This is a genomic window from Mesorhizobium sp. BR1-1-3 (assembly GCF_020165455.1).
In the GTDB taxonomy this organism is placed as follows: domain Bacteria; phylum Pseudomonadota; class Alphaproteobacteria; order Rhizobiales; family Rhizobiaceae; genus Mesorhizobium; species Mesorhizobium ciceri.
Window position 1 is genome coordinate 1 of the sequence record NZ_JAIUIC010000020.1, and the last position, 56219, is coordinate 56219.

55 protein-coding genes and 1 pseudogene (1 of these 56 running past the window's edge) are annotated in these 56219 nt (G+C 61.1%); 31 read left to right on the forward strand and 25 right to left on the reverse strand.

Annotated elements, in window-relative coordinates:
- Window positions 1-70: 70 nt before the first annotated feature.
- The 3 genes from LB559_RS30440 to LB559_RS30450 all read right to left on the reverse strand — a co-directional run bounded on the left by LB559_RS30440 (window position 71) and on the right by LB559_RS30450 (window position 2354).
- Entirely contained in the window at window positions 71-679 is a 609-nt protein-coding gene (locus LB559_RS30440; RefSeq protein WP_063172304.1) for a transglutaminase-like cysteine peptidase, read from the reverse strand.
- Window positions 680-920: 241 nt separating this feature from the next.
- The gene (locus LB559_RS30445; protein ID WP_013531341.1) at window positions 921-1538 is read right to left on the reverse strand and encodes a PilZ domain-containing protein; all 618 of its coding nucleotides are present in this window, start codon (window positions 1536-1538) and stop codon (window positions 921-923) included.
- A 183-nt stretch (window positions 1539-1721) separates the two neighbouring features.
- A complete protein-coding gene (locus LB559_RS30450; protein ID WP_024503876.1) occupies window positions 1722-2354 on the reverse strand; it encodes a PAS domain-containing protein in 633 nt (210 codons plus the stop codon).
- Window positions 2355-2741: 387 nt separating this feature from the next.
- Here LB559_RS30450 and LB559_RS30455 point away from each other — a divergent pair, with 387 nt between their 5' ends.
- Window positions 2742-3500 (forward strand): rhomboid family intramembrane serine protease, encoded by a 759-nt coding sequence (locus LB559_RS30455; RefSeq protein ID WP_013531343.1) that lies wholly within the window; start codon window positions 2742-2744, stop codon window positions 3498-3500.
- Between the two features lie 87 nt (window positions 3501-3587).
- Window positions 3588-4019, forward strand: a complete 432-nt coding sequence (locus LB559_RS30460) for a CBS domain-containing protein (RefSeq protein ID WP_013531344.1) — start codon at window positions 3588-3590, stop codon at window positions 4017-4019.
- Window positions 4020-4066: 47 nt separating this feature from the next.
- On the opposite strand, the gene LB559_RS30465 is transcribed toward LB559_RS30460, so the two are convergent.
- A complete protein-coding gene (locus LB559_RS30465; RefSeq protein ID WP_013531345.1) occupies window positions 4067-4369 on the reverse strand; it encodes a YjhX family toxin in 303 nt (100 codons plus the stop codon).
- A 354-nt stretch (window positions 4370-4723) separates the two neighbouring features.
- Here LB559_RS30465 and gatB point away from each other — a divergent pair, with 354 nt between their 5' ends.
- From gatB to LB559_RS30485, 4 genes are all read left to right on the forward strand, one after another.
- Window positions 4724-6223, forward strand: coding sequence for an Asp-tRNA(Asn)/Glu-tRNA(Gln) amidotransferase subunit GatB (gene gatB, locus LB559_RS30470; protein WP_063168097.1), 1500 nt, complete (start codon window positions 4724-4726; stop codon window positions 6221-6223).
- A gap of 4 nt (window positions 6224-6227) precedes the next feature.
- On the forward strand, window positions 6228-6722 hold the full coding sequence (locus tag LB559_RS30475) for a GNAT family N-acetyltransferase (protein WP_063168096.1): 495 nt from the start codon (window positions 6228-6230) through the stop codon (window positions 6720-6722).
- 161 nt (window positions 6723-6883) lie between these two features.
- Window positions 6884-7582: an AIM24 family protein gene (locus LB559_RS30480; RefSeq protein WP_224675716.1), complete on the forward strand. Its 699-nt coding sequence runs from the start codon at window positions 6884-6886 to the stop codon at window positions 7580-7582.
- Window positions 7583-7609: 27 nt separating this feature from the next.
- Window positions 7610-8026, forward strand: a complete 417-nt coding sequence (locus tag LB559_RS30485; RefSeq protein ID WP_224621586.1) for a hypothetical protein — start codon at window positions 7610-7612, stop codon at window positions 8024-8026.
- 37 nt (window positions 8027-8063) lie between these two features.
- Here LB559_RS30485 and panC read toward each other — a convergent pair whose 3' ends face one another.
- Window positions 8064-8915 carry a pantoate--beta-alanine ligase gene (panC, locus tag LB559_RS30490; RefSeq protein ID WP_224675717.1) on the reverse strand — a complete coding sequence of 284 codons (852 nt, stop codon included), beginning with the start codon at window positions 8913-8915 and terminating at the stop codon, window positions 8064-8066.
- A complete protein-coding gene (gene panB / locus LB559_RS30495; RefSeq protein ID WP_198327644.1) occupies window positions 8912-9727 on the reverse strand; it encodes a 3-methyl-2-oxobutanoate hydroxymethyltransferase in 816 nt (271 codons plus the stop codon). Before panB ends, panC begins: the two co-directional genes overlap by 4 nt.
- Window positions 9728-9982: 255 nt before the next feature.
- Between panB and LB559_RS30500 the strand changes: the two genes are divergently transcribed.
- The 3 genes from LB559_RS30500 to LB559_RS30510 all read left to right on the forward strand — a co-directional run bounded on the left by LB559_RS30500 (window position 9983) and on the right by LB559_RS30510 (window position 11557).
- Entirely contained in the window at window positions 9983-10381 is a 399-nt protein-coding gene (locus LB559_RS30500) for an NADH:ubiquinone oxidoreductase subunit NDUFA12 (RefSeq protein WP_013531353.1), read from the forward strand.
- 123 nt (window positions 10382-10504) lie between these two features.
- Window positions 10505-11095: a DUF2155 domain-containing protein gene (locus tag LB559_RS30505; protein ID WP_224675718.1), complete on the forward strand. Its 591-nt coding sequence runs from the start codon at window positions 10505-10507 to the stop codon at window positions 11093-11095.
- 75 nt (window positions 11096-11170) lie between these two features.
- Entirely contained in the window at window positions 11171-11557 is a 387-nt protein-coding gene (locus LB559_RS30510; RefSeq protein WP_024503882.1) for a hypothetical protein, read from the forward strand.
- Between the two features lie 9 nt (window positions 11558-11566).
- Here LB559_RS30510 and aat read toward each other — a convergent pair whose 3' ends face one another.
- The 6 genes from aat to LB559_RS30540 form a co-directional block, all read right to left on the reverse strand.
- Window positions 11567-12184, reverse strand: coding sequence for a leucyl/phenylalanyl-tRNA--protein transferase (gene aat, locus LB559_RS30515; protein WP_024503883.1), 618 nt, complete (start codon window positions 12182-12184; stop codon window positions 11567-11569).
- A gap of 12 nt (window positions 12185-12196) precedes the next feature.
- Window positions 12197-13540 (reverse strand): acetyl-CoA carboxylase biotin carboxylase subunit, encoded by a 1344-nt coding sequence (accC, locus tag LB559_RS30520; RefSeq protein ID WP_013531357.1) that lies wholly within the window; start codon window positions 13538-13540, stop codon window positions 12197-12199.
- A gap of 10 nt (window positions 13541-13550) precedes the next feature.
- Window positions 13551-14009: an acetyl-CoA carboxylase biotin carboxyl carrier protein gene (accB, locus tag LB559_RS30525; RefSeq protein WP_013531358.1), complete on the reverse strand. Its 459-nt coding sequence runs from the start codon at window positions 14007-14009 to the stop codon at window positions 13551-13553.
- Between the two features lie 26 nt (window positions 14010-14035).
- On the reverse strand, window positions 14036-14470 hold the full coding sequence (gene aroQ / locus LB559_RS30530) for a type II 3-dehydroquinate dehydratase (protein WP_013531359.1): 435 nt from the start codon (window positions 14468-14470) through the stop codon (window positions 14036-14038).
- Between the two features lie 149 nt (window positions 14471-14619).
- A complete protein-coding gene (locus tag LB559_RS30535; RefSeq protein ID WP_013531360.1) occupies window positions 14620-15423 on the reverse strand; it encodes a DsbA family protein in 804 nt (267 codons plus the stop codon).
- A gap of 61 nt (window positions 15424-15484) precedes the next feature.
- The gene (locus tag LB559_RS30540; RefSeq protein ID WP_224675719.1) at window positions 15485-16879 is read right to left on the reverse strand and encodes a M48 family metalloprotease; all 1395 of its coding nucleotides are present in this window, start codon (window positions 16877-16879) and stop codon (window positions 15485-15487) included.
- Window positions 16880-17024: 145 nt separating this feature from the next.
- Here LB559_RS30540 and LB559_RS30545 point away from each other — a divergent pair, with 145 nt between their 5' ends.
- Together LB559_RS30545 and LB559_RS30550 are read left to right on the forward strand one after the other, a co-directional pair.
- Window positions 17025-18173, forward strand: coding sequence for a pyridoxal phosphate-dependent aminotransferase (locus LB559_RS30545; RefSeq protein ID WP_027160394.1), 1149 nt, complete (start codon window positions 17025-17027; stop codon window positions 18171-18173).
- A gap of 4 nt (window positions 18174-18177) precedes the next feature.
- Entirely contained in the window at window positions 18178-19125 is a 948-nt protein-coding gene (locus LB559_RS30550; RefSeq protein ID WP_013531363.1) for a glutaminase, read from the forward strand.
- Window positions 19126-19295: 170 nt separating this feature from the next.
- On the opposite strand, the gene LB559_RS30555 is transcribed toward LB559_RS30550, so the two are convergent.
- On the reverse strand, window positions 19296-22232 hold the full coding sequence (locus LB559_RS30555; protein WP_024503887.1) for a ribonuclease E/G: 2937 nt from the start codon (window positions 22230-22232) through the stop codon (window positions 19296-19298).
- Between the two features lie 654 nt (window positions 22233-22886).
- Here LB559_RS30555 and LB559_RS30560 point away from each other — a divergent pair.
- The 8 genes from LB559_RS30560 to LB559_RS30595 all read left to right on the forward strand — a co-directional run bounded on the left by LB559_RS30560 (window position 22887) and on the right by LB559_RS30595 (window position 31443).
- Complete coding sequence (locus LB559_RS30560; protein WP_063168091.1) at window positions 22887-24149, forward strand: N-acetylmuramoyl-L-alanine amidase; 1263 nt, start codon at window positions 22887-22889, stop codon at window positions 24147-24149.
- Window positions 24150-24363: 214 nt separating this feature from the next.
- Window positions 24364-26820 carry a penicillin-binding protein 1A gene (locus LB559_RS30565; RefSeq protein ID WP_224675720.1) on the forward strand — a complete coding sequence of 819 codons (2457 nt, stop codon included), beginning with the start codon at window positions 24364-24366 and terminating at the stop codon, window positions 26818-26820.
- Between the two features lie 117 nt (window positions 26821-26937).
- Window positions 26938-28069 (forward strand): peptide chain release factor 2 gene (gene prfB / locus LB559_RS30570; RefSeq protein ID WP_013531367.1). Its coding sequence is split into 2 segments (ribosomal slippage): window positions 26938-27003 and window positions 27005-28069, totalling 1131 coding nucleotides; the frame shifts between segments, so codons are not numbered across the junction.
- Between the two features lie 65 nt (window positions 28070-28134).
- The gene (locus LB559_RS30575; protein ID WP_032807939.1) at window positions 28135-28566 is read left to right on the forward strand and encodes a GFA family protein; all 432 of its coding nucleotides are present in this window, start codon (window positions 28135-28137) and stop codon (window positions 28564-28566) included.
- 288 nt (window positions 28567-28854) lie between these two features.
- The gene (locus LB559_RS30580) at window positions 28855-29232 is read left to right on the forward strand and encodes a hypothetical protein (RefSeq protein ID WP_013531369.1); all 378 of its coding nucleotides are present in this window, start codon (window positions 28855-28857) and stop codon (window positions 29230-29232) included.
- A gap of 169 nt (window positions 29233-29401) precedes the next feature.
- Window positions 29402-29770 carry a GFA family protein gene (locus tag LB559_RS30585; RefSeq protein WP_024503891.1) on the forward strand — a complete coding sequence of 123 codons (369 nt, stop codon included), beginning with the start codon at window positions 29402-29404 and terminating at the stop codon, window positions 29768-29770.
- Window positions 29771-29945: 175 nt separating this feature from the next.
- A complete protein-coding gene (locus LB559_RS30590; RefSeq protein WP_013531371.1) occupies window positions 29946-30596 on the forward strand; it encodes an OmpA family protein in 651 nt (216 codons plus the stop codon).
- 241 nt (window positions 30597-30837) lie between these two features.
- Complete coding sequence (locus LB559_RS30595) at window positions 30838-31443, forward strand: hypothetical protein (RefSeq protein ID WP_024503892.1); 606 nt, start codon at window positions 30838-30840, stop codon at window positions 31441-31443.
- A gap of 71 nt (window positions 31444-31514) precedes the next feature.
- Here the strand turns inward: LB559_RS30595 and LB559_RS30600 are convergent, their stop codons facing one another.
- Both LB559_RS30600 and LB559_RS30605 read right to left on the reverse strand, forming a co-directional pair.
- Entirely contained in the window at window positions 31515-33110 is a 1596-nt protein-coding gene (locus LB559_RS30600) for a DEAD/DEAH box helicase (protein WP_224675721.1), read from the reverse strand.
- A gap of 198 nt (window positions 33111-33308) precedes the next feature.
- On the reverse strand, window positions 33309-34082 hold the full coding sequence (locus tag LB559_RS30605) for an NAD kinase (protein ID WP_013531374.1): 774 nt from the start codon (window positions 34080-34082) through the stop codon (window positions 33309-33311).
- 723 nt (window positions 34083-34805) lie between these two features.
- Between LB559_RS30605 and LB559_RS30610 the strand changes: the two genes are divergently transcribed.
- On the forward strand, window positions 34806-35777 hold the full coding sequence (locus tag LB559_RS30610; RefSeq protein WP_063168088.1) for an NAD-dependent epimerase/dehydratase family protein: 972 nt from the start codon (window positions 34806-34808) through the stop codon (window positions 35775-35777).
- A 95-nt stretch (window positions 35778-35872) separates the two neighbouring features.
- Here the strand turns inward: LB559_RS30610 and LB559_RS30615 are convergent, their stop codons facing one another.
- Window positions 35873-36151: a hypothetical protein gene (locus tag LB559_RS30615; RefSeq protein WP_127218689.1), complete on the reverse strand. Its 279-nt coding sequence runs from the start codon at window positions 36149-36151 to the stop codon at window positions 35873-35875.
- Here LB559_RS30615 and LB559_RS30620 point away from each other — a divergent pair.
- The 3 genes from LB559_RS30620 (at window position 36123) to LB559_RS30630 (ending at window position 39511) form a co-directional block, all read left to right on the forward strand.
- Window positions 36123-37157: an extracellular solute-binding protein gene (locus tag LB559_RS30620; RefSeq protein WP_224675722.1), complete on the forward strand. Its 1035-nt coding sequence runs from the start codon at window positions 36123-36125 to the stop codon at window positions 37155-37157. The two genes, LB559_RS30615 and LB559_RS30620, sit on opposite strands and share 29 nt — an antisense overlap.
- Before the next feature lie 85 nt (window positions 37158-37242).
- Entirely contained in the window at window positions 37243-38670 is a 1428-nt protein-coding gene (locus LB559_RS30625) for an amidase (protein ID WP_063172294.1), read from the forward strand.
- A 139-nt stretch (window positions 38671-38809) separates the two neighbouring features.
- Window positions 38810-39511: a TetR/AcrR family transcriptional regulator gene (locus tag LB559_RS30630; RefSeq protein WP_224675723.1), complete on the forward strand. Its 702-nt coding sequence runs from the start codon at window positions 38810-38812 to the stop codon at window positions 39509-39511.
- Window positions 39512-39618: 107 nt separating this feature from the next.
- On the opposite strand, the gene LB559_RS30635 is transcribed toward LB559_RS30630, so the two are convergent.
- Genes LB559_RS30635 through LB559_RS30655 form a run of 5 tightly spaced genes read right to left on the reverse strand, consistent with a single transcriptional unit; the run spans window position 39619 to window position 44259 of the window.
- Window positions 39619-40377 carry an MBL fold metallo-hydrolase gene (locus LB559_RS30635; protein WP_224675724.1) on the reverse strand — a complete coding sequence of 253 codons (759 nt, stop codon included), beginning with the start codon at window positions 40375-40377 and terminating at the stop codon, window positions 39619-39621.
- A 20-nt stretch (window positions 40378-40397) separates the two neighbouring features.
- The gene (locus tag LB559_RS30640; RefSeq protein ID WP_224675725.1) at window positions 40398-41462 is read right to left on the reverse strand and encodes an ABC transporter ATP-binding protein; all 1065 of its coding nucleotides are present in this window, start codon (window positions 41460-41462) and stop codon (window positions 40398-40400) included.
- Window positions 41459-42241, reverse strand: coding sequence for an ABC transporter permease (locus LB559_RS30645; protein ID WP_013531381.1), 783 nt, complete (start codon window positions 42239-42241; stop codon window positions 41459-41461). Before LB559_RS30645 ends, LB559_RS30640 begins: the two co-directional genes overlap by 4 nt.
- 1 nt (window position 42242) lies before the next feature.
- On the reverse strand, window positions 42243-43166 hold the full coding sequence (locus LB559_RS30650; RefSeq protein ID WP_224675726.1) for an ABC transporter permease: 924 nt from the start codon (window positions 43164-43166) through the stop codon (window positions 42243-42245).
- A gap of 13 nt (window positions 43167-43179) precedes the next feature.
- The gene (locus tag LB559_RS30655; protein ID WP_224675727.1) at window positions 43180-44259 is read right to left on the reverse strand and encodes a spermidine/putrescine ABC transporter substrate-binding protein; all 1080 of its coding nucleotides are present in this window, start codon (window positions 44257-44259) and stop codon (window positions 43180-43182) included.
- Window positions 44260-44350: 91 nt separating this feature from the next.
- Here LB559_RS30655 and LB559_RS30660 point away from each other — a divergent pair, with 91 nt between their 5' ends.
- Complete coding sequence (locus LB559_RS30660; RefSeq protein WP_013531384.1) at window positions 44351-44965, forward strand: TetR/AcrR family transcriptional regulator; 615 nt, start codon at window positions 44351-44353, stop codon at window positions 44963-44965.
- Between the two features lie 124 nt (window positions 44966-45089).
- Entirely contained in the window at window positions 45090-45659 is a 570-nt protein-coding gene (locus LB559_RS30665) for a DUF2569 family protein (protein WP_224675728.1), read from the forward strand.
- 366 nt (window positions 45660-46025) lie between these two features.
- Here LB559_RS30665 and LB559_RS30670 read toward each other — a convergent pair whose 3' ends face one another.
- From LB559_RS30670 to LB559_RS30685, 4 genes and pseudogenes are all read right to left on the reverse strand, one after another.
- The gene (locus tag LB559_RS30670) at window positions 46026-46325 is read right to left on the reverse strand and encodes a DUF1236 domain-containing protein (protein WP_013531386.1); all 300 of its coding nucleotides are present in this window, start codon (window positions 46323-46325) and stop codon (window positions 46026-46028) included.
- 1261 nt (window positions 46326-47586) lie between these two features.
- Window positions 47587-48296, reverse strand: a pseudogene (locus tag LB559_RS30675) (Crp/Fnr family transcriptional regulator).
- Window positions 48297-48904: 608 nt separating this feature from the next.
- Complete coding sequence (locus LB559_RS30680) at window positions 48905-49285, reverse strand: hypothetical protein (protein ID WP_013531389.1); 381 nt, start codon at window positions 49283-49285, stop codon at window positions 48905-48907.
- 269 nt (window positions 49286-49554) lie between these two features.
- Window positions 49555-50208 carry an outer membrane protein gene (locus tag LB559_RS30685; RefSeq protein ID WP_013531390.1) on the reverse strand — a complete coding sequence of 218 codons (654 nt, stop codon included), beginning with the start codon at window positions 50206-50208 and terminating at the stop codon, window positions 49555-49557.
- Window positions 50209-51555: 1347 nt separating this feature from the next.
- Between LB559_RS30685 and LB559_RS30690 the strand changes: the two genes are divergently transcribed.
- The 6 genes from LB559_RS30690 to LB559_RS30715 form a co-directional block, all read left to right on the forward strand.
- Entirely contained in the window at window positions 51556-52572 is a 1017-nt protein-coding gene (locus LB559_RS30690) for a DUF3883 domain-containing protein (protein WP_224675729.1), read from the forward strand.
- Between the two features lie 34 nt (window positions 52573-52606).
- Window positions 52607-52933, forward strand: coding sequence for a KTSC domain-containing protein (locus LB559_RS30695; RefSeq protein ID WP_224675730.1), 327 nt, complete (start codon window positions 52607-52609; stop codon window positions 52931-52933).
- Window positions 52934-53049: 116 nt separating this feature from the next.
- Window positions 53050-53385 (forward strand): hypothetical protein, encoded by a 336-nt coding sequence (locus LB559_RS30700; protein ID WP_224675731.1) that lies wholly within the window; start codon window positions 53050-53052, stop codon window positions 53383-53385.
- Window positions 53386-53592: 207 nt separating this feature from the next.
- Complete coding sequence (locus LB559_RS30705; protein WP_224675732.1) at window positions 53593-54696, forward strand: DNA cytosine methyltransferase; 1104 nt, start codon at window positions 53593-53595, stop codon at window positions 54694-54696.
- Window positions 54696-55739 (forward strand): DNA cytosine methyltransferase, encoded by a 1044-nt coding sequence (locus LB559_RS30710; RefSeq protein ID WP_224675733.1) that lies wholly within the window; start codon window positions 54696-54698, stop codon window positions 55737-55739. The genes LB559_RS30705 and LB559_RS30710 overlap by 1 nt, the downstream gene beginning before the upstream one ends.
- Window positions 55736-56219 carry the start of a restriction endonuclease gene (locus LB559_RS30715; RefSeq protein WP_224675734.1) on the forward strand. The gene runs 914 nt beyond the window's last position, so the window shows 484 of its 1398 coding nt (coding positions 1-484); it begins with the start codon at window positions 55736-55738; its stop codon lies off the right edge, out of view. Before LB559_RS30710 ends, LB559_RS30715 begins: the two co-directional genes overlap by 4 nt.

Here is a 56219-nt window from a genome sequence, read left to right on the forward strand (position 1 = left end):
CCCCGTCCCCAACGACCGGGTTTCTCCTGAAGCGCCTCGCATTCACGCGGCGCGCTTGATCTCTGTTAAATCAGCGGACGCTGGCGACCGCGTCGGAGCGGCCGTCATTGATCGTCACCCAAACGCCGGAATTCTGGTCTGACTGGCGCTTGAGATAGGTGTAGTCGGTGTCCGTCCAGGACAGGACCTTGGTCTCAAGATTGTCGAGGATGAATTCTCCGAGGCTGGTGCGCACGGTCAGCACCGCGTGGCCGTCGCCATTCGGCTGGCGCGCCACCGTCATCAGCAGATTGCCGGCGGGGACGCCCGCATCCATCAACTCGCGGCGCTTTTCCAGCGCGTAATCCTCGCAATCGCCATAGCCATTGGCCGGATAGGCCCAATATTCCTCGACACCGTAGTTTTCCATGTCGGTGCGCGGCTTGATGCGGGTGTTGACCGAATTGTTGATGTTGACGATCGTCGCCCACAGCTTGCGGGTCAGTTCGACCGGCGCACCCCTGGGGGTCCGTTCGCTGCATTCGCCGGGAATGCGCTGGCAGAACTCATAGTGACCAACAGGCTGGGTGGTGCGTCCGCCGGTGTGCATATAGGCCGGTCCCGCGGCATATGCTGATCCCCAAGCGGAAAGCTGCATCGCCATTGCCGCCAGCAACAGCTTGCCCCTCGTTTTCTTCATTGTTGTAGTCTCCCCGTTCGAAGGAGACATTGCCACATGTGGATTTATTTGACGCAAAAGCGCGAAGTAGATATTGAGTAAAACTCCAATAGAATAAACGTAAAATTTGAATCATTTGAGTATTAATTCGTTTGGATCTGAAGGCTCCCACCTCGGGCACGGAGCGCTCCCAGAAACAAGCTCCCAGAAACAAAAAACCGGCCGCAAGGGCCGGTTCCTGGAATGTTGCTGTCGGGCCTGCTCAGGCGCGTGGCGTGTTGAATTCGGAATCAAGCGTTTCGGGACGCTGGATCACAGCGAATTCGATGGCGACGCCGTCCTCGAAATGACGCACGACCTGCCCGCGCATGGTGCCAAGCATGACCTGGATGCCGATCGCCGGTTTGACGTCGATTTCGACAGCGGCGCCGGAGAGCGAAAGGTCGATGATGCGGCACTGGTACTGGCGGCCGTCGGTGAGCTGCAGCACGCTTGTCGGATTGCGCGGTGCGACGCGCTCGTGGCGGCGATCTTCCGGCAGGTCGAGTTCATGCTTGTTGGCCAGCCAGGTCAATTGCGCGGCCAGCTTGTCCTTCTTGCGATCCGACGCAATGACGGTCATTGCGAAACCGTCCTGCAAGGTGCGTGTGACGACGCCTTCGATGCGGCCGATATGATCGATGTAGGCGATGATTTTTTCGCCGGGCATGCCGATGCGGTCGGTGCGAAACGCGACATTGCCCGGTGACATGTCGACGACCTGGCAGGGATGTTCGGTGCGGTCTTCCAGCATGAAGCGTCCGTAAATTTTAACCCGGACGCGCTGAAAGTTTCGCCTTTCAGCTTGGGACGGCGCATAGTCGACCGCCGCTGACCTCATGACTGCCTACACCCCGTTTGGCATCCCGCGCGCCGATGCGAGGAACTTCATCAGAGAAGTACAACAAAGCGGGTTAACAAAGGGGAAAAGCGGGCGCTCCAGCGTTTTCCTTTTTGCAGGCCGTGGTGCCAAAACCGCCGCGCAGTTTTGGGCGACGTGCATCAGGTCTCAAAAAACAGCGGACTATTCCTCGCGCCCGCCATCGAAGACGACGAGATGACGGATGCGACGCACCCGGCCGAGCGCCGAGATCGTCTCGGGTGCCCCAAGTTCATCGGGAACAAGCGAGGGAACATCGATCGCCGGGCGATTGTTCAGAAGCTCCTTCTCCGGATCTATGACGCGGATCGAATCGATCAACGCATCGGTGATCGGATCGGCACCCAGCCAGAAGGGTTTCTCCACGGCGCTGATGACGCCCAGGCAGCGCGGATTTTCGACGCCGCCGTCCAGCGGCAGGGCAAGCAGTTCGAACTTATTGGAGCGCCCGTTGCGGCTGAAGCCCTCATAGCTGATGAGCACGACCGATTTCTGCTCGAACACGCCATGGATCAGGCGCGAGACGAGCCGCTGGTCCTTCTCGCGCCACAGCGATGGAAAGGAAAACCCCTTGAGCTCGCGGCCGTAGCAGGCGCAAAGCCTTGTGCCGGCCAGCCGGAATACGGCCTGTCCGCGCGTGTCACGTTCCAGGATAAAGGTGTCGGCCAGCAGCGACTTGATGTCGGCCGGTTCGACCTCCGAACGCTTCGGGGCGGGGCGTCCATCACGCAGGCGGTTCCAATATTGGAACAGCGTGATCGATCCATTCTGGTTCATGCTATGCTGCTCCGCGCAATCTGTCGTCTGATGTCCCATCGGTGAACAGAAGGGCGCCCTCCGAGGACCTACATGCGTTGCGGAGCAGGAAGCGTGCCAGCGTCGTTAACACTTGTTCACGGGTCGGGGCCGTTAAGGTTAACAAGTGGTTTACGTTGCGTCTGAGCGAGCCCCGTGGCACACAAAAACCACTCCAGAAGCGGTCGTTTCGCGACGATCGGCAGCACTTCAGTCAGAGTTTTAGGGAGCAGGGGGCTCGACCGGCCGTTCAAGGGAAACCTTGAACGGCTTCTTTTTTGATTCGCGCCAGATGATTCGCGGTTTGCTGTTCGGTCCGCGTTGATCTAGATGCTCGAACTTGGAATCCCGCAGTGAGTGCAATTTCAAATGAGTGAACCGGTAATTCCCTCGGAAGCCGACCCGGTCGAGGGCGCGCCCGAGCCGCGGCGCGAGCCGGTGTTCAACCTGCCGCCCGTCGTACTGGCGGTGATCGGCATCTGCGTCGTCGTCTATCTGTTGCAGCAATATGTGTTGAGCGAATCCCAGCAGATGACATTGCTGTATGACGGGGCCTTCATCCCCGTTCTCTACACCGGGCAATACGGCTTCGACTGGTTCCTGTTTTCGCGGCCCTTCACCTACGCGTTCATGCATGGCGGCTTTGCCCATATCGCCATCAACATGGTGTGGCTCGCCGCGTTTGGTTCACCATTGGCAAACCGTCTGGGAACGCTGTGGTTCGCGCTGTTCTTTGCCGCAACCGGGCTGGCTTCGGTCGCGCTTTTCTGGGCACTGCATCCTTACGGTGAGGCGCCGCTGGTCGGGGCTTCCGGTGCGATATCAGGCATGATGGGGGCTGCGGCGCGTTTTGGCTTCCGCACCGATCGTTCGGCCGGCAAGGCCGCCTTCGCCGGCCCGGTGCTGCCGATCGCATTCGTGTTGCGCTTACGCGGTGTCGTGATTTTCCTTGCCATGTGGATGGTCATCAATCTCGCCACCGGCCTGCTCGGTTTTGCCCCGGGGGTAGACGGCCAGATCGCCTGGGAGGCCCATATTGGCGGCTTTGTCGCCGGCTTCTTCGGCCTGCGCTGGTTCGACAGGCGATGGCAGGCGCCCGAATGGGAGACGGCCGACCACCACACTTGAAATGCAACCGATCACGGCGCACGATGTTCACTCTTACGTGAAGGCCGGTCAGGGCAGGAACCGGCAGGCAAAGCAGAGGAGGACGCCATGACGGTTAAGGCAATTCTCGAGAGAAAAGGCCATGACGTGTTGACGCTCGGGCCGAACGAAAAGCTTAGCGAAGCCATCCGTATCCTGGCAGAGCACAAGATCGGGGCGCTGGTCATCACCAATGGCGATCGCAAGATCGTCGGCATCCTGTCAGAGCGCGACATCGTCCGGGTTGTCGCCCGCGAAGGTGGAGCCGCGCTCGATATCCCCGTGCGTTCGGCGATGACGCCGAAAGTGAAGATCTGCAACGAAAACCACACCGTCAACGAGGTGATGGAGATCATGACCCGAGGCCGCTTCCGCCATCTGCCGGTGGAAAAGGACGGCATGCTCGATGGCATCGTGTCCATTGGCGACGTGGTCAAGCGCCGCATCGAGGATGTCGAGCGCGAGGCCGACGAGATCAGAGCCTACATCGCCACCGCCTGAGCGGTGAGGCGAACCGCCGGCCGGAGAACCGACCGGCGGAGCCGTGGTTACCTGTTGTCGAGTTCGGAGCGGACGAGTGCGAGCCCGCGCCGGGTGATGCGGTAGGGTCCACCGTCAGACGAAGAAACAGCCTTCTTCCGCTTCAGTTTTCGAAACAGCTCGAGATCGACGCCCGGATAATGCCAGCCGTCGCGGGTCAGGCATTTGACGGAGGCGATCCGTTTCTTCTCGTTCTTTTCGATTTCAATGCGTCCGCCCTGCGCGAGCAGGTGCAGGATGCGCTGTTTCCACAGCGCCGCGCGTCCTCTTGGACGCGCAAAGGACGCTGTGGCACTTATGATTTGGCGCATGATCCTTTCCGAAAATCGATACCGATTTTCGGGGTCATGCGCTGCGCGAAATATCCATGTGAGAGTTTTCCGGGAAAACAAAAAATGCCGCCGCCGCGAAGCTTCGCGGCACGGGGTTTCAGGTTTTCTGCCCTGCCTCGCCAGGAGGTCAGGGCCTTACCGGGACTGAGCGTAAGTGGACATCCACTCTCCATTGGAATGGACCTCCTATAGGCGAACGCGGCTGAAAAGGCCAGTCCGCGGCTTTGCGCTTGTGTTTTTTGGGCGCTTGTCTCTTTTGGCGGTTTGCACTAGCGAAGTTGCACACCAAAGTGTGCGAAACGCATTATCCGCAGTTCCAATACGCAGGCCACCATGTCCCTCATCGACACCCGCACGCCCGACGCCAAGCGCCTTGTTTCCGGTGCCACCGGCGACTGGGAGATCATCATCGGCCTCGAGGTCCATGCCCAGATTACATCGGAAGCAAAGCTGTTTTCCGGCGCCTCGACCGCTTTCGGCGCGGCGCCCAACGCCAATGTCAGCCTGGTCGATGCGGCGATGCCCGGCATGCTGCCGGTCATCAACGAGGAATGCGTCAAGCAGGCGATCCGCACCGGCCTTGGGCTGAAAGCGCAGATCAACCACAAGTCGGTCTTCGATCGGAAGAACTACTTCTATCCAGACCTGCCGCAGGGCTACCAGATCTCGCAGTTCAAGCAGCCGATCGTCGGCGAGGGCACGGTGATCGTTTCCGTTGGCCCCGATCGTCAGGGCGAATTCGAGGACATCGAGGTCGGCATCGAGCGGCTGCATCTGGAGCAGGATGCCGGAAAGTCGATGCACGACCAGCATGTGACCATGTCCTATGTCGACCTCAACCGCTCCGGCGTGGCGCTGATGGAGATCGTCTCCAAGCCCGACATGCGCTCGGCCGACGAAGCCAAGGCTTATGTCACCAAGCTGCGCACCATCGTGCGCTATCTCGGCACCTGCGACGGCAACATGGACGAAGGTTCGATGCGCGCCGACGTCAACGTTTCGGTGCGCAAGCCGGGCGGCGAGTTCGGCACGCGCTGCGAGATCAAGAACGTCAACTCGATCCGCTTCATCGGCCAGGCCATCGACTACGAGGCGCGCCGGCAGATCGCCATTCTCGAGGATGGCGGCAAGATCGACCAGGAGACGCGGCTGTTCGACGCCGTCAAGGGCGAGACGCGTTCGATGCGCTCCAAGGAAGAGGCACATGATTACCGCTACTTCCCCGATCCGGACCTCTTGCCGCTGGAATTCGACCAGGCCTATGTCGATGCGCTGGCCAAGGAATTGCCGGAACTGCCAGACGACAAGAAGGCGCGGCTGATCGCGTCGCTCGGCCTGTCGGTCTATGACGCCTCGATCCTGGTTTCGGAAAAGCCGATCGCCGACTATTTCGAGAAGGTGGCCGCCGGCCGCGACGGCAAGCTCGCCGCCAACTGGGTCATCAACGATCTGCTCGGGCAATTGAACAAGGCCGGAAAAGACATTGAAAACGCTCCGGTTTCCCCCGAGCAGCTTGGCGCGGTCATCGATCTGATCAAGGACGGCACCATTTCCGGCAAGATCGCCAAGGACCTGTTCGAGATCGTCTGGAATGAGGGCGGCGATCCGCGCCAGCTGGTCGAGAGCCGTGGCATGAAGCAGGTCACCGACACCGGCGCCATCGAGAAGGCCGTAGACGAGGTGATTGCAGCCAACCCCGACAAGGTCGAACAGGCGCGCGCCAAGCCGAGCATGGCCGGTTGGTTCGTTGGCCAGGTGATGAAGGTGACCGGCGGCAAGGCCAATCCACAAGCGGTCAACGACCTCGTCAAGACCAAGCTGGGCATCGAGTAGCGCGGTGTTTGTCCGCACCGCAGGTGAACGTGATCTGACGGCCATCCGGGCGCTGCTGGTCGAAACCTGGCACACGACCTATGACGCGGTCTATGGCCCTGACCGGATCGACCGGGTCATCGAGGATTGGTGTTCGCCGGCGAAATTGAGAGCTAGCCTTGAGCGGCCGAATGCCGAATTCCTGGTCGCCGACGACGGCAAGCGCATCGGCGGCGTCGCCTATGCCGAAAGCGTCGAAGGCGGCACCGTGGTCGACCTGCAACAGCTCCATGTCGCACCCGACCTGCAAGGCCGGGGCATCGGCGGGATGTTGCTCGATGAGGTGATCGAGAATTTTCCGGAAGCCCGCTCTCTACGCATCGAGGTCGTGGAGCAGAACAGGCGTGCGGTCGCCTTCTATCTGGCCAACGGCTTTGCCGAGATTGGCCGGGCCGACAATTATGGGCCGGCGCAGTCCGGTATTGCTGCGTTGATTCTTGAGCGGATGCTGACCGCCTGAGCGCTCGATGATCGCGCGATTGCATCACGTTGTTGCGACTGGACCCTCGAGCGCACCGCTTTCATTTGACGGCGCAAATATCGAGCGCAAAGCTGTGGCCGCTGACCCCAGCCATGATCGGTGTTTGACCGGTGGCATGCGAGGCAGCTTGGGGAATCGTCATGCCAAGCTTGCCGGAACTGATGCCGACACAGGTGTCGGACGAGACCTTTGGCGGCGTCACCTATCATATAGCGGGCGAGCTGGTGCCGGTGCTTTCGGTCGATGTCACGCGCATGCCGGTCTATTTCGAGCACCACATCCTTTTGTGGAAGAATTCCACCATCACCATCGGCCTGAAATCGCTGAAGGGCGCGCTGAAGCGGATGATGGCCGGCATGCAGATCTTCGTCACCGAGGCGTCGGGGGCGGGCATCATTGCCTTCAGCCGCGATGGGCCGGGCCACATCGTGCCGATCCATCTCAGGCACGGCGAAGAGATCCAGGTGCGCGAGCACCAGTTTCTCGCCGCCACCGGCAATGTCGACTACACCTTCGAACGGGTGCGCGGCCTGGCGACGATGCTGTTCGGCCAGAGCGGCTTTTTCATCGAACGCTTTCGCGGTGATTCCGGCGATGGCATCGTCTGGCTGCACGGCTATGGCAACGTCTTCGAAAAGACGCTCGCCGCCGGCGAAACCATCGACATCGAACCAGGCGGCTGGCTGTTCAAGGATGCCTCGGTCAGGATGGAAACCAAGATCGATCGCCTGTCGAGCGGCTTCTTCGGCGCCAACATGAATTTCATCGTCAACCGATTCACCGGACCGGGGCGTGTCGGCATCCAGTCAATGTATCTGCATATGCCGACCGAGGAATAGTTCGGCGAAGGCCACTGGCGGGCAGCAATGGCGGCCGCGACCCGGCCATGCGTCATCGCGGCGTTTGCCGTGCCGGCTCACCACGGATATGCAAGGGCCATGACCAAATTGTTCCGCACTGCGGCGCTGGCGCTGCTCGCCATCATCATTTTCGCGACCTTGTCGCCGATCCAGATGCGGCCGCATCTCGCTGAAGCAAATGTCGAGCGTGCCATGGCTTATGTCCTGCTGGGCTTCGCCCTCGCGGTCGGCTTCCCCAACCGACTGTATCAAGTGGTGATCTTTGTGGCTGTGATCGCCGGCATGCTGGAACTGCTTCAGCTCATTGATCCCGGTCGCCATGCACGCCTCATCGATGCATTGGTGAAAGCCTTTGCCGGGGTGGTTGGGATCGTCGCGGGACACCTGATCGTCAGGGCCGGCCGGCAAAAGAGCGAGAGCTAGGCGCGGCAGCAACCCGCCGCGGCGGATCGAGCCTTCGCTAGGCAGCGGGAACCCCCACATTGTCGATTAGCCTGGTTTTGCCGAGCCATGCTGCTGCGAGAAGACGCCCTTCGCGGTTTCGACGCCATGGCGCAAGCGTCAGGCTTTCGCGTGCCTCGACATAGTCGACCTTCTGGAAACCGGCGGCGATGAGGGCGCGGATAGCCTCTTCGGTTGCGTCGTTTTGGTGGGCGCCTGCCGCCAGGGCCACTGCCGTTTTGCGCAATATCACGTTGAGTTGGCGGGCGACCTTCAGTTCGGCCTCATCGAGATAGGCGTTGCGTGACGACATGGCGAGACCATGCGCGTCGCGTATCGTCGGGGCGCCGACGATGTCGACGGGCAGGTCGAGATCGCCGCAGAGCTGTCTCACCACGCAAAGCTGCTGGTAGTCCTTCTCGCCGAAGACCGCAAAGTCGGGCGTTGCCTGCAGGAGGAGCTTTGCCACCACGGTGGCGACGCCGTCGAAAAAGGTCGGCCGAAAGTCCGATTCGAGCCCGGCGGAGGGGCCGCCGACCGAGATTTTCGTGGCGAAGCCGGCGGGATACATCTCGCCAACCGTCGGTGTGAAAGCAAGGTCGGCCTTTGCCGCGCCGAGCCGGTCGAGATCGCGGGCGAGTTGGCGCGGGTACTTGTCGAGGTCTTCGCTCGGCGCGAACTGTGTCGGGTTGACGAAGATCGACACGACGCAGCGCTCGGCTTTTTCGAGCGCGATCCTGACCAGCGAGATGTGCCCGTCGTGCAAAGCGCCCATAGTCGGCACCATGGCGACACGAAGGCCGTCACGGCGCCAGTCATGGATTTGCGTGCGAAGTGCGGCAACGCTGTCGACGACGACGGGTTGGCTCATGCGTCATCCCTGCTGTTTGTCGCCGAAAAGACATGGCCGGGGCCCGGGAAGGTCCGGTTTCGCACTTCTGCTGCATAGCTCTTTGCGGCATGCGAGATCGCGCTGCGCAGGTCGGCGTATTCCTTGACGAATTTCGGCACGCGATCGACGGTCAGCCCGACCATGTCGTCGATGACCAGGATCTGGCCGTCGCAGTCGCCGCTGGCGCCGATGCCGATGGTTGGAATGGCGAGGCGGCGGCTGATATCGGCGGCGACCCTCTCGACCGTGCCTTCGATGACCACCGAGAAAGCCCCGGCGTTCTCGACGGCGAGCGCATCGCGAAGCAATGCCGCAACAGCCCCCTCGGTGCGGCCTTTGATCTTGTAGCCGCCGTCCTTCTCGACCGATTGCGGCTGCAGGCCGATATGCCCCATGACCGGAATGCCGGCGGCGACGATGGCCGCGATCTGGCTAACCATGTCGACGCCGCCTTCGAGCTTCACCGCCTGGCAGCCGGTTTCGTCGACGACCCGCCGCGCCGAGGCGACGGCAAGTGCTGCCGTGACCTCATAGCTGCCAGCCGGCAGGTCGATGACGACGCAGGCACTGGCCGAGCCGCGCATCACGGCTTGCCCATGCGCGATCATCATCTCCAGCGAGGCACCCAGTGTCGTCTTGTGGCCGTGGAGGACCATGGCGACACTGTCACCGACCAGAAGCAGATCGACATGGTGATCAAGCAGACGGGCGATGGGATAGGTATAGGCGGTCAGGCAAACGATCGGCGTGCCGCCCTTGCGGTGGCGAATCGCCTCGGCGCTGATGCGCATGTCGGTGGTCGGCAATTCCGTGGCCAATCGTCACCTCCTTTGGCCTCAAGCCGGGCTGGATACAAGCATGGGCGCGCAGAGCTTTAGAAACACCGCAAAGGCTTGGCAAGCGTGCATGCAGCCACCGGCAGGATCACAGGCTTGTGTCGGGTTTCAGGAAAGCCATTTGCGCACACGCCGTGGCAAAAGCCTTGCCTTCGGCAAGGCCTGACGCCATAAGCAGGAAACGGGCGCTGCCGGCGCGAGGGTTTTGAGATGAAGACTTTCCTTACGCAGTTTTTCACCTGGTGGAACAGCCAGACGATAGGAACCCGCCTGCACACGTGGCGGTATGGCAAGAAGGTCGGCCAGGACGAGACCGGCAATTTTTACTACGAAGGCGGCATCGATTCGGAAGGCCGCACGCGCCGCTGGGTCATCTACCGCAATTATTCGGAAGCTTCGGCGATACCGCCCGGCTGGCACGGCTGGATGCACCACCGTGTCGACGTCGCGCCGTCCAGCGAGGACTACAAGCCACGCGACTGGCAGAAGCCGCATCAGCCCAATCTGACCGGCAGCCCGGCGGCCTATCGCCCGAAGGGCTCGGTGCTCACCAATCAGCATCGCCCGCAGGTCACCGGCGACTACGATGCCTGGACACCCGGGTCGTAGCGACAGGGTGCAAGCCGGTCCTTTATCGCCACAATTGGTGTTTAGCTGCTTGCTGATCAGAAAACGGCGACTAGCCTTGGCGATCGACAGAATCACCCGGGCGCGAACCACCGGTATCTTTGCATGAGCTTTTCTTACTCAATATCGGCCAGTCTGGCGCTAGCCGCCGGTCTTGCCGTCAGCACCGTGGCCTTCGCCGCTTCGCCTGAGCCCGCGGCACCCGCGCCGGCGCCGCCCGCGGGAGCGGACCGGGTTACCAATGCCGTTGCCGAGTTTGCCGGTATCGACAAGATCACCGGCCGGATCATCACCTTCGATGTCTATATCGACGAGACGGTGCAGTTCGGCGCTTTGCAGGTGACGCCGCGCGTCTGCTATTCGCGGCCGCAGGCGGAGGCGCCGAAGACCGATTCCTTCGTCGAGGTCGACGAGATCACGCTCGACCGCAAGATCCGCCGCATCTTCACCGGCTGGATGTTTGCCGAAAGCCCCGGCCTCAACGCCGTCGAGCATGCCGTCTACGACGTCTGGCTGAAGGCCTGCAAGCAGAAGTCGGATGTGCCGGCGCCCGACGGAGCCAAGGGTGACGCAACCAAAGCGGAGGCTCCCAAGCCCGCCGCAGCCAAACCGGAAGCCGCGACCACTCCGGACGTCACAACGCCTGATGTGACGGAGCCGGACGCTTCGGAACCCGATACTACCGACACCAACTGATCCCCCGGAACCGTCCTGGCCACAATGCGTTGGGCCACGGACGAGCGCACATTCATGCGCAAGGAGGATCTTCCGATGTCAGACAGCAAACGGATCACGGCTAGCAAGGCCGAATTGCTGGAACTCGAAAAGGGATTCTGGACGGGCGACTCCGCCTACTACGCGGCCAACGCCGACACCGAATGCCTGGTGGCATTTCCGCAGATGGCACAGGCGATGGACAATGCGGATCTGGCCAAGACCGCGGCCAAGCCCAACCGCTGGCGCAACCTGCAGATGGATCTCAAGGGCATTATCGAGCCGGGCAGCGACATCATCATGCTGACTTACGAGGCGCGTGCGACACGGGAGAATGGCGAGGCTTATGCCGCGCTGGTCAGCACCGGCTACGTCCATCGCGCCAACGGCTGGAAGATGATGTTCCATTCGCAGACGCCATTGGAAGCCGCTACCGGGAAGTAGGCTCAATCCTCAGGGATAGAATATTGCCTCGCCCTTCAACGCATCGGCGAGCATCTTCTCATACTTGCCGCGCGGCACGTCGACCGCGCCGAACCGCTTGAGGTGCTCGGTGGTGAACTGCGTATCAAGCAGAGCAAAGCCCCGCGCCTTCAAGCGCTCGACGAGGTAGAAGAGGCAGGTCTTGGAAGCGTCCGTCTCTCTGGCGAACATGCTCTCGCCAAAAAACACCCGGCCGAGCGACACGCCATAGAGGCCGCCGACCAGCCGGTCCTCACGCCACGCTTCGACCGAATGACAATGGCCTATCCGATGCAACTCGATATAGGCTTCGCGGATCGGCGCATTGATCCAGGTCGAGCGCCGCTCCGCGCGCTTTTCGGCGCAGCCGTCGATGGTCGCCTCGAAATCGAAATCGAAACGGATGTCGAAGGGATGTTTCTTGATCGTTTTCCAGAGACTTTTCGGCGTGTGAAAGCCGTCAAGCGGGATGATGCCACGTGTCTCCGGCCGCACCCAGAACACCTCCGGGTCGCCGGCACTTTCTGCCATTGGGAAGACGCCCGAGGCGTAGGCCTTGAGCAGCAGGTCGGTGGGGATGCGATAGCCGGGCGCGTAGGGGCGGGTCATCGCGTCTCCGCGCTACTCTTCCTTGGCCAGGTATTTTTCCAGCCAGTGGATGTCATAATCGCCATTGGCGATGTCGGCATTGCCGACGAGATCGCGAAACAGCGGCAGCGTCGTCTTGATACCGTCGACGACGAACTCGTCCAGGGCGCGGCGCAGGCGCATCATGCACTCGACGCGGTTACGCCCATGTACAATCAGCTTGCCGATCAGGCTGTCGTAATAGGGCGGGATCTTGTAGCCGGAATAGACGCCGGAATCGACGCGGATGCCCAGACCACCCGGTGTGTGGAAATGGGTGATCGTACCGGGCGAGGGGGTGAAGGTGCGTGGGTCCTCGGCGTTGATGCGGCATTCGATGGCGTGGCCGTTGAACTTGATGTCCTCCTGCTTCACCGAGAGGCCGCCGCCGGAAGCGACGCGGATCTGCTCATGCACGAGATCGATGCCGGTGATCGCTTCCGTCACCGGATGCTCGACCTGCAGGCGCGTGTTCATCTCGATGAAATAGAACTCGCCATTTTCGTAGAGGAACTCGATCGTGCCGGCGCCGGAATAGCCGAGGTCGGCAATCGCCTTGGCGCAGATGCCGCCGATACGGGCGCGCTCTTCGGCATTGAGGGCCGGCGAGGGCGCCTCTTCCCAGACTTTCTGGTGGCGGCGCTGCAAGGAACAGTCGCGCTCGCCGAAATGCACGCCGCGGCCAAAGCCGTCGCCGAACACCTGCACCTCGATATGGCGCGGCTTTTCCAGGTATTTCTCGATGTAGACCGCATCGTCGCCGAAGGCCGCACCGGCTTCCGTGCTCGCCGTTTGCAAGGCGACCTCAAGGTCGGCCTCGGTAAGCGCTACCTTCATACCGCGCCCGCCACCACCGGCCGATGCCTTGATGATCACGGGATAGCCGATCTCGGCGGCAATGCGCCTGGCTTCTTTTTGGTCGGTGACGGCGCCGTCCGAACCGGGCACAACCGGAATGCCGAGGCGCTTGGCGGTTCGCTTGGCCTCGATCTTGTCGCCCATGATGCGGATATGGTCGCCGGACGGACCGATGAAGGTGATGTTGTGCGCGGCCAGTATGTCGGCGAACTTGGCGTTCTCCGACAGGAAGCCGTAGCCCGGATGCACGGCGTCGGCGCCGGTGATTTCGCAGGCCGCAACGATCTGATGGATGTTGAGATAGCTGTCGCGCGATGGCGGCGGACCGATGCAGACGCTCTCGTCCGCGAGCCGCACATGCATGGCGTCGGCATCGGCGGTCGAATGCACCACCACCGTCTGGATGCCGAGTTCCTTGCAGGCGCGCAGCACCCGGAGGGCGATTTCGCCGCGATTGGCGATGAGGATCTTCTGAAACATCAGGCCCGCTCTACTCGATCACGACGAGCGGCATGCCATATTCGACCGGCTGCGAATCCTCGAAAAGGATCGCGGTCACCGTGCCGGCGCGTGGCGAGGGGATCTGGTTCATCGTCTTCATTGCTTCGATGATCAGCAGCGTCTGGCCTTCCTTGACCTTCTGGCCGACTTCGATGAATGCCTTGGCGTCCGGCGACGGAGCCAAATAGGCCGTGCCGACCATCGGTGAGGTGACCGCATTCTTGGAAAGGTCCGCCACCACAGGCACGGCAACGGCGGCAGCCTGCGCTGCTGCCGGCGCATAGGCCGGTTGCGGCGCCGCGATTGCATGAACGGCCGGCGCCTGCCGCGAGACGCGCACCTTCAGGTCGCCCAGTTCAACCTCGATCTCGGTGAGGTTGGTGTCGTTCAGTATGCCCGCCAGATCGCGGATCAGTTGCTGGTCAACACCGGTCTTCTTTATCGACATTTTCGAGCCTTCTGTTTGTTGGCCGGTCATAGGCGTGCGGCCAGCGCCTGTAGCGCCAGCGTATAGCCGAGCGGCCCAAAGCCACAGATCATGCCGACGGCGACCGGCGCGACCATGGAGACGTGGCGGAATGGTTCCCGCGCATGGATGTTGGAAAGATGAACTTCGGCCACCGGCAATGGTGCGACGGCGCGGATGGCGTCGTGGATGGCAATCGAGGTGTGGCTGTAGGCGCCCGGGTTGATGACGATGCCGACAGCCTTGTCGCCGGCTTCCTGAATCCAGTCGACAAGGTCGCCCTCATGGTTCGACTGGCGGAAATCGATCTCGAACCCCAGCGCCGTGCCTGCCTGCTTGCAGTCGTCGGCGATCGCGGCAAGCGTCTTGCCGCCATAGATGCCCGGCTCGCGCTTGCCGAGCGCGTTGAGATTGGGACCGTTCAGGACGAAAACCGTTTTCAAAAAAGCCGACCTTTCCCGGCGCCGTCATCAAGCCGGCGCGCTGGGCCCTCTATAATGGGCATAGCCGCCCGCGGAAAGAGCGCAAGTGCGTTCTTTCACTGTCCACAACAGGTGGAAATGTGCCAGTGAGAGATAGCTGGCGAGCAAGATCAGAGCGCGGCTTTCGCCGCCTCGATCTTTTCAGCCAGCACTTCCTGCCCGAGCGCCCCGAACACCACCTCGTTGCCGACGACATAGGACGGCGTTCCGGTGATCGCCAGCTTGTTGGCAAGATCGTAGGTCTTGGCGAGGGCCTCGTTGATTGTCGGGTCCTTCATCTTCTCGCGCAGCGCCGCTTCGTCGGCGCCGAGCGACAGCGCGACCTTCATGGCCGCCGCCTCGGTGGCGCGTCCCTGACCGCCGAGCAACGCATTGTGGAACTCGCCGTACTTTTCCGGGTGCATCAGGTGGAAGGCCATCGAGACCACGCTCGCCTTCTGCGAATCCGGTCCGAGGATGGGGAATTCCTTGAGCACGAAACGCAGGTCCGGATCGGTCTTGGTCAGCGCCTTCATGTCGTCGATGGCACGTTTGCAGAAGCCGCAATTATAGTCGTAGAACTCGACGATGGTGACCTTGCCGGTCGGATTGCCGACGACGCCGTCGAAGGCGGAGTTGAAAATCTGGTCCTTGGCATCTTTGATCACGCCGAGATGAGCGATGCGTTGCTCTTCCTTCTGCTTGGCCTCAAGCGCATCCTGGACTTCCAGGAGGACTTCCGGGTTTTTCAACAAATAGTCGCGGATGATGCCTTCGACCTCGGTGCGGTCGATCTTGGTATCGGCCGCCGCCGTCTCGACCGGCTGTGCGGTCCCGGCCTTGGCGATCTGCGGGTTTCCGGCAACGAATCCGAAAGCCAGCATGGCCAGAGCGACCGCAACCCCCGTGGTGCCCAGCAGCAGTGCCTTTTTCATCGTTCCTGTTCCTTCTGCCTGTTTTCCGGTCTGGCTATGTCGTGGCGCGCGGCCGGAAGGTTCACTTGATCTTGGTTGACGGCTTGTAGTTTATGATATCCTGGGCGCGAAGCCAGCGCGGCTCGCCGCGTTTCATCTGCTGCTGCGCCCGCATGGCGAAAATCTTCGCATCCTTGTAGTTGCCGGAATAGAAATGGCTTTCGGCGGTGGCAAGTTCAGCGCCAGGTATGTCGCCCAACTCGCCATAGGCCTGCGCCAGATAGCGATATCCGGCTGAATTTTCCTTGTCGCGACCGAGGCCATTGTTGATCTGCACGACGGCTTTTTTGAGGGAGTCGGGCGTGCCGACGGCCATCAGCGCCTGGCCCACGGACACCGGCAGCAGACCGGACCGAGCCGAATCGAGGCTGACCGCCTTGGCATAGGCGTCCGCGGCTTCCTTGGGTTTGTTGGCTTTCATCAGGATGTCGCCGCGCAGTTCCTGGAAGTAGGCATTCTTCGGTTGCGCTTTGATCAGTGCATTGGTCTTGGCGAGGGCGGCGGCGATGTTGCCGAACAGGTAGGTCGACTGGGCGTCGCCGTACTGGGCGGCGAGGGTTCCTTGCATCTTTCGCATCAGCCGGGACGCGGCCGCCTGGCCTTCCATGTAAACGGCGATCTTCACCCGCATCATGTCATGGCGCTGCTGCAGCGCGGGCGGGTCCGGCCTGTCGACATTGGGGTCCTGTTTCACCAGCACTTCGAGATTGGCGATGCGGTCCTGCGGCATCGGATGGCTGATCCGATACGGATCGACCTGGGCGCCCGAAAGCGAAAGTGCGGTCTGGAAGCGGCGGAATGTCTTCAGCATGCCCATGCCGGACTGGCCGGTGGCGTTGAGATAGGTGATCGCCGAGCGGTCGGCCGTCATCTCCTCGGTGCGCTGATAGGCGAGGATGCTGCGCTGTGCCATTTCGCCGCCGCCGGCAGCCACGCCCATGCCGGCGCCGGCGAGACCGCGGCTGCTGGTTGTGGCACCGGCGACAATGGCGCCGGCGCCAAGCAATGTCGCGATGACGGCCATCGTCTTGGCTCGTTCGAGCTGGTCGCGCAGCTTCTGCTGGTGGCCGCCGGCAATATGACCGGCTTCGTGCGCGATGACGCCGATGATCTCGTTGGGCGTTTCAGCCGTCATCAGCGCGCCGGTGTTGATGAACAGCCGACGCCCGGTGACGAAGGCGTTGAAACTCTGGTCGTTGACCAGGACGATGTCGATGCCGTCATTCGCCAGGCCGGCCGCCCTGAAGATCGGCCGCGCGTAATCGCGCACCAGCGCCTCGATCTCGGCGTCGCGCACCACCGGCACGTTCTGGGCGAAGGCGCTGACCGAGCTCGACATTGCAACGGCAAGGCCAAGCGAAAGCGTCGCGAAGACGCGCGCTGCCTGGGCAATCGTCGATCTGGGTCGGCTCAACATGATGTGTCCACTGGTAGACGAGCGGGCGAAAGATGAAAAGTCGGCGCCGGAAACTTCCTCAACTTGTGATCCTCACATCAATCGGGCATTTGTGCGGCACATGCGCCAGTGCCTGGCGCCGTCAGTCATCGGGAATACTGGTTAAATGGTCGTTTCGCTCTCACGCCGTGGCAATGTCGAGCCCTTCCATGCGATGGACATTCTGGCAGAGGCAAACCGGCTGAAGTCCCAGGGCGTGCCGGTTGTTTCGATGGCCGTCGGCCAACCCTCCGATCCCGCACCGGTTCTGGTTCGCGCCGCAGCAGCCAAGGCGCTGCAGGATGGGCGCATCGGCTACACCGACGCGCTCGGACTGGCAGGTTTGCGCAAGGCGATAGCCGGACACTACGCCGATCACTACGGGCTTGAGATCGAGCCCGGCCGGATCGCGGTGACCACGGGATCGTCGGCCGCCTTCAATCTTGCCTTCCTGGCGATGTTCGATCGGGGTGACCGCGTCGCCATCGCGGCACCCGGTTACCCTGCCTACCGCAACATCATGGCCGCACTCGGCATCGAGGTGGTCGAGATCGAGCTCGGCGACGCCGCCTACCTGCATGCCGGCCATTTGGAAGCCGCGCATCGTGAAAAGCCGCTGAAAGGCGTTCTCTTCGCCAGTCCCGCCAATCCAACCGGCGCGGTCATACCAGCCGATGAACTGGCGGCCCTGGTAAGGACGGCACAGGACCTCGGCATCGCCGTCATCTCCGACGAAATCTATCACCGGCTGGCCTATGCCGCCCCCGACACCACGGCACTTGCCTATGGCGGCGATGTGACGGTGATCAATTCCTTCTCCAAATATTACTGCATGACCGGCTGGCGAATCGGCTGGATGGTGCTGCCGCAGGAACTGGTGCGGCCGGTCGAGCGCGTCGCCCAGAGCCTCTACATCTCGCCGCCGGAGCTATCGCAGATTGCCGCGATCGAAGCGTTCAGGGCGACCGAGGAACTGGAGGCGGTAAAAGGCCGCTACGCCTGGAATCGCGAGCTCTTGATGAAACGCCTGCCGGAACTCGGCTTTCCGCTGGCGGCGCCCATGGACGGCGCCTTTTATGCGTTCTGTGACGTCACCAGGCATACCAATGACAGCATGGCCTTTGCGCGAAAGATGCTGGCCGAGGCGCATGTTGCAGCAACGCCCGGCCGCGACTTCGACACTCAGGCTGGGCACCGGACCATGCGTTTCTCCTATGCCGGCAGTCACGACGACATGGTCGAGGCAATGGTGCGCATCGAACGCTGGTTGAGGTAACACCATGCCGGAACTTGAACAGGCCCCCAAACTTGATCGGGCATTGGCCGAAGTCGCCGCCGAAATGGCCGAGCGCACCGATCGCGGCGACGTCGCTTCCTACATTCCGCAGCTGGGCAAGGTCGATCCGAAGAAGTTCGGCATCGCGGCGGTCACCAATGACGGCCGCGTGCTGATGGCCGGCGATGCCGACCAGGCATTTTCCATCCAGAGCATCTCGAAAGTGTTCACGCTGACACTGGCGCTCGGCAATGTCGGTGACGCGCTTTGGCAGCGGGTAGGCCGCGAACCGTCAGGCAATCCATTCAACTCGATCGTGCAGCTCGAGCATGAGAACGGCATTCCGCGCAACCCGTTCATCAATGCCGGCGCCATTGTCATTTCCGACATCCTGCTTGCCGGCCACCAGCCGCGCGAGGCGATCGGCGAAATCCTGCGCTTCATCCAGTTCCTCGCCGACGACGAAACGATCATCATCGATCGTGAGGTCGCGGCGTCCGAACGGGCCACCGGCTATCGCAACTTCGCGCTTGCCAACTACATGAAATCCTTCGGCAATCTCCACCACGCGCCGGAGCTGGCGCTGGGCGTCTACTTCCACCATTGCGCCATCGCAATGAGTTGCCGGCAACTGGCGCTCGCCGGCCGCTTTCTCGCCAATGGCGGCAAGAACCCGGCGACCGGGCATTCCGTGGTGTCGGCCGAACGGGCACGCCGCATCGGCGCGATGATGCTGACCTGCGGTCACTATGATGGCTCCGGCGATTTCGCCTTCCGCGTCGGCATCCCCGGCAAGAGCGGCGTCGGCGGCGGCATATTGGGCATCGTGCCGGGCGTGGCGTCGCTTGCCGTCTGGTCGCCCGGCCTCAATGCCAACGGCAACTCCAAGCTGGGGTCGATCGCGCTGGAAAAGCTGGCCAGGATGATGAACTGGTCGATCTTCGCGCCGTGATGCATGTCGCCCAAAAGTGCGCAGCGGTTTTGGGACAACGACATGCATAAAAATCAAGGAAGCGTTTTAGCCTTTCGCGATCCGGAATAGCGCCAGATAAGAAAATCCCGCACCGTCTTCGAGACGGCGCGGGATTTTTGTCAACAAACTAGCTCAGGTGGCTGAAAGGCTTAGAAAAAGCCCTTCCGCTGCCACCATCCGCCGCGTTTCGGCTTGTCGTCGGTCTTGTCCTCGGCCTTGGCCGCGGGTTCTTCCGCTACGGTCGAAGACACCACCGGCTCGACCGGCGCATTCACCGCCGCCGGCTTGCGCCGCGACGGGCGGGCCTTCGGTGCCTTCTCGACAGCCGCTGCTTCGTCGGACGCCGTGGCCGGCGTCTCGACCGGTGCTTCCGCCTCGGCAGCCGGCTCTTCGGCGACGATTTCGGCTGCGGCCTTCTTCGGCTTGGCGGCACGGCGTGGCTTCTTCGGCTTCTCCGTGCTCGGCGCGTCGTCATTGGCCGGAGCAAGCACCACCGGCTCTTCGGCCGCTGCGGTAACCACCGGCTCGCTGGCGATCACCTCGGTTGCCGAGACTTCGCCTTCGGACGCGTCGGCTGCTTCGCCAGCACTTGCCTCAGCCTCGCCTTCACCGTCTTCGCGGCGGTTGCGCTTGCCGCCGCGCTTGCCGCGCCGGCGCTTCTTGCCCTGGCCTTCGTCCGAAGCTTCAGCTGTGGCAGGAGTTTCGGAAACACCAACAGGGGCATTGTCGTCCGCTTCCGCGTCGCCATCTCCGGCGGCCGAGTCCGAGTCCGAAAACTCGCCGGCCGGAGCCGAGACGGAAGCACCGTCCGCAGGGGCGCCATGTTCGCGATCGCGATCCTTGCCGCCACGCCGACGCCGACGCTTGCGGCGCTTGCGGTCGCGGCCTTCGCCTTCCTCACCACCGGCAGCGGGCCGCGGCTGCTGTTGCTGCGGCTGCTGGCGTGGCTGTTCTGCCTGGATCGGCGCCTCGTCGTCTTCCTCGATGACGGCAATCTCATCCTCGGGCTCGTCCGGCTCGACATAGGCCGGGAAGCTGCGCGCCTCGACAAAGCCTTCCGGCTTTTCAGCCAACGCGCCGCGGAAGATCGCATAGTGCTGCGAACCCACCGAATCGTCGGCCTCGACGGTGATCGTCAGCCCGAAGCGGCTTTCGAGTTCCACCAGCGTGCCGCGCTTGTGGTTGAGCACGTAGAGTGCTGTCGCCGCCGGCGTCCGCACCGTGATGTGGCTGCGCGAATCCTTGAGCAGGAATTCCTCGATCGCCCGCACCACCATCAGCGCGACCGACGAATCGGAGCGCACATGGCCGGTGCCGCCGCAATGCGGGCAAGGCTTCATGGTCGATTCCAGCACGCTGGCGCGGATGCGCTGGCGTGACATCTCCATCAGGCCGAAATGCGAGATACGGCCGACCTGGATGCGCGCACGATCGTTCTTGAGGTGATCCTTCAGCCGCTTCTCGACGGAGCGGTTGTTGCGGTTCTCCTCCATGTCGATGAAGTCGATGACGATCAGGCCGGCAAGATCGCGCAGCCTGAGCTGACGCGCGACTTCCTCGGCCGCTTCCAGATTGGTGTGGAGCGCGGTGTCCTCGATCGAGTGCTCCTTGGTGGAGCGGCCCGAATTCACGTCGATGGCAACCAGCGCTTCGGTCTGGTTGATGATGATGTAGCCGCCGCTCTTCAGCGTCACTTGCGGCTGCAGCATGCGGTCGAGCTGTGCCTCGATGCCGTTGCGCACGAAGATCGGCGTCGTGTCGCGGAACGGCTGAACCACCTTGGCGTGGCTCGGCATCAGCATGCGCATGAAGTCCTTGGCCTCGCGGTAGCCTTCCTCGCCGGAGACAAGAATCTCGTCGATATCCTTGTTGTAGAGGTCGCGGACCGAGCGCTTGATCAGGCTGCCTTCCTCGTAGACCAGGGCAGGGGCCGTGGACTGCAAGGTGAGATTGCGGACATTTTCCCAAAGCCGCATCAGATATTCGTAGTCGCGCTTGATCTCTGCCTTGGTGCGGCTCTCGCCGGCGGTGCGCAGGATGACGCCCATGCCCTGCGGCACTTCGAGATCGGCGACGACCTCCTTGAGCCGCTTGCGGTCGACCGCGCTGGTGATCTTGCGCGAAATGCCGCCGCCACGCGCCGTGTTCGGCATCAGCACCGAATAGCGGCCGGCCAGCGACAGATAGGTGGTCAGCGCCGCGCCCTTGTTGCCGCGCTCTTCCTTGACGACCTGCACCAGGAGGATCTGCCGGCGCTTGATCACTTCCTGGATCTTGTACTGGCGGCGCACCGGCTTGCGGCGGTTGCGCACTTCTTCCAGCGCATCCTCGGCGCCGACCGATTCGACCTCGTGATCGTCCGGATGCGAGGACTGCACTTCTTCCAGCATGCCGCGATCATTGTCGCCGGAGGTCGCTTCGCTGCCTTGTTCGGCCAGCGGGACGGCTTCGGAAATCACATCGGCCTCGACCGAGGCGGCGATCGACGTCGGGCCGCCTTCGCGGATTTCGCCTTCGTCCTGCTCGGCCGAATCCTCGCCATGCTCGGACGCATCGGCATGTTCGGACGAATCAGCCGCATGTTCAATGATCTCGGACGTGTGCGAGATGTCCTCGACACCAGCGTCGGCACCTTCTTCTGCCTCGTCGGCAGCGTCGCTCGCCTCGCCGGAATCGGCTGCATCGCGCTTGTGCTCGCCCCGGTCGCGGGGCTTGCCGCCGCGCCTGCGGCCGCGCCGTCCGCGATCGCGGCTCTGGCGATCATCGCCGTCGCCGTCCTCGTTCTCCTCGTCCTCAGCCTCCTGCGCTTCCGCGCGCAGCAGTGCCTGACGATCGGCGACCGGAATCTGGTAGTAATCGGGGTGGATTTCACTGAAGGCGAGAAAACCGTGACGGTTGCCGCCATATTCGACAAAGGCTGCCTGAAGGGAGGGCTCTACGCGCGTTACGCGGGCTAGGTAGATGTTTCCTTTGAGCTGCTTCTTGTCCTGGGATTCAAAGTCGAATTCTTCAATACGGTTACCGCGTATGACGACAACGCGTGTTTCCTCCGGGTGGGAGGCGTCTATCAGCATTTTGTTGGGCATTATTTCGTTTCCCCCCGGCAGCCGTCAGCCGCAGCTTGCGAGGCAAAGTCTGCTGCTGCGTGTCTGGAATGTGGGTGCCGGATATTTGAACGTCCGTCGGCCGCCGCTTGAGCGCCATGGCGGTGCCGCCCGCAGCCATAATGGCGCGGTTTGATGCGGACCTTTCCATGATTGCGCTTGAAGCCATCGTCACCAACAGAACCTTTTGAACCAAAGCCCGGACGAACCGGACCAGCTTGTTTGCTCATACAGAGCCGGCACGGGAACAAACCCGGCCGTTTTCCTCACGCAGGCGATTCCCCCGCCACGGGAGCACGCCTGCGAAATTCGTCGCGATCACCTGAACCCTTTTCGCCTGAAGCGAAAGGAGCCGCCTTTACGTCTGACCCTGTAGCAAGAAGCTGCGGAGGAGGGCGGTTCCAGGATTGCAGTGATCCACCATCGCTTTTATGATTTGGCGGGGTGGAAGGCAACCCCGATTTCCGATGCCGGCAAAAAGCCGTTCCGTAGCGTAAAGCCAGGCTTGCGGCCCTGCATGAAAAGGCTTGGTTAACCTTCTCTGGATACCAATCGTTAATCGAGTTCGCGGCCTAACCGGCATTTCGACGAAACGACCGGGCGCCGGGCGCCAAACCGGGAGCGACTGGAAGAGAGATGGGATTGGCGGACTTCACAGACAAGGGATGTCGTGTCGGCGGCCGGATCCTGGCCGCTTTCTGCCTCTTGCTGCTGCTGGCGGCCTCATCCGTCTTGTCCTCAAATGCCAGTGCCGCCGACGCTCCGCTCGTGGCAAAAGGCTACAAGATGGCCGGCGATGCCACCAAGATGCGCATCGTCATGGATTTCGACCGCGAACCCGATATCAAATGGTTCCTGCTGCGTGGTCCCAACCGTCTTGTCATCGATCTCGCGAATACGAGATTCGCCGTGGATGCCAAGGATTTGAAGGCGCGGGGCCTGGTCAAGGGCGTGCGCCTGGGCGAACTCGGCGAGGGCGTTTCGCGTCTGATCCTCACCGGCAAGGGACCCTTTGCCGTCGACAAGCTCGACGTGCTCAAAAACGAGGACGGAACCGGCTACCGCATTGCCATCGATATGTCGGCGGCATCCGAACGCGAGTTCGATGCCGCACTTGCCAATCAGGCGCTGACCACCGGATCGACCGTTTCGACCGACAAGGGAGGGCGGGTCGGCACCGGGCCGGTCTCCAATCCGGGCCATCGGTTCACCGTGGTTATCGACCCCGGCCATGGCGGCATCGACGGCGGTGCCGAGGGCCTGAACGGCACCATCGAAAAAAACGTCACGCTGGCCTTCGCCACGGAGCTGCGCGACAAACTCGCGGCCGTCGGCAATTATGATGTGTTCATGACGCGCGACACAGACGAATTCCTGCGTCTGGACGACCGCGTGCGCATTGCCCGTCAGCATGAGGCCGACCTGCTTATTTCGATCCATGCCGACACGATCAGCGTCAAGGGCATTCGCGGCGCCACCGTCTATACCGTCTCCGACAAGGCTTCGGACCCCGAGGCGCAGGCGCTTGCCGACCGTGAGAACCTCTCCGACCAGTTCGCCGGCATGGAAATCAAGAACGACAACAAGGAAGTCACCGACATCCTGATCGACCTGATCCGCCGCGAAACACACAATTTCTCGATGAGTTTCGCCCACACGCTGGTTGGCCAGTTGTCGACCAGCGTCGGTCTTATCAACAATCCGCAGCGCTCCGCGGGTTTCAAGGTGCTCAAGGCACCCGATGTGCCGTCGGTGCTGGTCGAACTCGGTTATCTCTCGAACGCCAAGGACGAGGCGCAGTTGCTCAACGCCGACTGGCGCGGCAAGGCGGCCCAGAGCATAACCAACGCCGTCGCGCTGTTCGCGTCGGCCAAGGCCGGATCGGGAACCGGAGGTTGATATGACCGGCGACGCCTGCAACCAGAGGCGGCGTTGCGCGACGACAACACCCAGTGCTTTTATTTTCCGGCCAGCAGCCGTGAAATCAGGCATTGCCGTATTTTGTCCACATGGCGGCGACAAGGGTTTTCGATTACGGATTGGGACCGGCTCGAAAGCTTGCGTGAAAGGCGGCTTCGTTTAGGAAATTCCCGAACCAAGGACTGGAGCGGGTATGATTCGTCTCATTGGCTATTTTTTCGGCATCGGCACGACGCTGGCCCTTCTGGTCGCGGCGGGCGTTGCGATCTACATCGGCCATTTGTCGAAGGATCTGCCCGACTACGAGGTGCTGGCCAAATACGAGCCGCCGGTGACCACCCGCATCCATGCGTCCGACGGCGCGCTGATGGCGGAATATGCGCGCGAACGGCGCCTGTATCTGCCGATCCAGGCCATTCCGGACCGCGTCAAGGCGGCCTTCCTGTCGGCGGAAGACAAGAATTTCTACAATCACCCGGGCATCGATGTCACCGGCCTCGGCCGCGCCATCATCGTCAACCTGCAGAATTTCGGCTCGGGCCGGCGCCAGGTCGGCGCTTCGACGATCACCCAGCAGGTGGCGAAGAACTTCCTGTTGTCCTCGGACCAGACCTACGAGCGCAAGATCAAGGAGATGATCCTCGCCTTCCGCATCGAGCAGGCCTATCCCAAGGATCGCATTCTCGAGCTCTACCTCAACGAAATCTTCTTCGGCTTCGGCGCCTATGGCGTCGCCGGTGCGGCGCTGACCTATTTCGACAAGTCGGTCAACGAACTGTCCGTGGCCGAGGCCGCCTACCTGGCCTCCCTGCCCAAGGGGCCGAACAACTATCACCCTTTCAAGCATGCCGATCGCGCGATCGAGCGCCGCAACTGGGTCATCGATCAGATGGTCGAGAACGGCTATGTCACGCGTGAGGAAGGCAACAAGGCCAAGGCCGAGCCGCTGGGCGTGACGCCGCGGCGCAGCGGCACCTATCTGTTCGCCGGCGAGTACTTCACCGAAGAGGTGCGCCGCCAGATCATCGCCCGCTACGGCGAGAATGCGCTCTACGAAGGCGGCCTCTCCGTCCGCACCACGCTCGATCCGAAGATCCAGCTCATTGCCCGCAAATCGATGCAGAACGGGTTGATGAAATACGACACGCTGCGCGGCTATCGCGGGCCGGTGACATCGATCGATGTCTCGGGCGACTGGGGCGTGCCGCTTGGCGCCGTCAAGGGACTGGAGGATGTTCCCGAATGGTCGCTCGCCGTCGTGCTCGACAGTTCGGCGACCGGCCTGTCGATCGGCCTGCAGCCCGCACGGCAGGCGTCGGGCGAGATCGTCAAGGAGCGCGTCGAAGGCACTATCAGCAAGGAGGACATGGGTTTTGCCATGCGCCATGTGGTCGCCGGCAAGACCGTCAAGGCCAGGTCGCCGGCGGAGGTGCTGAAGCCGGGCGACGTCATCTTCGTGCAGAAAAACGATGGCGCCGAGGGCACCTACAGCCTGCGCCAGGTGCCCGAAGTGGAAGGCGGCCTGATCGCCATGGACCCGCACACCGGCCGCGTGCTGGCCATGGTCGGCGGCTTCTCCTATGCGCAGTCCGAATTCAACCGCGCCACGCAAGCCATGCGCCAGCCGGGCTCCTCGTTCAAGCCGATCGTCTATTCGGCAGCGCTCGACAATGGCTATACGCCGGCCTCGGTCATCATGGACGGGCCGATCACGATCCAGAGCGGCAACACGAGCTGGACGCCGAAGAACTATGACGGCACCGTCGCCGGTCCGGCGACCCTGCGCTCCGGCATCGAGAAGTCGCGCAACCTGATGACGGTGCGGCTTGCCAATGACATGGGTATGAAGCTGGTGGTCGAATATGCCGAGCGCTTCGGTGTCTACGACCATCTGGCACCCTATCTGCCAATGGCGCTGGGTTCCGGCGAAACCACCGTGATGCGCATGGTGTCGGCCTATTCGATCATGGCCAATGGCGGCAAGTCGATCAAACCGTCGCTCATCGACCGCATCCAGGACCGCTACGGCAAGACGGTGTTCAAGCAGGACGAACGTGGCTGCCAGGGTTGCAATGCGCAGGAATGGCAGAACCAGCCGGAGCCGGAGCTGGTCGACAATTCCGAGCAGGTGCTCGACCCGATGACCGCCTACCAGATCACCTCGATGATGGAAGGCGTCGTGCAGCGCGGCACCGGCGCCACCATCGGCGAACTTGGCCGTCACATCGCCGGCAAGACCGGAACGACCAACGATGAAAAGGACGCCTGGTTCATCGGTTACACGCCCAACCTCGTCGTCGGCCTCTACATGGGCTATGACACGCCGCGCGGCCTCGGCCATGGCGCCACCGGTGGCGGCCTCGCAGCCCCGATCTTCAAGGACTTCATGCGAGTGGCGCTGGACGGCACGCCCAATGTCGACTTCAAGGTGCCCGAAGGCATGAACCTGGTCGCCATCAATCGCAAGACCGGCATGCGTGCCGCATCGGGCGATCCCGGCACCATCATCGAAGCCTTCAAGCCGGGCACCGGTCCCGCCGACAGCTATTGGGTGATCGGCATGGGCGCCGATGGTTCCAATGCCACCGGTGGCGCACTGTCGCCGCAAGCCAATCAGGCTATCCAGTCCGGCGGCGGCGGCCTCTACTGACGATTTTCAGGGGCGGATGGGCTGGCCTTGGGCCGGCCCATTTTGCTTTACAGCCGGCGGCGGCGTGCCTATGTATCGCGCCGACCGATTTCAGCAAACAGGACAGAACAGCCAGCCATGCGCGCGGAAACGCAGAATATTGTCGACGAGATCAGGCAGGCGATAACCCTGCTGAGGAGGCATCTTTGACTGGGATCAAGCCATAAAGCGGCTTGAATACCTCAATGTGCGCGCCGAGGACGCCAGCCTCTGGAACGAGCCGCTGGAAGCGCAGAAGCTGATGCGCGAACGCCAGAGCCTCGAAGAAGGCATCGCCTCGGTGAAAGGTCTGACGCAGGCGCTGGAAGACAATATCGGCCTGATCGAACTCGGCGAGGAAGAGCGCGATGAGGGCGTGATCGCCGAGGCGGAAGCCGCGATCCGCTCGATGCAAGGCGAAGCGAAGGCCCGCCAGGTCGAGACGCTGCTGTCGGGTGAAGCAGACTCCAACGACACCTATCTCGAAATCCATGCCGGTGCCGGCGGCACCGAAAGCCAGGACTGGGCCTCGATGCTGCTGCGCATGTACACGCGCTGGGCCGAGCGGCGCCGTTTCAAAGTCGAAGTGCTGGAAATGCATGACGGCGAAGAGGCCGGCATCAAGTCCGCCACGTTGATGATCAAAGGCCACAACGCCTATGGCTGGATGAAGACGGAATCGGGCGTTCATCGCCTGGTGCGTATTTCGCCCTATGACAGCAATGCGCGCCGGCATACGTCCTTCGCCAGCGTCTGGGTCTATCCGGTCATCGACGACACGATCGAGATCGACGTCTCCGAATCCGACGTCCGCATCGATACTTATCGCTCGTCCGGCTCGGGCGGCCAGCACGTCAACACCACCGATTCGGCGGTGCGCATCACGCATCTGGCCACTGGCATCGCGGTCGCCTGCCAGGCCGAACGTTCGCAGCACAAGAACAAGGCCAAGGCCTGGGAGATGCTGCGCTCGCGCCTTTACGAGGAAGAGCTGAAGAAGCGCGAGGCGGTTGCAAACGCCACCGAAGCATCGAAGAGCGATATCGGCTGGGGCCACCAGATCCGCTCCTATGTGCTGCAGCCCTATCAGTTGGTGAAGGATCTCCGCACCGGCGTCGAGAGCACCAGCCCGTCGAGCGTGCTCGATGGCGACCTCGACGATTTCATGGAAGCCTCGTTGTCGCAGCGCATCGAAGGCGGTGCCGGCGAAGCCGTGGCGGACCTGGACTAGGATATGCCCATATTCAGGTGAGGCCGGCCTGGCCTCATCTGAACATACCCCTGCGCACCACAGCAATGGAGGAGAGAGTGCCGAGCAAGCTCACCGGAAAATGCTTTTGCGGCGCGGTTCACTACGAGGTGGCCGACGAATTCCTCTATGCCGCGAATTGCCATTGTTCGGACTGCCGGCGCACCACCGGTTCGGCATTCAAGCCTTTCGCCGGTATCGAGCGTGAAAAGTTTCTCCTCACCGAAGGCGAGGACAAACTCCTGATCTTCGGCGACCAAAGCGGCCACAACGCGCATTGCTGCCAGTGCGGCTCCTTGCTTTATTCGCTCGTGCGCGACGGCGCCTACGTCCATGTCGCCATGGGAACGCTCGTCGACGACCCATCCATTCGTCCAACCGAGCACATCTTCGTCGGTTCGAAGGCGGGCTGGTTCACCATCACCGATGACCTGCCGCAGTATCAAGAGCACGTGATTGCCGGCTCCGACCAGCAATAGGCTGGAACCACAGCGGGCCAATCCCGTTTATTCGACGCCCGTTTGCCGGGAATTGACCTTGGCCTCATCTCGTCGGCGGTAGCGGATGCCTGACGTCTGTAGAACGATGTCGGGAATGCATGTTCTTGCGCCGACCAAGGAATCAGCCCAGCATCCAAGGGCTGGGAGAGAAAAAGCATTTATGGCCGGACGCGGCATATCTGCGACCCGACGATCCGGCCACTGGGAAGATACGTTCCGGGAACGGGCAAGCGAAACGCTTGATGCTCGTTTGAAAGGAACGTTTCCATGTCTGCTGCCACACTCAGATCGGCCAATGCCGTTCAACCGGCTGGCCGACTTTTGTTTTCCCTGTTCGCGATCGGCGCGATGGCAATGCTGACGGCACCTGCCTTCGCGCATGACGCCACGCCCACGGCGGCAAAGCCACAAGGCTGGAGTTATCCGTTCGCATGCTGCGCCAACTATGATTGTCGCACGACCCATACAGGCGAAGTGCTGGAGAAACCCGAGGGCTATGTCATCGCCGGAACGGGTGAGGTCGTTCCAATGACCGACAAGCGTGTCAAGGACAGCCCGGACGGCGAGTTCCATTGGTGCGCGCACCAGGGGGGGCTCGACGCCGGCAGGACAATCTGCCTGTTCGTGCCGCCGCGCTCGTATTGACGATAGGAACGCATTCCGAAGTCCGCCTGAGCGCGTGTGACGGGACGGGCTTGCTGAGACCAGCCTGTCGCGGTAGCGCCGGGTGATGCTTGCTGACAGACAGTTGTCAGGAGCACCTCTTTATGCTGCCTTTGCCGCACAGGGTGGCGGCGACAGGAGGAGTTCGTTGATGACCATCAAGGCAAGCTGTCATTGCAAGGCGACGACGTTCGAGGTTTCGCAAGCACCGCAGACGGTGACGCAATGCACCTGTTCTTTCTGCTCGAAACGCGGCTCGCTCTGGGCCTATTACGTGCCTTCGCAATTCAAGCTCACCAGCCCGATGGAGAACGTCTCTTTCTATCGTTGGGGGTCGAAGACCGTAAAGCACGGGTTTTGCGCCACCTGCGGCTGCGGCACCTTTACCGAAACGCCGGACTGGTCGACAGGCGAGCCGGATTTCGACAATCCCAAGATCAGCGTCAACTCGCGGCTGTTCGATGATTTCGATCTCGACAAGGTCGAAGTGGTTGTCATAGACGGCAAGAACCTCTGGTAGCTTATCCAAACCATTCCGGCACGGCGATGCGGCGCCACCACCGGGTATTGGTCTCTCGGGAAAAGCCGTGAACGGCGCTTTTGCCGTTCCGCTTTTCGCCGCAATTCATGATACAAGTCGCGGGAAGGGCTGATTTGGCGCCACCGCAAGGCGTGACTTGGAGAGGGACCATCCTATGAAAAAGACTGTGCTCGTCGTCGTGGCGACGGCTGTGCTCGTGAGCGCCTGCACCACCACCGATCCGTATACAGGCGACCAGAAGATTTCCAACACGGCGGCCGGCGCCGGCCTTGGCGCCCTGGCGGGTGCCAGCCTTGGCCTGCTTGCCGGTGGCAACGACCGCCGCAACGCACTGATCGGCGCCGGCATCGGCGCGCTGGCCGGCGGCGCCATCGGCGCCACGATGGACCAGAACGAGGCCGAACTGCGCCGGCAGCTCGAAGGCACCGGTGTCAGTGTCACCCGCAGCGGCGACCAGATCATCCTCAACATGCCGTCCGACATCACCTTCAACTCGGATCAGGATGCGGTGAAGCCCGGCTTTTACCAGGTCCTGAACTCCGTCGCGCTGGTGCTGAAGAAGTTCAAGCAGACCACGGTCGACGTGTTCGGCCACACCGATTCGACCGGTGGCGACCAGCACAATTTCGATTTGTCGCAGCGTCGTGCTTTGGCGGTGGCGAACTATCTGTCCGGTCAGGGCGTGGATCAGCGGCGCTTCGCCGTCACAGGCTTCGGCAAGACACGTCCGGTCGCATCCAATGCCACAGCCGAAGGTCGGGCCCAGAACCGCCGCGTCGAGATCCAGCTGTCGCCGCTCACCTGATCCGTCCGGCAAGCGGATGCGAAACGGCCCTCATGCGGGGCCGTTTTTGTTTGAGCTGACATCGGCGCTCTGGATGGGTACGGTATAGATTTAGTTATTGCTAAAATATAGCTTTCCGGCGGCCATGGAAAGGAATAGCATCATGGCAGTCCAGCGGGGATGAGGCGGTGTAACCGGCCGCGCAATCAGCATTTTTCCGCCTCGGTCTTGCACGGCCAGATCAGAAATCTGGGAGGAATGCATGACAAGAACAGCCAGCCTTGGGCGCTGTGGCGTCCTCGTTTTAACAGGTTTGGTAGGCGCGTGGCTGAACGTTGCTTCGGCTCGGGCCGAGGACCCCAACAAGGCCGACATCGAAGCCTTGAAAAAGTCGCTCGCCAAATATGAGGATTACACCGCTGCCGTCCGCGACCTCTATCTGTCGACGGTCGGCTGCGTCTACTACAGCGGAGAAAAGATAGCGGGCGCGATGGATTACCCGAAGGGCGCCATGGGTATTCACTTCGTCAATGTCCCGAGTGTCGGCCAGAAGCTCGACCCGATGCACCCCAACGTGCTGATCTATGAACCGACCAAGAAGGGTTTGCGGCTGGTGGGCGCGGAATGGCTGGTGCCTCTGACGCCGGACATAAAGGAGCCTCCGAAGCTGTTTGGCCAAACCTTCATGGGGCCGATGGAGGGGCATTACCCTCTCATCCCGAAGGAGTTCGTCCATTACGACCTTCATGCCTGGCTCGGAGACAATCCGAACGGCATGTTCAGTCCGACGAACCCGAACGTGAAATGCTCGAAGGCCGAGTTTCCGATGCTGGAAAAACCGACCAAGATGATGCCTGGGCCGATGTAACGGGCGAACCAGGCTGGAGCTCTACCGAGAAGGCAAGCCGGATGGCTGGCTTGCCTCCGAAGCGGTCGGGATCAGACCTTGGCGACGATCCGCATGAAGGCCGGCATGTCATCGCCGAAGCCAACGGTGGAATCGTTGTCTTCCTGGTGACGTTGGCGGGCAGGGCGGCTGTTGTCTCGCTGCGGCCGGGTATCGCCGCGTTCCGGTGCGCGCTGTTCGTTGCGATCGGACGATTTGCGCTCGGTGTTTTCCGAACGGATCGCTTCCTTGCGCGAGCGCCGTTCGCCGACGTCGGCGGCTGCCGCTGCGACCTCGGCCACCGGCTGGTCCTCGCGGACTGTTTCCGGTGCCGTGTCTTCGCTGCGCTTGGCGTGGCGTTCGCGCGGTTTGCGCTCGCCGCCCTTTTCCCTGCTGCGGTCGTCGTCCTTGCGGCCGGCGCGGCGCGGTGCGCCCTTGCCACGGCGCGGAGCATCGTCCTCGCCGCCTTCGCTGGCAACCACCGTCGACAAGTCGCCGTCATGCCATTCGATCTTATTGCCGATCAGCCGCTCGATGGCGTCGATGTATTTGGTGTCCGACTTGGTCGCGATGGTGAAGGATTTTCCGGAGCGTCCGGCGCGGCCGGTACGGCCGATACGGTGGACATAATCCTCGGCATGGATCGGCACGTCATAGTTGAAGACATGGCTGACGTCGGGGATGTCCAAGCCGCGCGCGGCGACGTCGGAAGCGACGAGGTAGCGCAGCTTGCCGTCGCGGAAATTGGCCAGCATCTGCATGCGCGCGCGCTGGTCCATGTCGCCATGCAGCGCACCGGCGTCGAAATCATACTTCAGCAGCGAGCGGAACAGTTCCGACACTTCGATCTTGCGGTTGCAGAAGATGATGGCGTTCTTCAGTTCGGCATCTTCGGCCTTGATCAGGTTGCGCAGCGTCTCGCGCTTGTCCCACGGCTTGGAGCCTGATTTGACCAGCCGTTGGGTGATGTTGGTGGCGGCGGACGCGGCCTTCGAGACCTCGACGCGCACCGGCGCATGCAGGAATTTCTCGGTCAGCTTGGTGATTTCCGGCGGCATCGTCGCCGAGAAGAACAGCGTCTGCCTGGAGAACGGGATCATCTCGCAGATGCGCTCGATGTCGGGAATGAAGCCCATGTCGAGCATGCGGTCGGCTTCGTCGATGACGAGGATCTCGACGCCATTGAGCAACAGCTTGCCGCGCTCGCGGTGATCGAGCAGGCGGCCGGGCGTCGCGATCAGCACGTCGACGCCGCGCTCCAGCTTCTTGTTCTGTTCGTCGAATGAGACACCGCCGATCAGGAGCGCGATGTTGAGCTTGTGGTTCTTGCCATATCGGATGAAATTCTCTTCGACCTGCGCGGCGAGTTCGCGCGTCGGCTCCAGGATCAGCGTGCGCGGCATACGGGCGCGGGCCCGGCCGTTTTCGAGGCGGGTCAGCATCGGCAGCACGAAGGAAGCCGTCTTGCCAGTGCCGGTCTGGGCGATGCCCAAAATATCCTTGCCGAGCAAGGCGTGCGGGATCGCACCAGCCTGGATCGGCGTCGGCTGGGTGTAGCCGGCGTCGGTGACTGCGGAAAGGACCTTCGGCGACAGGCCGAGGTCTGCGAAGGTCAACGCTTCTTGAGCGGTCGTGGTGTCTGAGGACAAGTGTTGTTGTCTTTGGCTGGTTCGGGGAAGCGCAACGGCGTCTAATGGCGTCGCGGCAAGCGCCACGCGCCTGCAAGATCGGTATTGCAATTAGGAGCAAGCCCTCGATTTGTCAACAGAAACGGGCAGCAATGGCACGATTGTGAAGTTGTAACCTTAATCGGGATGCTTAATCGACCTGTCGGTCGCAGAGCCGGCTCAATAGCGGAACTGTTCGGCGAGAATACGCTCGTTCCAGGAATGATTGGGATCGAACAGCAACGTTGCTGTCGCGGTGGGTGATTCTCGCACCGTCACCGAGGTCACCGCCTTGACCTCGGTATGGTCGGCGGCGGCGTTCACCGGCCGCTTTTCCGGCTCGCGGATGTCGAAGCGCACCGTCGCTTTGTTGGAGAGCAGCGCGCCGCGCCAGCGGCGCGGGCGAAACGGGCTGACCGGGGTCAGCGCCAGCAGCGGCGCGTCGAGCGGCAGGATCGGCCCGTGCGCCGAAAGATTGTAGGCGGTGGACCCGGCCGGGGTTGCGATCATGACGCCGTCGCAGTTCAGTTCCTCAAGCCGGACCTGTTCGTCGACGGTGATGCGGATCTTGGCCGTCTGGTACGATTGACGCCACAGCGCCACCTCGTTGATAGCCAGTGCCGAAATCGTTTCGCCTTCCGAGGTCACGGCCAGCATCTCCAGCGGGCGGATCGTTTCGGCGACGGCGGCTTCGAGACGCTCGGTCAGGCCACCGGAACGATACTCGTTCATCAGGAAGCCGATGGTGCCACGGTTCATGCCGTAGACCTTCTTGCCGGTCCCCATCGTGTCGCGCAGGGTCTGCAGCAGGAAGCCGTCACCCCCAAGGGCAACGACGATCTCGGCCTCCTCGACGGAAGACTGGCCATAGCGCGCCGACAGGCTTTCCAGCGCCGTCTTGGCGTCAGCGGTGTCGGACGAGACGAAGGCGATGTGGCTGGCGGCTTTGCTCATGGCTCCCCGATGACGACCGGTTGGCAGCGGCAGGGCCGCGCCAATTTCGGGGTAGCATGGGCGGGGTAGGTCTGCAAACGGAGCCGCCATCCCGGATGGCAATGCCATTCCGGGATGGCGAGGCGACCGCGGGACGGCGGATGCGGACATGCGTTCGCGTATCATGTCAAAGGCTACGCGAATGTGATGGTTAAGACCGGCCTTAAAGTCTCGTAAAGCCGGATCGGTCATGTTAGCCGGCAGTGGATGGGTGGCGTGGGGGCTAGCCAGTCGAGGCCGACATATTGCCGGTAACACGCCTGATCATTGTCTTTCTGATGCTGGGAAGCTTCGCGCTGCTCTTTGCCGAACTGGTGCGCCAGTCCGAAGAGACGAGCTTCCGACCGCAGCCCACGGCGTCGCGCTGTGGTGACGCAGCCGGAGCGCCATGCCCGCAAAGGGCGCTGTAGCGCTGTAACCTGATCATCCTTTCGGACGACCGGCGGCATTGGCGGCCGCTTCGGTGCGCGACATCGCGCGGCAGTTTCTCTCCTTAAAAGCAGAGGCCGGTCGGCTGCCGCACGTTCCACTCGTGAAAGCTTGCTGTTTGCACTCGCGGCGCTTGGCGGTGTAGATGGGTGCACCGATTGGCGGAAAGGTTTTTGGGTAGCCTCGTATCCGCCGTTGTTGGGAAACAAGCCCTGCGGCTCGTTGACTGGCCGGGTGTCTGGAGCAGGGGGTTCCATGTCGCGCAGCGTGTTGATTTCTGGTGGCTGCGGCTTCCTCGGCTCACATCTGGTCGACCGTCTGTTGCGGCGAAGCGATCTGGAAAAGCTGATCGTCGTCGACAATCTTTGGACCGGGACGCGAGACAACGTCGCACATATCGCCGATCCGCGTTTCGATCTGCAGATTGCCGATGCCGAAAGCTTTTCATCCCTTCAACGCTTCGATGAGATCATTCATCTCGCGTCGCCGGCTTCGCCGCTTTGGTACATGCGCGAGCCGGTACGCACGATCAAGGCCAACATCGGCGGCGCGCTCAATCTTCTGACGCTGCTCAAGCCCGGCGGCCGTTTCTGCTTCGCCTCGACCTCGGAAGTCTATGGCGACCCCCTGGTTTCACCCCAACCCGAGAGTTACAGGGGATCGGTGGACTGCACCGGTCCCAGGGCCTCTTATGATGAAAGCAAACGCTGCACCGAGGCATTGCTGTTCGAACAGCAGCGGGTTGTCGGGCTCGACATTCGAGTCGTCAGGATTTTCAACACATATGGGCCGCGAACCCGCATCGACGACGGACGCGCCGTTTCGAACTTTGCCATCCAGGCTCTGACAACCGGGGTGCTGACGGTCTATGGCGACGGGTCCCAATCGCGCAGTTGGGGTTATGTCGACGACATCGTCGAGGGGCTGGAACGTTACTTCTGGCGCGACGGCATCTCGCATCGCGGCCCTCTGAACATCGGCAACGATCACGAGGTTTCCGTCCTGCGCATCGCGGAATTCGTCAGGTCGCTTGTCCCCGGCAGCCGCATCGAGCACCACCCTCCGGCTCCCCAGGATCCGACAAATCGGCGTCCGGACCTGACGTCGGCGAGGCATGTCCTTCCTGGCTGGGAAGCCAGGACGGGCTATCAGGAAGGCATCGGGCGCACCTTCGATTGGTTCCGTCAGCGAATTGCGGCCGGAACCGTTGCGGCCCCAACGGCCTGACGCGCCCGGCGTCGCTGCCCACTTGGTCACCACCGCATCGGGCGCACCCATCGGGGACCCCTGGCCCTATCCGCATAAAGATATTGACTGCATGTTTAGTCATAGTTACTCCTGAGGTCGCGAATTGAGTTGGACAGCCGGCGCCAGCCGGTGAATGGCCACCATGAAGAGGGGAATATCTCGACTGCGATGCGGCTTGCCGTTGCCGGTGCGCCGCATGCCGCAAATGCGATGCCGACGGCCGTTCTCGTGCCGTCGATCGGCATTGTCGCGGCCATCTTTTCGTCAGCAGGAAACGGACCTGAGGCCGTAACGCCGCCGGTCCCAACAATGGGAGCATACAGCATGAACTGGAAACTGACCGCGACGGCCATCGGCCTGTCGCTGCTGACTGTCACGGGCGTTGCCCATGCCGACGGCGAACTCAACATCTACAATTGGGGCAACTACACCAGTCCCGACCTGATCAAGAAGTTCGAGGAGACCTACAAGGTCAAGGTCACCGTCACCGACTATGATTCCAACGATACCGCCCTGGCCAAGGTCCGGCAGGGCGCCTCCGGCTATGACATCGTCGTGCCCTCGGCGAGCGTCGTGCCGGTCTGGATCAGCGAAGGTCTGCTCTTGGAGACCGATCCCAACAAGATGGAGAACTTCAAGAACGTCGATCCCAGGTGGGTCGATGTTCCATTCGATCCAGGCCGCAAATATACCGTTCCATGGCAGTGGGGAACGACCGGCATTTCGGTGAACAAGTCGGTTTATGCCGGCGACCCCAACACATCGGCGATCTTCCTCGACCCACCCCCCGAACTCGTCAGCAAGATCAATGTCGTACCCGAAATGGGTGACATCATGTTCCTCGCCATCGCTTACGAGGGTGGCAAATATTGCAGCAGCGACATGCAGATGCTGAAGAAAGTGCATGACAAGCTGGTGGAGGCCAAGGCGAAATGGCTTTCGCTCGACTATGCGGCCGTCGATGGCCTGGGCAGGGGCGACATCGCCGCGGGCGTCAACTGGAACGGCATATCGCTGCGCGAGCGGCTTGAGAACGACAAGATCGTCTATGGCTATCCCAAGGAAGGCTATCCGATCTGGATGGACAATGTCGCTGTCCTCAAGGACGCCAAAAACGTCGACAACGCCAAGCTGTTCCAGAATTTCATCATGGATCCGCAGAATGCGGCGCTGATCTCAGCCTTTGCGCGTTATTCGAACGGTATCAAGGGCTCGGAAGCCTTCATGCCCGACGACATGAAGACCGCGCCGGAAGTCAACATTCCCGCCGATTTCGCCGCCAAGGGCCAGTTCATGCAGGCATGCCCGCCCGACGTGCAGGCGCTCTACACGAAGATCTGGACCGACCTGCAGAAATGACCTGACCAGGCTTTCCCGCGCCGCAGCACGCGGCGCGGTCATCTCCGTCCATGCAACGCGATGTGCAGATCGCAGGAGACTTCCCATGACCGATCTCGACCTTTGCTACATGCCGGCCAGCGAGGCGCTGCGGCTGTTCAAGGCAAAGAAGCTTTCGCCCGTCGAACTGATGCAGGCCACCATCCGCCGCGCCGAAGCCACCAAGCCGACGATCAACTGCCTCACCTTCACGCATTTCGACGAGGCGATGGATCTGGCCAGGAAAGCCGAGGCGAAATACGCCAGGGGGGCCCGTACCGGGGCGCTCGAGGGGCTGCCGATCGGCATCAAGGACGAGAGCTACATCAAGGACAAGCCGACCTCGCACGGCTCGCTGCTGTCCCGGGATGCCATCGGTGGCCATACGTCGACGATGAACGAGCGCATCATCAAGGCCGGAGGCATTGTCCATGCCCGCACGGCGACGCCTGAATTCAGCTGCGCCGGCTACACCTGGTCGAAACGCTGGGGCGTGACGCGCAATCCGTGGAACCCGGATTTCACGCCCGGCGGTTCGTCCGGCGGTGCCGCGGCGACGCTGGCGTCCGGCACGTCGTCGATCGCCACCGGCTCGGACATTGCCGGGTCGATCCGAATTCCCGCGTCGGCCTGCGGTCTTGTCGGCTTCAAGCCGCCTTACGGGCGCAATCCGGACGAGCCGCCGTTCAACCTCGATTTCTACTGCCACACCGGACCTTTGGCGCGAAACGTCGGGGATGCGATCCTGCTGCAGAACGTGATGGCCGGACCGAGCCCGCTCGACATCGCCACGCTCCGCCCCAAACTGCGCCTGCCCAGCGACTACAAGCCGATCAAGGGCTGGAAGATTGCTTTCTCGATGGACCTCGGTTCTTTCGAAGTGGACCCCGATGTGCGCAAGAACACGCTTGCCGCCTGCGATGTGTTTCGCTCGCTTGGCGCCACGGTCGAGGAAGTCGATCTGGGCTGGGGCGACGACGTGCTCAAGGCGGGCATGGCCTATCTCGAACATCTGTTCGGCGCCTCACTGTCGCAACTGCTCAAGGAGCACGGCAAGGACATGACGAGCTATGCCAGGCAGTTCGCCGAGGACGGGCAAAGGTCGAAGGCGACGGACTTTGTCGGAACACTGGAAGTGGCGGCCAGGATGTACCAGACGCTGGGGCCGCTGCTGGAGACCTACGATGTGCTGATCTGCCCGACCAACGCGCTTCCCGCCGTGCCGGCGGAGTTCGATCAGACAACGGGCACGGTCGAGATCAACGGCAAGCAGGTGAACCCGTCGCTTGGCTGGGTGATGACGACGCCGTTCAACATGATGAGCCGCTGTCCGGTTCTATCCGTGCCGTCGGGCCGGGCGGCAAGCGGCGTGCCGACAGGCATCCAGATCGTCGGCCGCACCTATTGCGATGCCGATGTCTTCCGGGCGGCCGTGGCCTATGAGACGGCCAAGGGGCAGTGGTACACAAACGCCGAAACGCGCCCGTCGCTATAACAGGGCGATGCGGCCCTTGCCGCGATCGTGATTGATCTGCGGTTTCGGTTATGGTGAGCCGCGCCGGACACCTCGAATAGACGGATTCGTGGCGGAGCCGGCGATCGCCGGCAGAAGGTCCGAAAGGAGCTGGACGAAGATGGCGCAACAAAAAGCTGCGGCGGCAAAACGCAAAGGCGCAACGGCGAAGAATGGACGTGCCGCAAACGATGCCGCGCCGCCCAAGGACCGTCGGCGCGAACGCGGCGAAGCCAGCGTGCAGCGGATCATCGACGCCACCATCGAGCTCATCGCGGAGGAGGGACTGGCAAGCGTCACCATGCAGCGCATCGCCGAACATGTCGGCTCGTCCAATGCCCTGGTCGTCTTCCATTTCCGCAGCAAGGAGAACCTGTTTCGCGCCGTCCTGCAGTATCTCAGCGATCGATATGATGAGCTGTGGGTGACGCTGGTGCGAGCGCCCGGCCTGTCGCCGGTTGAGCGGGCCCTGGGCGCGGTCGATTGCGCGCAACGTTTCGCCCGCCAGCACCCGAAATGGGTTTCGGTCTTTGTCGTGTTCTCCAGCGACCGCAAGAGCATGCAGATCTACAATGAGATCGGCCTGCCGAGCGATCTTGCCTACACCGCCGAAGCGCGCGAGCTGCTGATCGAGATTTCGCGCAGCGGCGGTTACACCGGCGTCGACATCAATACGCTGTCGGAGAGCCTGAATTATCTGGTCCACGGCGCCTGGTATTGGGATCATCTCAATCCGTCCAGCCGCGACACCAACGTGCTGCGCAAGACCATGCTGCTCCTGCTGCATCAGGCATTCCCGCGGCATTTCGAATTGATGCGCTAGAGCAATTCCAGGAAAAGTGTGAAACGGTTTTCCGTCCGGAATTGCGCCAAACAAGGAGTTGGAGTGGTTCGCCGTTTCCGTGAAACGGTGAACCGCTCTAACCGCTTTCAGGGCTGCCGCAGATGGCAGCCGGCCTGCCGCTTCTGTTCCAGATACTCGTCGACAAGCTGGCGGTAGCGCACCTTGCCGAAACTCGGGAAATGGCCGCCATGCACGACCGAGACATCGAGGTCGCGCATACGCAAGAGCGTCGCCATGTAATCGGGGATGTCCGAGTGGTAGACATCGTCGATCAGCGGGCCGTCATAGATGATATCGCCTGATAACAGGATGCCCGTCCTGTTTTCATAGAGCGCGATGCCGCCGGGCGAATGGCCGGGCGTGTGGATCACCTCGAAGGCACGATCGCCGAGATCGACGACGTCCCCATGCTTGAGCAAACGGCCTGCCGGTGCGGGCAGAATATGGTAGCGCGCCGTGTCCCAGCCTTGCGGCTGGCAATCGAACATTTCGTCGGTCGCATAGGTGCCGGCTGCCGTCCACTCGTTACGCGGATCGGCGAGGATCCCGGCCTCGGCGGCGTGCACGCAGCGCTCGGGAAATTCGTGGTGACAGCCTATATGGTCGAAATGCGTGTGGCTGGCGACGCAAATCAGCTTGCGCTCGCTGACCAACGGCACGTGACGCCGGAGGCTGAAATGGCCAAGCCCGGTGTCGAACAGGAGATCGCGATCGCGGCCGCGCACATGCCACATATTGCAGCGGAAGAACGGTTTTATCCAAGGCTCGTGGATCAAGGTCACGCCATCGCTCATGCGGATGGTCTCGTACCAGTCTGGTGCCTCGATGACCGCAAGCGTTGCCATGTTTCAATCCGTCAGAAAGTTCAGTCCGTCAGCAGGATGATCTGGTCGGTATCGCAGGAAATCGCGACCCTGTCGCCCGGCTGGACGGTCGCCGTCGCGGGCAATTTGGCGATGAAGTGGAGCGAAGGGTCCTCGACGGAAACGGCGAGCACGCGCTTGAAGCTGCCCTGGAAAACCACGTCGCTCACCTCGGCCGTGCCAAGCCTGACACCGCCGCGCGCCTCGCCGAGGACAAGATGCTCCGGCCGTATGGCCAGCGCAACGGCAAAGCCGACCGGCAAGGCGCCGGGCAGCGAGACCGGCCCGACCGGCGTCGCGACGGTGCTTGTCCTGTCGCTCGCCTCCGTGACCGTGCCGGCGAGGATCGTGCTTTCGCCCATGAAGGTCGCCGAAAAACGCGTCGCCGGCCGTGCGTAGACGCGCTCTGGCGGACCTTCGTCCTCGATGCGCCCGTCATTCATCACCACGCAATGGTCGGCCAGCGCCATCGCCTCTTCCTGGTCGTGCGTGACATGGATGAAGGCGGTGCCGACGCGCTTCTGGATCGCCTTCAATTCATCCTGCATCTGCCGGCGAAGTTTGAGGTCGAGGGCGCCGAGCGGCTCGTCGAGCAAAAGCACCGCCGGCTCGATCACCAGCGCGCGCGCCAGCGCCACGCGCTGCCGCTGGCCGCCGGAGAGCTGATGCGGCTTCTTGTCGAAGGCAGAGGCGAGACCGACCAGCGCCAGCGCCTCGCGCGCCTTTGCGGCGCGTGTCGCGCCGTCGACGCCCTGCATGCGCAGGCCGAAGCCGACATTGCTGCCGACGCTCATATGCGGAAACAGCGCATAGTCCTGGAACACCGTCGTCGTTGGGCGCTTGGCCGGCGGCACCGACGTGCAGTCCTGGCCACGGATGAACACCTTGCCTTCGCTGGGCGTGACGAAGCCGCCCAGAATGGACAAGAGCGTCGTCTTGCCGGAGCCGGACGGCCCGAGCAGGATCGTGTAGCTGCCGGGCTCGATCTGCAGCGAGACATCCTTCAGCACGGTGTGCTGGCCGAAGCGATGCGAGACACTGCTGATGTCGACGAGGGGCGCGCTCATGCGGGCTTTCTCCGAAGCAATGTCAGTTCAAAAAACACTACCAGCACGATGGAGACGGCGAAGACCAGCGAGCCGACGGCATTGGTCTTGGGATTGAGGCCGGAACGCAGCAGGTTCCAGATCTCGACCGGCAGCGTGGTGTCGAAGCGGGTGAGCAGGAAGGAGATCACGAATTCGTCCCAGGAGAAGGTCATCGACAGGAAGAAGCCGGCGAAGATGGCCGGCGCCATGACCGGCACGGTGATCAACAGCAGCACCTTCCATTCCGGCGCGCCGAGGTCGCGCGCGGCGCGCTCGATGTTGATCTGGTGGTCGCCCATCTGGCTGTAGATGATGGCAAAGCACAGCGGCAGATTGATCACGACATGGCCGATGCCGGCAGCCAGTAGCGATTTCGGTACGCCGGCCCAGTTGAACAGCACCAGCAGCCCCATGCCGATGATGAGATAGCTGACCGTCAGCGGCAGGGTGATCAGCCCGCGCAGCAGGCCGGAGCCGGGCAGGACGAAGCGGGCAAAGCCCCAGGCGGAAAGGAAGCCGAGCGTCACGGCGGCGAGCGAGGAGATGGACGCCACCAGCAGCGAATTGACCAACGCCGAAGTCAGCCGTGGGTCCGAGAGCACTGCGTCGTACCAGCGCAGCGACGGGCCGGTGAAGGGCGGGATCGGGAACGACGTCGCCTGCAGCGAAAACAGCACCAGCACGATCACGGGCAGGAAGATGAAGCCGTAGACGGCAAGCGCGTAGAGCCAGGAGGCGATGCGGACAATCCTGCGCATCTCAGGCCCGCTCGATCTTCAGCCAGCGGGCGCAGGCGAGATAGGCGATGGTGACGACCGCCATCAGGATGATCGACAGCGCCGAGGCCAGCGGAAAGTCGCCGCGCCGGCCGATCTGCATCATCACCAGCTGCGGCATCAGCAGCTCGTTGTTGCCGCCCAGGATCTGCGGCGTGATGTAGTCGCCGATGCACAGCACGAAAGTGAGGAAGGCGCCGACCATGATGCCGGGCAAGGTCAGCGGCAGCACGACATGCAGGAAGGTTCGCACCGGCCCGGCGCCGAGATCGGCGGCCGCCTTGCGGTAGCTCGGGCTGAGCTGCTTGAGATTGGCGAAGATCGTCAGCGTCAACAACATGACGAAGAAGTGCACGAAGCCGGTGATGGTGGCGAAACGCGTGTTGGCGAGATGCACAGGCTCGCTGATGAGGCCGGAGCCGGTCAGCGCCCGGTTGACGACGCCGTTCTGCGCCAGCACCAGCAGCCAGGAATAGGAGCGCACGACATAGGAGGTCCAGAACGGCAGCACCGCCAGCATCAGCGCCAGCCGCTGCCAGCGCTCCGGCACCTGTTCGGCGAGGATCCAGGCGAAGGGATAGGCGAGCAGCACCGATACTACGGTGACGATCGCGGTCACCTCAAGCGAGTTCACCATCGCCTGCCAGTAGGAAGGGTTGGTGAAGAACTGGCTGTAGTTGGACAGCGTGAAGCCGCCGCCCTCATGCGCCGTCAGGCTGGAAAACCCCATGGCAATGAACGGCAGCACGAAGAACAGCAGCGTCCAGCCGAGCGCCGGCGTGACCAGCGCCCAGGGCAGAGCAGAGCTCGCCCAGGGCAGAGCAGAGCTCGCCCGGGGCAGAGCAGAGCTCGCCCGGGGCAGGGTACGGCCCGCCCGGGGCAAGGGGTTGTTTCCAGCCGAGCTCATGAGCGCTATCGGCTCATTTCGCCTGCAGCATTTCGGTCCACATGTCCTGCATCTTCTTGTCGAGATCGGCGTTCGGCGCCGGATAGGCCTGGGCACGCGTCAGGAAGCCCGGCTGTTCGTCGAAGCGCAGCACCTTCTTCTGGTCGTCGGTCAGTGCTGCCTTGGTGTTGGCCGGCATGCCCCAGTAGCAGGAGGAGGTGGCAAGCCGCGCCTGGCCCTCCGGGCTCATAATGTACTGGATGAACTTCAGCGCCATGTCCTTGTTCTTGGAATCCTTGAACATGGCCAGCGACTGCGACCACAGAACCGCACCTTCTTTCGGGATGGAGAAGTCCAGCGCCGGGTTTTCCTTGGCCAGGCCCGCCGTCACCCATTCGCCGCCGCCGACCAGTATGTCGACCTCGCCCGTCGCCAGCGCCGTCTGGCTGGCGGTCACTTCGCCGACCAGCTTGGCATTGGCTTTCATCTTCAAGAGCTCGTCCTTGAGGGCGGGCAGGTCGGCTTCGGTGAGATCGGCCGTCTTCTTGCCGATCGCCAGTGCGGCCATGCCGATGACCGGCAGGTAGTAGTCGTAGATGGCGACTTTGCCCTTGTACTTGTCGCCGGTCAGGGCCGCCATCGACTGCATGTCGGCCGGGTCGACCTTGGTCTTGTTGTAGCCGATCGTGTTGTAGCCGAACTTTTCGGTGATGCCGTAGCGCTTGCCGCCGACCATGGTGGAGCCGTCCATCTTCACCTGCGCAAACAGGTCGGCCAGCGGCAGCTTGTCTTCCGGCAGCGGCTCGAACAGGCCTTTTTCGACGCCGCGTGGCACGTCGATCGAATCGATCACCATCACGTCCCAGTCGCCCGGCTGCGACTGTTCGACGATGGCGAGGCCAGCGCCGGTGCCCTCGAATTCCTTGACGTTGACCTTGACGCCATTGGCCTCCTCGAAGGGCTGCAGCAGCGCCGGATCGGCATGGTCGCACCAGATCAGCGCGTTGAGATCGGCGGCATGCGCGCCGGTCGCAAGCAGCAGCGCCGCGGCTGCGGCAGCAGCGCGCAAATGGGTCTTCAGGACGGAAAGCGGATTGCTGGCTTTAGCGGACATCGAGTGTTCTCCCTTGCCTTTGTGGCTTCTTGCAAAAAATTGAACCAATTCTAAAATTGAGTCAATTCTGTTTTTGTGGCAAGAGGCTGGAATGAGCGGATTGCGGGCAAGGCAAAAGGCGGACCGGCACAGGCGCATCATCGAAGCGGCGGCGGAACTGTTTCGAGAGGCCGGCTATGAGGGCGCCAAGATAGAGGCGATCGCCACGCAGGCCGAGGTCTCGGTCGGCACCATCTACAATTACTACGAGAACAAGGGCGACATCCTCGGCGCCATCGTCTCGCTGGAGGTCAACGAGGTGCTGAATGCCGGGCAGGGCGTCGTCGCCAGGCCGCCGGCCAATGTCGGCGATGCGCTGGATACGCTGATCGGCATCTACATCGAGCACTCGCTGCACTATCTCAGCAAGGAGATGTGGCGGCAGGCAATGGCGATCTCGACGCAACTGCCCGACAGCCCGTTCGGCCAGGCCTACACCGCGCTCGACCGCGCGCTGACCGAACAGATCCGCGCCCTGATCGCCCGCCTGCAGGCGCTCGGCCTGGTGCGGCAGGACATCGACGGAGCAGCGCTCGGCGAACTGATCTTCAACAACATGAACATGATGTTCATCGAATTCGTGAAGCGCGACGCGGCGAAAATACCGGAGCTGCGCGCGGCGATCCGAAGGCAGAACCGGATTTTGGTGGCGGCGATCGGGGTGTGAAGGAGTCAGGAGCAGACAGGAGAAATCGTCGGTTCGACATAACTTCATTCACACGAGGGCTCGCCTCTTGAGTTGAATCTAAAACCTTGTACAACTTAAAGGGGCATAAAAAGGGGAGGGGTAAATGGGGGCGTTTTCCATCTGGCATTGGGCGATCATGCTGCTGTTGATCGGCGTGCCTGTTTTCTTTGCTGTTCGATCGGCCGCGAAGCCGTCGCAGAATCCTGAGACTCTTGTGGGCTTCGGCGGCTGGCTGATGCTGCTGGCTATCGGTCAGGCATTGTCACCGCTGCGCACACTCGCCGAATTGGGGGCCTCCAGCGATGGCTACAACCAGCTCATGCTGGTGCCGAATGGACCCATGGTGGTCTATGGCGAGGTTGCCCTGCTGCTGGCATTTATGGTGTTTCAGCTTGTGGTGCTCGTTGCCATGCTGAGGCGGAGCCTTCGGTTCAAGCAGTTGTTTCTCATCCAATGGCTCGCAATCCCGGTGGCGGTCATACTGGACGCGATCTGGGTCTCCACCGCGATCGGGGTTTCGGTTCGGAAAGTGGTCACTGGCGAGGTGCTTGCGACGTACATAGTCTCGTTTGTGCTGATAGGGCTCTGGGTCGCCTACGTCTACAAGTCCGTCAGGGTGCGGAACACCTTCACCAGGGTTGGGGCATCCACCCAGGTTGCTGGCGCGTCGTAGAAGAAGGCACAACTTGGAATGTTGGAACTGCGCGCGGCGATCCGCGGGCAGAACCGAATTCTTGTGGCGGCGATTGGGGTGTGACCTCGTGCACCACTATGTCGCCATCGAACCTGGAACGGCCAGATCCTGAGCCGACCGACCTCGACCATCATCCGTGACGGCTGCGACCTTTTGGAAGGTCTTTATTTCGGCCTCATTTATACGTGCTGCCCGCGCTCTCGCCTGGAGATCAACCAGGCGCGCCACGAGCGCTTGCGACGTCTCGACTTCAGGGTTCATCATTTTCATTTGTCCGATTGAGTGGCGATCTGACGAGCGCAACCCGCCGGCATCCCTGCCGGCGGGCCTGGCCGGTTCGAAGTTTCAGTCGTAGACTTTCACAATCTTGCGTGTGCTCGGGTCCACCAAAACCGTTCGGTTGTCGACCACCGTATAGCGGTATTTGACGTTGGGAACCTCGTGGAGTTCGACCGTGTCTGGCAGAGCCGTGCCGACATTCAACTCCACCCCCGGAAGCTTCACAGAAGCCAAGGGTTGCTTCTTCACGTATTCGCGGACGACGGTGTCCTGTTCCGGTGTGATAACCACATCCTGTGCCGCAACCGCGCCGACGCTGGCCAACAGCAAGAGCGCCGCAGCGGCGCTGCTTAGGTGCATCCTCATTTGTTTTTCTCCTCTTGTAACCTGGCGGCAGCACGATCGGCTGGGCGCCAGCCACCCGAACACGTCGCCAGGCCAAACGTTCCTCATACGGGCCTCTGTCTGAATCCGCGCAGGACCAAAGTCTGGTTGGAAAACGCAATGGTCTTACCCGTTGGGAGTAAGCGGAACGGCTTAGGCCTAAAGGTTGTTGTCTCTGCAAATTCGGAGAGAAACAGTGGAAAAAAGTGTCGGCCAGGCGCGATGGTTGCTCGCACCGATTTTCGCAACAGCCATCACCTTCCTGGTGATGGGGGTCGTTCTTGGCTGACATGGCGTGGATCGGCGCAGCTACGTCCCTTCCTGCGCTGATAGGACCCGTGAGCTGCTTCGGCGGCTGGCGGGTCCTGTATTTCACCGTGCGCCCATGCATGCTCATTCGGCAGGCGTGGGCGCATTTCTAGCACATGTACCTTGGGAGGTTTATTATGGATCGGCGATCCTTCTTGACTGCAATGTTTGGCGTTGCCGGGGCAGCGGCCCTTGCAAGCGCTGTCCGCCCAACTGACGCAATGGCGGGTGTTCCAGGGGCCGGACACGGCATCCTCGATGAACTTGAGACGCCACAAACAGAGACCTTTGAAGAAGACGCACAGGCAGAAGTGCAGCAAGTCTACCATCGGGACTGGCACTACCGTCCCCACCGCCGCCGGCGGGGCTGGAGACGGGTTTGCCGCAGTTATTGGCGGCATGGTCGCCGTCGCGTCCGGTGCTACCGCCGACGTGGTCCTTCGGTCGTCCTTCGATTTTAACTGATTTCCCGCCTCGGCCCGTTCCGGCTCACGCGCCGAGAACGGGCCGGTTTAGATTCTTTTCGGTGAACGATGACAATGACATTGGTCCAGAGATCGAATGAGAGTGGCAGCGCGAACCAACCGGGAAATGGCAACGATGATCGTGCGCCCGGGTTTGTGGCCTCCGTCGCTTTGCCGGACAAAGAAAACATTGCCGACCTTGTCAGACGAACAGAGCGCATGGCCATCTTGGTGGTTCTTGGACTGAGCGGCTGGTTGATGCTCGTCCCCGCTATTTATCTTGTGCTGACGCACGGGATATGAAGCTTGCGGGACATCCGTGCGCGCCCAGGGTTGGATTGCAATCGCATCGGATCGCGGCTTCCGCAGCCGTTTCGTGTCACCGGCAATGTGGGCGGGACGGGCTGTATTGCTGGCGCGAGGCGCAGGTGCTTGGATCACCGCGGCCTACGTCCGGCATGCTTGGAGCGCTATAATCCAACTAGCCGAACGTAATCGGCTTCTGGCTTGCCGTGGGTGCCGTTTGCGCAGACCGCAAGTCCGCTGCGGTCCCTGATGTGCACTTCGCCACGTCGAGAATAGATGAAACCACGTCCTTCCAGAACTTGCAGCCCAACAGTAACGCCTGGGCGTCTTGCTCCAAGCATGACGGCGAGAAACTCATGGGTGATCGCAAGGCGCTCGCCGTGGACCCGATCGTCACACATTAGAAGCCAGCGCGCCAACCGCTCTTCAAGGTTTGATTTTGCGTTGATCAGGGCCGTATAGCTGGTCTGGATGTGGAAGTAGTGGACATAGCGCAACAGGAAAAGGCGCAACGTTGGGCTGTTCGCAAGAGCCTCCTTGAAGGGCTCGGTTCCCATCCTGAAAGCGCTGCCGGCCGACTGAACGTAACATTGATGCGCTGCATAGTCAGCGCCCATCACGAGCGCGGCACCGGTCATTCCCTCAAAGCCGACAAGGCCTACCTCGGCTTCCTTACCTGAAGCCGTCGCGACCACAGAAGCGATGCCGTCCTCCAGGAAAAGTACACCGTCTCGATCTCCGAATCGGCTTTCTCTAAGGTCGTTTTCGGCTCGAGGTCACACAGTTCAAGGTGTGGCTGCAAAAGCCCCAGGTCACCAGGGTCAAGCCTACGCAACAATTGGTTTCTGTAGGAATCGTTCTCTGGATTGGTCATAGCTCAATCCCGCTTGGGGCAAGAGCTTTCCAATCTCCCTGCCGTCTGCGCCCGTAGACACGTGCAGACGATTTAAAAAATATACGCCCTCTGGCACGCGATTGACAGTGAAATGCGACCTGATGCGCGGCGTCCCCTCAGCCGCCGAATTACAAAACAGGGGTGTACAAAGTTAAAGGGTTGGAATCGTACAGAACTCTGCTTCGTACGAATCCGACAATTTGTGATCGCAGCCAACGAGCCGGCATGATGTACATGGTTATCAATGTCGAGGCAGAGCGACGAGAGGGCGACCGACCGACTGGCAACGCGACGGCTGTGCCCCATAACGGGTCAAAAGTTTGGCATCTAAATTGCTTTCACAGGTATGGGGTGGGCGAGAGCCCGTCGCTTCGCAAATGGAGCGGCGGGTCTACCCTGCCAGTGACTGTCGAATGGCCACGGCAGCAGAATGTACCGCCTTTCAGCAGAAACTAACGGAACATCCGTACTCGCCCGAAGTTGGATTGCAGGAAGCATCGCATGCGGGCTTCCGCAGCCCGTTTCGTGTCACCGGCAATGTGCGCGGGACGGGCTGCTTTGCGTTGGTACGCAATTTATACCGCTGACTACTTGTGGGTAATCCAGTCCAACAAGCCAACGTTAACCTGCTCGCACCCGACATATTCGCGGACCAGGCTTTCAGCCAGGTGGCGCCATTCACACTCGGGAACGCCTGTTTCCCTGACCAGGTTTCGAAACGCCGAGCGGAGAATGTCGGCATCGAAGGCCGAGACGGCAACAGGACCTGGCTCCGGATCTCCCTCCCGGGCCATGTCATCGCGATGACGTTGGCGAAGGCGCTTGAGCAGTTCGCGCGAGGCCTCGATTGCGCGTCGGGAGTGGTCCATATCACGGCGAAATGAGGCAGTTCCGGCCAGGGAATGGTGCCGCAACCGAAAGCTGGTTTCTATAACCGCGCGTGCGACTTCTATATGCGTTTCTGCCATCGCGGCCTCCCTTCCTGCGAAAGGATTTATTTACTCTCTTGTCACGCGTGACCCAAGAAGGATTCAACGTACGGTTTGGTACGAAGGGATGGCGCGCAGATGGGCATGGTCCCGAACGAACGAAGGGCCTGAACGGCAAACTATTTGCGATCCAGGCCCCTAGCCGTCGGGTTCGCGGCGACATTGCGCCCGCGGAATGCCATTCACAAGCTGGACCTTGGTCTTGCCATTCCCGCGGAGGGCGTCAAAGTCGGAGACGCGCTGAACAGTTAGAACTTCATCGCGATGCCGACGCGGAAATCGTGCGTCTGAAGCGTGTGTTCCAGCGTGCATCCGCCGCCACAATATTCAAGCGACTTCTTGCCGAAGAAGGAGAAGTCGTATTCGCCGCGCAAGAACACGTTGTGTGTGAGCGCGACGTCGATGCCTGCTCCAACAACACCACCGACCAAGGTGGCATCCCGCTCAGCGTTTCCACCCGGGTAGAATGTCTTCAGCTTTGCAGCGGTTACACCAGCCGTGACGAACGGCATGTAGGCTCCCATGTCCATGCCAACGCGACCCTTTACGGATCCGAACAAACCTGTGGAGGCGTCAAGGACGCCTGGGCCTGGAATATCGTCGAAGGTGTTCTTCTTGAAGCGGTAGCCAAGCTCGCCTTCGACGCCATAGACAATCTTGCCGGATTGGAGGTTATAGCCTGCAAAGCCGCCGACCGTTGCCGAGCCGACATTATGCGTTGCGCCAGCCTGGGCGCCCGGTCCATAGATCTTGTAGTGTTCCAACGTTCCGGCACCGAACACGCCGGCGTATGGCCCTTGCCAGGTCCATTCAGGGGTATCGACAGGAGCGATCGTCATATCGGCAGCCATGGCCGGAGCCGCGGAAAGCGCAACGAATGAAGCGAGCAAAAAAGCTTTCATGAAATCCCCATCAAAATCGCCAATCGCTTTATATCGATGAGCCTGCAACTTTGTATATAGCTAGGAAGTCACACCCGTAGGCTAAGTTGCTGCGCCTGAATTCGGCGAAATAGGTATCGGGATGGCCGGTGCAAGCAGGCATCCCTCGAAGAGCTCAATACTTCCGCGTCAGGCTTCGATGCGGGCATTATCGAGAAATTCAAGTGCGGAGCGTGGAAGGGGTGCCGTTCTGATCTTCAATGAAGCCGCTGCCGCACGGATCAGGCTTGCAGCTGTGTTCGTGAAGAATGCCGATGGGTATACCGGACGGCTCAATCCGCAGCAATCAGGAAGGATGCCGTCGACGCCATAGTTAGGCGGCGGCGCGCAGGGCGGTGACTCGCCCAATGTCCGGGTCCCTTCGCAGCCATCTATCGGTAAAGTCCCGGGTATTTGGCCTTCTCAGCCTGGCAATTTCCCGCTCTCTGGACCGCCATGGCGTAAGCTCTTTCATAGGTGTGAATGGCCTTCCGGAACTTAGGAGGATTAGGCGTCAGGTGTTTTTCTATCCCCTCGTACAAAAGCACAGGGACAGCAATGATAGCTTTTCCATTCTCTGTAGGCCTCAGCCGGCACCTTTGCATAACGCCGTTGAGGTTACCTGCCATTTTAGCGGCCAAATTTAACTTGGCATCGGGCATCCCGACCAGGAAGTGGATATTGTCCTGTCCTGCCGAAGCCGCCGAAGACGCGAAGCAAATTGCGGCGGCGAGTGCGACCAAAATGCGGATCAAAGTGACGTCCCCCCAATATTCCCAAATCTGAGCCAGGCTGAATATTTGGCAACCTAGCACCAAGCACACTATCCACAAATATGACACCTTCAAAACGCTCTCGCTCGATGCGCCAATGGGAGGGACTGACCTTAGGCGAATCGATTTGCTGGTGGCGCCGGAACCTTACGAGCCGGAGGAGGACGAAGAGGATGATCCGGATACGGTGATGCTCTGGGGCGGATACTCGCGTTGGCAAATGAAAAATTCCAGGTGGATAAGCGGTGGATCGAACCCGAACCTTGTTTTCTAAGCTTTTGAAAATGTTATGGTTTTTGCATTGTGCTGGTGCCCCCGGACGGGATCGGGATGGCTCTGAACGCCTTGCGTTGCAAGGGTTTCGCTCGTCTTTCTTGTACCGCCATGTACCTTTTTATGTACCATCTCAGGTACCCCCACGGGGGGATTGTGCCCCCCATCTTTGTATGAATATCCAGACAGATTTTTCACCAAAAGGTCCGACTGTTTATATTGCTTGACGATGAGGCTTCCAGGACAGACCATTTAGTGGGTGGCATGGGATTTTGGGGGGACGATGGCGAAGCTCGGGGCGGCTGTACCGCCGATGATTTTCTTTAATGTCGGCTGGATGAAGCGATACAGCGGGATGGCGGACGACGACCTGACATTGGGTCGTCATGCCTACCTCCGCGATCATTCGCATGGTCATGAGAGTTTCAACTTTCTCCCCTCAAGAGGGAAGGTCTACGGCTATCAGCCTAAAGGCACCAGACTTTCCATTAAGAAATTGGGCGCGGCACCAAAGGCCACTTCGATTTCCAACGTTCTGGTGGTCTGGCTGGCCACTCATCCAACAAGCAAGCAGGTGCTGGTTGTCGGGTGGTATAGAGATGCAACCGTCTTTCGAGAACGGGTCCCTCGCGTTCCGCGCGGTGTTGATTTTGAGATCACCTATTCAGCAGTGGCGGATGCAAGTAAGGCAGTCCTACTCCCCGAGATCGCACGAACTTTTCGCGCACCCACTCATCACGATATGAAAGGCGGTTTAGGCCAATCACCCGTTTGGTACGGGGCAACGGACGCTTTTAGGAAAAGAGTTTGGTCTCATGTCCAAAGCGTCGACAAGAATCGCTCTAAGAAACCTACTAAGTCAAAAGCGCGATCGCCCAGAAATTTCGATCCAGAACTCCGACGCAAAATTGAGAAAGCTGCGGTTGATCACGCGACTGCTTTCTTCGAGTCCGATGATGGCGGGCGCTACGACGTAATCAGCGTTGAACCCTACGGCAGAGGGTGGGACCTTGAGGCAACGCGAGGAAACGAAACGCTGCTAATTGAGGTAAAAGGCTTAGGGAGGGACGGTGATATATGTGAGCTTACTCCAAACGAGTACTCGAAAGCCCGCGATGCCAAGCATCGACAAGAATATGTGATTTACATTGTCAATGAGTGCCTAAGTGATAGGCCGATGGCCAGCATTTTTAGGTACACGTCCAAGGCTTTTTGGGAGACGGAGGATGGTAGAAGACTGTCTGTCACGCCACTTGAAGGAGCTCGACTCAAGGTCATCGAGCGTGTGGGGGCGGATTAGCGCAAAAGTCTCCCGCCCGTTGGGAAGGTCCGTGATGTTGCTCTTGGTGGGGTTGTTGGGCCAACCTGCTTTCGCCGAGACCGTTGACGTGAAGTACCGCGGCCCGGTGGACGTTGCGAAATTCCAATGCACCGGGGAACTGGATAGCAGCGTTGTCAAGCGTGTCTGCTACAACGCGGAACATTCTTACATGCTGATCCGGCTAAAGCAGACTTGGTACCATTATTGCGAGATCGACCAAGGCACGGTGTCGGCCCTGTTGGCAGCCGGGTCGAAGGGGAATTTCTACAGCGAGAACATCAAGGACGCGGCCACCGGCGGCAAGTTCGGGTGTCGGGACAAGCCGGTTCCAGAGTTCTAAGTATGACGGAAGATGCGCCAAAGCCGATAGAGGATTTAGTCATCAGGTACGACGAGGTCCTCACGCCAAGGACCGCGTGGAGCGTATTCCGTCATTGGCGGCGGGCTCCCCCATGGATGCAAAGCAAAGCAGTCAACTATGCCGTCCCACGGCTCGCAGTCGTTTTCAGCCTCATCGTGCTTTCGGCGCATGCATTTTGGGCGGTTCACTCCCAGTGCGGTACGAATTTTGCCCGGGGCGGCGGCGTCATCGCTTTGATCGTTACCGGGCTTTTCGCCGTCGTCGAATGGCATAAAGACAGACGCAATCTGCTGAGTGGTGGGACCATTGAGAAATTCGATCCCTGGCACCCCCAGGTCGTGCTGCCCGTCCTGGCTGGCATCGGCACACTGATTTGGGCCTTTGGCGATTTTCTGCCGTGGTTCGGCTTGTGTGTAGTCAATAGGGCTTGAGGGCTTGCTGGCACACCGCCTCTAAGAGTGAGCCAGCGACAACGGCACCTAAAATTTCCCAAAAACCCTTTTGCAAAAAAGTGTCAGCCGCGTCTGCAAGCTTCTCCCCCGCGATATTGCGTCGGTCCTAACGGTTCAGTTGCAACTCGGCGGCAGTGTGGAACAAGGTGGGAACACTTTTCTCGATGATTCGCGGAGACTGAGTAAATGAGAGAGATCCCTGTCATCGATTTGTTCGCTGGTATCGGCGGCTTGAGTGTAGGGGCAACCCAGTTTGGCTGCGACGTCCGGGCTTCCGTTGAGATCGACGCTGTCGCCTGTTCCACCTTGGCCGCGAATAGCGAGTTTCATGGCAAAATCGCTCAAGCCGATGTCCGTGGGCTCACGGGTAAGGACTTACGAAAAATGGCGGGTCTTAGTAAGCGTGACCCATTGGTAGTTGTGGGTGGCGCACCGTGCCAACCGTTTTCCAAGGCCGCTTACTGGACCGAGGAAGGTGGAGAATCTAGGTATCGCGCCGCTCGAGCAGCAGGGGAAATGGTCGAACGGCCAGCGCCTCCATCGTCACCGCGTCCTGACGAAAGGCGCTCATTGGTGGAGGAATTTTGGAGGCTAATCAACGAAGCGGACGCTGATGGGTTTGTGTTCGAGAACGTGCCAAGCATCAGCCACCCTCGCAATCGTCCGGTGTTGGAAGGTTTCAAATCACTGGCTCTTGCGGCTGGCTATTCCGTAAGCGAGCATGTTGCAAATGCAGCCGACTATGGCGTCGCGCAAACGCGGAAGCGTTTGTTTCTCCTTGGTTCGAGAAAACGCGTTCCTGAAACGCCGAGCAAAACTCACACCGACGACCCGCTGCGCGATCCGTTTCTGAGCCCGACCGTCACGTCTGGGGAGGCCCTGGAGGGGTTGGACGCCGAAGGGTATTTCGAGCCTGAAGAACTGATCAAGGGTCGCTGGGCGCGTCATCTCACGGAGGTTCCCCCCGGTTGGAACTACAAAGCTCACACAGCTTGGGCCGGACATCCGAACCCCACTTTCGAGACAGAACGCAGGTTTTGGAATTTCCTTCTGAAGCTTTCTCCTGATAGGCCTTCGTGGACTATCGCTGCTTCTCCCGGGCCTTGGACGGGTCCCTTTCATTGGACCTCGCGGCGTCTCAGGACCGTCGAACTTGCGGCACTTCAGGGGTTCCCAAGGGGCTACGCCATTCAAGGATCACGAAGAGAACGAGTAAGGCAACTTGGCAACGCTGTCCCTCCACCGCTTGGAAAGGCCATGGTGGGAGCAGTTGTCGAGGCGATCAGTTGATGCGCTTCGTTAGCCTGTACTCTGGTGGAGGTGGTCTCGATCTCGGTTTGGAACGAGCCGGATTCAAACCCGCTTTGGGCCTAGACGCCTCCGATGAGTGCGCCGAAACCTATCGGCAAAATTTTCGCGGAACTCCCTTTATCAAAGCTCGGATCAGCGAGGTAACAAAGGAGAGGTTGCTGGAGTCCATCGGGCGCGACGAGATCGACCTGTTGGCAGGTGGACCTCCTTGCCCTCCTTTTTCAAAAAGTCGGTTTTACCGCAAAGAGAAGCCGCGCGGTCTGGATGATCCCAATGGTTGGGAGACTATCGACGGCTACTTGAACGTTCTGGAATGGGTCCGTCCTCGCGCCTTTCTGCTCGAAAACGTGAAGGGGCTCTCGTACAAGGTTCACAGTGATGCGCTCAAGGTGGTCGTCGACCGAGCTAGAGGCTTGGGGTACCGGGTAGCCGTCCAAGTCCTGAATGCTGCCGACTACGGAGTTCCACAAATTCGTGAGAGGTGCTTCGTTCTAGGGATGCTTGACCGAGATCCCACTTTTCCAGCACCCACTCACAGCAACGACCCAGCCTCGGGCTTGAAGCCTTGGGCAACTGCCGGTGCCGTCCTCGCTGACCTTGATACCGACGAAAACGCTTCAGATGTTGGTCATTTTGCGGGGGGGCGTCACCATCACCTGCTGCGGGAAGTGCCGCCGGGTGACAACTATCTGTACCTGACAGAAAAGCGTGGCCACCCAACACCTCATTTTGAGTGGCGCAAACGCTACTGGTCGTTCCTGTTGAAACTAAGCCCCGACCAGCCCTCGTGGACCATTCAGGCCCGGAGGTCCAACAACATGGGGCCGTTCCACTGGAGGAATCGCATCCTCCGGATCGGAGAGATCAAAAGGCTGCAAACTTTTCCTGATGCATTCGCCTTCGCTGGAACTGTCGAGGAACAATGGCGGCAGATAGGAAACGCGGTGCCTCCAGCACTAGCAGAATCGCTTGGGCGGCAGTTGGCGGGGCAACTCGCCTCACGCATGGGGCGAGCGGCATGAAAAGACTCGCCTCTTTCAACGACTTTTCGCCGGGCCTTATCGGCGACATCAGAAGGCCGCTTGAGATAGTAGCGGCAGCGGGGGGCAATCTTCCAACAGCAGTTGCCGGCTGGAGAGTCGCCTTCTTCAATGGAGCAGTTAATAAGCGATCGTCGACGAATGTTCCTGCAACACTCGTTAGCACGGGGCTCTTTGATAGGAAAACAGTGACGTTAACTTCGATCGGAGAGCAGGTCAGGTCCGCTCCTGATGCAGTGACCGGCGCACGCATTTTTTGCAAGCATTTGGTCGAAAATCATAATGGTGATGCCCTTGTAACTGCTGTGCTCGCGTTGCGGAGCAGGGGTGAGAAGGTGAGCAAGGATTCGCTGAAGCGCGAACTTGTGGCCCACGGCATAGAAAAGCTCTCCACGGCAACGACAGATCACACAACCGCGTTGAACTGGATGGTGGCGGCGGGAATGTTCCTGGACTCCACGA

What these genes read in the sequence shown, in the direction of transcription:
- LB559_RS30610 (WP_063168088.1), top strand. Translation starts at nt 34,806, where the DNA reads ATGTCGCGCAGCGTGTTGATTTCTGGTGGCTGCGGCTTCCTCGGCTCA.
- accC (WP_013531357.1), bottom strand. Translation starts at nt 13,540, where the DNA reads ATGTTTCAGAAGATCCTCATCGCCAATCGCGGCGAAATCGCCCTCCGG.
- LB559_RS30510 (WP_024503882.1), top strand. Translation starts at nt 11,171, where the DNA reads ATGTCAGACAGCAAACGGATCACGGCTAGCAAGGCCGAATTGCTGGAA.
- LB559_RS30605 (WP_013531374.1), bottom strand. Translation starts at nt 34,082, where the DNA reads ATGAGCAAAGCCGCCAGCCACATCGCCTTCGTCTCGTCCGACACCGCT.
- LB559_RS30540 (WP_224675719.1), bottom strand. Translation starts at nt 16,879, where the DNA reads ATGTTGAGCCGACCCAGATCGACGATTGCCCAGGCAGCGCGCGTCTTC.
- LB559_RS30590 (WP_013531371.1), top strand. Translation starts at nt 29,946, where the DNA reads ATGAAAAAGACTGTGCTCGTCGTCGTGGCGACGGCTGTGCTCGTGAGC.
- gatB (WP_063168097.1), top strand. Translation starts at nt 4,724, where the DNA reads ATGTCCCTCATCGACACCCGCACGCCCGACGCCAAGCGCCTTGTTTCC.
- LB559_RS30450 (WP_024503876.1), bottom strand. Translation starts at nt 2,354, where the DNA reads ATGAACCAGAATGGATCGATCACGCTGTTCCAATATTGGAACCGCCTG.
- LB559_RS30535 (WP_013531360.1), bottom strand. Translation starts at nt 15,423, where the DNA reads ATGAAAAAGGCACTGCTGCTGGGCACCACGGGGGTTGCGGTCGCTCTG.
- LB559_RS30565 (WP_224675720.1), top strand. Translation starts at nt 24,364, where the DNA reads ATGATTCGTCTCATTGGCTATTTTTTCGGCATCGGCACGACGCTGGCC.
- LB559_RS30630 (WP_224675723.1), top strand. Translation starts at nt 38,810, where the DNA reads ATGGCGCAACAAAAAGCTGCGGCGGCAAAACGCAAAGGCGCAACGGCG.
- LB559_RS30555 (WP_024503887.1), bottom strand. Translation starts at nt 22,232, where the DNA reads ATGCCCAACAAAATGCTGATAGACGCCTCCCACCCGGAGGAAACACGC.
- LB559_RS30465 (WP_013531345.1), bottom strand. Translation starts at nt 4,369, where the DNA reads ATGCGCCAAATCATAAGTGCCACAGCGTCCTTTGCGCGTCCAAGAGGA.
- LB559_RS30680 (WP_013531389.1), bottom strand. Translation starts at nt 49,285, where the DNA reads ATGGCAGAAACGCATATAGAAGTCGCACGCGCGGTTATAGAAACCAGC.
- LB559_RS30655 (WP_224675727.1), bottom strand. Translation starts at nt 44,259, where the DNA reads ATGTCCGCTAAAGCCAGCAATCCGCTTTCCGTCCTGAAGACCCATTTG.
- LB559_RS30635 (WP_224675724.1), bottom strand. Translation starts at nt 40,377, where the DNA reads ATGGCAACGCTTGCGGTCATCGAGGCACCAGACTGGTACGAGACCATC.
- panB (WP_198327644.1), bottom strand. Translation starts at nt 9,727, where the DNA reads ATGCGCATCAGCGCCGAGGCGATTCGCCACCGCAAGGGCGGCACGCCG.
- LB559_RS30505 (WP_224675718.1), top strand. Translation starts at nt 10,505, where the DNA reads ATGAGCTTTTCTTACTCAATATCGGCCAGTCTGGCGCTAGCCGCCGGT.
- LB559_RS30500 (WP_013531353.1), top strand. Translation starts at nt 9,983, where the DNA reads ATGAAGACTTTCCTTACGCAGTTTTTCACCTGGTGGAACAGCCAGACG.
- LB559_RS30660 (WP_013531384.1), top strand. Translation starts at nt 44,351, where the DNA reads ATGAGCGGATTGCGGGCAAGGCAAAAGGCGGACCGGCACAGGCGCATC.
- accB (WP_013531358.1), bottom strand. Translation starts at nt 14,009, where the DNA reads ATGTCGATAAAGAAGACCGGTGTTGACCAGCAACTGATCCGCGATCTG.
- LB559_RS30695 (WP_224675730.1), top strand. Translation starts at nt 52,607, where the DNA reads ATGTTGCTCTTGGTGGGGTTGTTGGGCCAACCTGCTTTCGCCGAGACC.
- LB559_RS30550 (WP_013531363.1), top strand. Translation starts at nt 18,178, where the DNA reads ATGCCGGAACTTGAACAGGCCCCCAAACTTGATCGGGCATTGGCCGAA.
- LB559_RS30705 (WP_224675732.1), top strand. Translation starts at nt 53,593, where the DNA reads ATGAGAGAGATCCCTGTCATCGATTTGTTCGCTGGTATCGGCGGCTTG.
- LB559_RS30650 (WP_224675726.1), bottom strand. Translation starts at nt 43,166, where the DNA reads ATGAGCTCGGCTGGAAACAACCCCTTGCCCCGGGCGGGCCGTACCCTG.
- LB559_RS30665 (WP_224675728.1), top strand. Translation starts at nt 45,090, where the DNA reads ATGGGGGCGTTTTCCATCTGGCATTGGGCGATCATGCTGCTGTTGATC.
- LB559_RS30620 (WP_224675722.1), top strand. Translation starts at nt 36,123, where the DNA reads ATGAACTGGAAACTGACCGCGACGGCCATCGGCCTGTCGCTGCTGACT.
- LB559_RS30545 (WP_027160394.1), top strand. Translation starts at nt 17,025, where the DNA reads ATGGTCGTTTCGCTCTCACGCCGTGGCAATGTCGAGCCCTTCCATGCG.
- LB559_RS30455 (WP_013531343.1), top strand. Translation starts at nt 2,742, where the DNA reads ATGAGTGAACCGGTAATTCCCTCGGAAGCCGACCCGGTCGAGGGCGCG.
- panC (WP_224675717.1), bottom strand. Translation starts at nt 8,915, where the DNA reads ATGAGCCAACCCGTCGTCGTCGACAGCGTTGCCGCACTTCGCACGCAA.
- LB559_RS30480 (WP_224675716.1), top strand. Translation starts at nt 6,884, where the DNA reads ATGCCAAGCTTGCCGGAACTGATGCCGACACAGGTGTCGGACGAGACC.
- aat (WP_024503883.1), bottom strand. Translation starts at nt 12,184, where the DNA reads ATGACCCGCCCCTACGCGCCCGGCTATCGCATCCCCACCGACCTGCTG.
- LB559_RS30445 (WP_013531341.1), bottom strand. Translation starts at nt 1,538, where the DNA reads ATGAGGTCAGCGGCGGTCGACTATGCGCCGTCCCAAGCTGAAAGGCGA.
- LB559_RS30560 (WP_063168091.1), top strand. Translation starts at nt 22,887, where the DNA reads ATGGGATTGGCGGACTTCACAGACAAGGGATGTCGTGTCGGCGGCCGG.
- LB559_RS30645 (WP_013531381.1), bottom strand. Translation starts at nt 42,241, where the DNA reads ATGCGCAGGATTGTCCGCATCGCCTCCTGGCTCTACGCGCTTGCCGTC.
- LB559_RS30710 (WP_224675733.1), top strand. Translation starts at nt 54,696, where the DNA reads ATGCGCTTCGTTAGCCTGTACTCTGGTGGAGGTGGTCTCGATCTCGGT.
- LB559_RS30460 (WP_013531344.1), top strand. Translation starts at nt 3,588, where the DNA reads ATGACGGTTAAGGCAATTCTCGAGAGAAAAGGCCATGACGTGTTGACG.
- LB559_RS30685 (WP_013531390.1), bottom strand. Translation starts at nt 50,208, where the DNA reads ATGAAAGCTTTTTTGCTCGCTTCATTCGTTGCGCTTTCCGCGGCTCCG.
- LB559_RS30700 (WP_224675731.1), top strand. Translation starts at nt 53,050, where the DNA reads ATGCAAAGCAAAGCAGTCAACTATGCCGTCCCACGGCTCGCAGTCGTT.
- LB559_RS30615 (WP_127218689.1), bottom strand. Translation starts at nt 36,151, where the DNA reads ATGGCCGTCGCGGTCAGTTTCCAGTTCATGCTGTATGCTCCCATTGTT.
- LB559_RS30595 (WP_024503892.1), top strand. Translation starts at nt 30,838, where the DNA reads ATGACAAGAACAGCCAGCCTTGGGCGCTGTGGCGTCCTCGTTTTAACA.
- LB559_RS30690 (WP_224675729.1), top strand. Translation starts at nt 51,556, where the DNA reads ATGGCGAAGCTCGGGGCGGCTGTACCGCCGATGATTTTCTTTAATGTC.
- LB559_RS30670 (WP_013531386.1), bottom strand. Translation starts at nt 46,325, where the DNA reads ATGAGGATGCACCTAAGCAGCGCCGCTGCGGCGCTCTTGCTGTTGGCC.
- LB559_RS30580 (WP_013531369.1), top strand. Translation starts at nt 28,855, where the DNA reads ATGTCTGCTGCCACACTCAGATCGGCCAATGCCGTTCAACCGGCTGGC.
- LB559_RS30485 (WP_224621586.1), top strand. Translation starts at nt 7,610, where the DNA reads ATGGCGGCCGCGACCCGGCCATGCGTCATCGCGGCGTTTGCCGTGCCG.
- LB559_RS30640 (WP_224675725.1), bottom strand. Translation starts at nt 41,462, where the DNA reads ATGAGCGCGCCCCTCGTCGACATCAGCAGTGTCTCGCATCGCTTCGGC.
- LB559_RS30575 (WP_032807939.1), top strand. Translation starts at nt 28,135, where the DNA reads ATGGAGGAGAGAGTGCCGAGCAAGCTCACCGGAAAATGCTTTTGCGGC.
- LB559_RS30625 (WP_063172294.1), top strand. Translation starts at nt 37,243, where the DNA reads ATGACCGATCTCGACCTTTGCTACATGCCGGCCAGCGAGGCGCTGCGG.
- LB559_RS30440 (WP_063172304.1), bottom strand. Translation starts at nt 679, where the DNA reads ATGAAGAAAACGAGGGGCAAGCTGTTGCTGGCGGCAATGGCGATGCAG.
- LB559_RS30585 (WP_024503891.1), top strand. Translation starts at nt 29,402, where the DNA reads ATGACCATCAAGGCAAGCTGTCATTGCAAGGCGACGACGTTCGAGGTT.